Here is a 57671-nt window from a genome sequence, read left to right on the forward strand (position 1 = left end):
CGCTCGAGCAGAATCGGGCGCAGCTGCTCGCGGTTGGCCGTACGGTCCTGATTGCGGCCGAAGCGCGGGTCGTCCGGCAGGTCGGGCAGGTCGAGCACCTGGCACAGCTTGCGGAACTGGCCGTCGTTGCCGGCGATGACGATGAGCTCGCCGTCGGCGGTGGGCAACGGCTCGTACGGGAAGAGGCTCGGATGCGCGTTGCCCATGCGGAACGGGACGGTGCCGCCGGCGACGTAGCCGCTGGAGTGGTTGACCAGCCCGGACAGCGCCGAACTGAGCAGGTTGACCTCGACGTGCTGGCCGCGGCCGGTCTCGGCCCGGCGGTGCAGGGCGGCCAGGATGCCGATGTTGGCGTGCAGGCCGGCCATGACGTCGAAGACCGAGATGCCGGCACGGTACGGCGAGCCGTCCGGGTCGCCGGTCAGGCTCATCAGCCCCGAGATGGCCTGGACCATCAGGTCGTACCCGGGCAGGCCGGCCCCCGCCCCGGTGCCGAAGCCGCTGATGCTCGCGTACACGATCTTCTCGTTGGCCGCCGCGACCGTGTCGTAGTCGAGCCCGAAGCGGGCCAGGCCGCCGGGCCGGAAGTTCTCGATCATGATGTCGGCCCGGCGGGCCAGTTCCCGCGCGTCCGCCAGGTCGGCCTCGTTCTTCAGGTCGAGCGCGATCGATCGCTTGTTGCGGTTGATGCCCAGGTAGTAGGTCGAGACATCGTCGCGGACCGGCGGCATCCAGGTGCGGGTGTCGTCGCCGCCCGGACCCTCCACCTTGATCACGCGAGCGCCGAGGTCGGCCAGCAGCATCGTCGCGTACGGCCCGGCGAGGATCCGGGAGAAGTCCGCGACCAGCAGGCCGTCCAGTGGGCCTTTCTCAGACATACCAACCGCCCGTTCTGCGGACACTCGTCCGCTCGACCAGCTTGCCCCGGTGCGCCCAACGTGTCAACGCCCGCGTCACACAGCCGAAACAAACTATTGACCCCGCAAGTGACCGGGCGCACACTGACGCCATTCGGCCTGCCCGCGATGCGGACAGCGGTCCGATTCGTTGAAAGGATGGGCGATGATCTTCCGAAACGGCCTCGTACTCACGATGGACGACTCCCATACCGTGCTCGAGAACGCCGACGTGCTGGTGGTCGACGACAAGATCGCCGAAGTCGGACCGAACCTGACCGCGCCCGACGGACACGAGGAGATCGACGCCTCCGGCGGCATCCTCATGCCCGGCATGGTCGACACCCACCGGCACATGTGGCAGACCGCCATGCGCGGTTACGGCGCCGACTGGACCCTCACCCAGTACTTCGTCTGGTACTACCTCGAGTCGGGCCGGCACTTCCGGCCCGAGGACATCTACGCCGGCAATCTGCTCGGCGCCCTGGAGGCGCTCGACTCCGGCGTCACCACCACGGTCGACTGGTCGCACGGCCTGCAGAGCACCGACCACGCCGACGCGGCGGTCGACGCGCTCGAGGCGGTGCCCGGCCGGTTCGTGCTCGCCTACGGCAACATCCAGCAGGGGCCGTGGGAGTGGGCGACCTCGCCCGAGTTCCAGGATTTCTACCGCCGGCGCATCGACGGCGGCCGGCTGGCCGGCTTCCAGATGGCGTTCGACGTCACCGGCGACCCCGCGTTCCCCGAGAAGGCCGCCTTCGAGGTCGCCCGTGAGCTCGGCGTCTCCGTCACTACGCACGCCGGCGTGTGGGGCGCCACCAACGACGACGGCATCCGGCTCATGCACGACAGCGGATTCATGAGCCCGGGCCAGGTGTACGTGCACGCGGCCACGCTGTCCAGCGACTCGTACCACCGGATCGCGGCCTCCGGCGGCTCGGTGTCGGTGTCGACCGAGAGCGAGCAGAGCGCCGGGCAGGGCTACCCGCCCACCTGGCAGCTGCGCAAGCACGGGATCCCGGTGTCGCTGTCCATGGACACCAGCGTGTGGTGGAGCGGCGACCTGTTCTCGGCGATGCGCTCCACGCTCAGCGCCGACCGTGCCCGCGAGCACATGGATGCTCACGGCAAGCAGGAGACGGTCACCCACCACCACTTGCGGGCCGAGCACGTCGTCGACTGGAGCACCCGCGGTGGGGCCCGGGCCCTGGGCCTGGACTCGTCGATCGGCGCGCTCACGCCGGGGCGCCAGGCCGACGTGGTGCTGCTCAAGAACGACGCCTCGCCGGTCATGTTCCCCGTGCTCAACCCGTACGGGCACGTGGCCTTCCAGGCGCAGCGGGGCGACGTGCACACGGTGGTCGTGGGCGGCCGGGTGGTCAAGCGCGACGGCCGGCTGGTCGACGCGGATCTGGCCGCGGCCCGGGCCAAGGTCGGCGCCACCATCGATCACCTGCGCTCGACGCTGGGCGAGGACGCCTGGAAGCGCGGCATGAACCCGGACATCCCCGAGGCCCGCATGCTGCACAACCCTTATCAGTACACCAAGTAGGGTCCCGTTCCATGACCGACACCGGAAGGGGCGCGGGTCCCGATTTCATCGAGGCCCTGGCCCGCGGCCTCGATGTCCTGCGCTCCTTCCGCCCGGGCACCCCGACGATGACGCTGAGCGAGATCGCCGGGCACACCGGGCTCGCCCGGCCCACGGTCCGCCGCATCCTGATCACCCTCGAGGCGCTCGGTTACGTGCGGGTCGACGGGCGGGGCTACGCGCTGACCCCGCGCGTGCTCGAGCTGGGCATGGCGTACGTGAACTCGTTGAGCATGTGGGACGTCGCCCGCCCGCACATGGAGAAGCTGGTCGCCCAGACCAACGAGTCGACCTCGATGGCCCAGCTCGACGGCAGCGACATCGTCTACGTGGCCCGGGTGGCGGTCCCCAAGATCGTCACGCTGGCCGTCACCATCGGCACCCGCTTCCCCGGGCCCGCCACCTCGATGGGCAAGGTGCTGCTGGCCGGCCTGCCCGCCGAGGAGTTGGCGGCCGTGCTCGACCAGCCCTCCCGCTCGGGCATCAGCGCGCGCAGGCAGCCCACGCCGGCCGAGCTCGACGCCTCCCTGCGCGAGGTCCGGGCCAAGGGGTGGGCGCTGGCCGACCAGGATCTGGCGCCCGGCATCCGGTCCGTCGCGACCGGCGTGCGGGACGGGGACGGCCGGGTGATCGCCGCGATCAACGTGACCGTGCACGCGGCCGAGACGTCCGTCGAGACCCTGGTCGAGGAGCACCTGCCCCGGCTGCTGCGCACCGCCGCCGACATCAGCCACGACTGGTCGCTGACCGGATCCGTTCCGGCCGTCACGGTCTGAGCGCTGCGGCCGGGGCCGAGTGGTGCCACCCTGTTCGGGTGAGGCTCGTATCCGATCTCTTCGATCCCGAACCGGCGCGATGGGGACTGCGGGGCGACCCCTGGGTGTGGCGGGCCATGAACGAGTACGTCGCCGGCCTCGCCCTGCCGCCGTCCGTGGGTGAGGTCGAGCGCCTGCTCAAGGCCACCTTCGACCGGGTGGTCGGCATCGACCTGGCTACCGAGAGCGCGCCCTGGGTCTATCGCGAGGAGTTCGCGCACGGCGGCCTGTCGAGCGGCAGCGTCCACCTGGAGACCTGGCGCTCGGAGCTGCTGCCCACGCTGATCGACCGGGCGCGTTCCCAATTGAGCGGCTGAGACCTCAGCAAACAGAGCCCGGGACGCACGGGTCGGACCGGCCCTCACGCTCGGCCCGTTCGGCCTCCGCGATGGCGGCGTCGATGCGCTCGACCGACTCGGGCGAGGCGGCCGCCGCGATCTCGTGGGCGATCTTCTGCAGCTGGCGCACCTGTGCCGTCGACAGGTTGTCGAAGACCAGGCGCCGGGCTTCCCGTACGTGAGCGGGGGCGGCCGCCACCAGGGCGGCGTACCCCTCGGGGGTCAGGAACGCCTGGACGCACCGGCCTTCGCCGTCGCTGGCGACGCGGCGCGTCACATAGCCCTGCTTCTCCAGCCGGCTGACCGCGTGCGAGAGCCGGGAGAGCGAGCCACCGGCCAGGTGGGCGAGGTTGCTCATCTGCACCGCGTGATCTTGCGGGTGGGACAGATGGGACATGATCGAGTATTCGAAGAAATTGAGCCCGGAATCGCGCTTGAGCTGGGCGTCTATGGCGGCCGGAGCCGTCATCAGCATCGCGATCAGGGTCATCCACGCCGCGCGCTCTTCGCCGTCGAGCCAGGGGACGTCCTTCGGCGTGTCAACAGTCACGTCGCAAGAATACCGCCCTCCCGCACTTGAATGTTCAAGCCGAAGGTGTCAGCATTCCACTTGAACATTCAATCCCGTTGGGAGCATGCAATGACCGTTCTCCGCATCGACTCGAGCATCCAGGGCCCCGTCTCGGCCTCGAGCGAACTGGCCGACATCGCCGAGGCGGAGTGGACCGCCGTCCGCCCGGGCACCGCGTTCGTCCGCCGGCACCTCGGCGCCTCGCCCCTGCCGGCCGACGCCTGGGCGACCGCCATCCACGCCAACTTCACGCCCGAGAGCCAGCGGACCGAGGCTCAGCGCGCCGCGGTGGCCCTGGCCCAGCAGCTCACCTCCGAGGTGCGCGACGCCGAGGCCGCGATCCTGGCCCTGCCGCTCTACAACTACGGCGTCTCCCAGCACGTGAAGAGCTGGATCGACCTGGTCATGGCGGGCACCCCCGACCCCTCCGAGCGGCTGCTCGACGGCAAGCCGGTCATCGTGCTCACCACCCGTGGCGGCGGCTACGGCCCCGGCACCCCACGCGAGGGCTGGGACCACAACACCGCCTACCTGCGCCGCATCGTCGGGGACATCTGGGGCGCCGACCTGACCCTGATCGAGCGCGAGCTGACCCTGGCCGGCGTCAACCCGGCCCTGGACGCGCTGCGCGACACCGCCGAGCTGCTGAAGAAGGCCGCGCACGAGGCGGCCACCCACGCCGGCCGGACCCTCGCCTCGCGCTGATCCCTCTCGTCCGGGTCTCGTTCGGCTCTCGGCGCCCCCGACACGACCGGAAAAGTCGCTTCTGCGGGGCGGCGAAACGGAGTCACCCCTGAATAAGATCGCCGACCATGGAGACCACGGTGGCGGCGGTGTACTGCGAGGGCTGGGACGACGGAGTGGTCAACCCGCTCACGCCGGACCGGGCCGAGTCGCGCGACTCCGCCGGCGAGCCGTACTCCGTGGTGCTGCTCGCCGGCGGCCGCCCGCACACCGTGCTCGACATCTCGTGGGCCGAGGGGTACTGCGCTGTCACCCGCTACGACGCCGATGGCCGGCGGATCGCCGTCCACGAGTTCCGCCGGGCTCCCGAGGGTGACCTGTTCCTGCGCGAGTCGACGACGTGGCACGACCCCGCAGGCGCCGGCGCCCGGCACCGGACCAGCTGGCAGATCGGCGGCCGCCGCAACGACTCGATCGAGCCCGCGGGCGACCGCGGCGGTCGGCACACCTTCTCGGACGGTGGCTTCACGCCCCCGCGCCTGCCGATCCCGGCCTTCGGACGGTGGAAGGCCCTGCTCGACAGCGCGGCCCGTGTGCACGCCGAGGCCTGCGTGAGGCAGTTCGCCGACATCTGCGCGGCGCCCCGGGTGATCGACGGCCCGTTCCGGATCAACAACGACCCGCCCGGGGCTCACGACCTTCCGGTGCGTACCTCCGACGAGCGCCCGTGGCACCCGCCGCGCCCGCTCCAGCCCCGTGGCCTGGCCTCGCTGTTCCGCGACGGCGCGGAGCGCACGGTCGGCGACCGCCGGATGCGCCTCGCGACCCGCCCGGCGGGCAAGCTCAACCTGCCGTCGGGCCGCCTCGTGGCCGCCGACCCGTCTTCGCTGGACTACGGCGACGAGCCGTTCCTGACCACGGTTCCGCCCGGCACCTACCCGGTGACCGTCAGCTTGGCCACCTTCACCGACGACCTTGCCCACACCCGAGTGGCGGCGATGCGGATCGACATCAGCGACCGGCACCCGGTGCGCTGGGAGCCGGCCCTGCGTGACGGCCAGGACCTGCTCGACCTGGGCTACGGCGAGTTCTTCGGCTTCGGGGTGGACGCCGGCCTGGCCTGCTTCGTCGACGAGGACAACCGCGAACGCCTGACCGACGAGTGGCAGTCCCTGGAGCTTCGGGACCCACGCTTCGTCACGCTGTCGGGCGGCGACATGATCGCCTGGTCCAGCGGCTGGGGTGACGGCGCCTACCCGACGTGGATCGGCCGCGACCACTCGGGCCGGGTCACCTCGTTCATCGCCGACATGCTGCTGTTCCCCTCGGACGACTGAGCACCGACGACTCAACGCCTCGCAGCCCGGTCCCAGCGGCCCACCCCGAGCGTGGGCCGAGAAAGCACGGGCCGGCTGACGACGGGGTTCCGTTTGAAGCGCAACCCCTTACGCACGTCGTCGTGGTGGGGTGAGCGCCCTGGACGCGCCAGCGGCCAGCTCGCCCCGCCGCGACCCTCGGCGGGAGCAGCGGCCCGAACCCACCACCCCGCTACGACATCTGCTCTTAGTGCCCGTTGAAAGCGTCTCGCATCCGGCTGAAGAAGCCGCCCTGCTTGCTGAGCTCGGCCACGTCCTCGCCGCGGGTCTTGGCGAAGTCGCGCAGCATCCGCTCCTGATCGGCCGTCAGCTTGGTCGGCGTTCGCACATCCAGGTGGACGAACAGGTCGCCCCGGCCCTGACCCCGCAGGTGCGGCACGCCCTTGCCCCGGATGCGCAGCGTGCTGGCCGGCTGGGTGCCCTGCTTGACCTCGATGCCCTCTTCGCTGTCGAGGGTCTTGATCGTCAGGCGGGTGCCGAGCGCGGCCGCGGTCATCGGGAGCGTGACCCGGCAGTGCAGGTCGTCGCCCTTGCGGGAGTAGACGTCGTGCGGGCGCTCGTGGATCTCGACGTAGAGGTCACCGGGGGTGCCGCCGCCGGGGCCGACCTCGCCCTGCTGGGCCAGGCGGATGCGCATGCCGTCCTCGACGCCGGCCGGGATCTTGACCGTGAGCGAGCGGCGGGTGCGGACGCGGCCGTCGCCGGCGCAGGTGGGGCAGGGGTGCGGGATGACCGTGCCGTGGCCCTGGCAGGTGGCGCAGGGGCGGGACGAGACGACCTGGCCCAGGAAGGTGCGCTGCACGCTCTGCACCTCGCCCCGGCCGCCACACGTCTCGCAGGTGGCCAGGTGGGTGCCGGGCGCGGTGCCGGCGCCGGTGCACTGGGTGCACAGCACGGCGGTGTCGACGGTGATCGGGGCTTCGACGCCGAACGCCGTCTCGACCAGGTCGAGTTCCAGGCGCAGGATCGCGTCAGCGCCGGGACGGGTGCGCGGGCGCGGGCCGCGGGCGTTGCCGCCGGCCGCGGAGCCGAAGAACGCGTCCATGATGTCCTGGAAGCCGACGAACGCGCCGCCGGGGCCGCCCTGCCCGCCGGGGCCCATGCCGCCGCCGGGGGCGAGCGGGTCGCCGCCGAGGTCGACGATCTGGCGCTTCTGGTCGTCGGAGAGGACCTCGTACGCCGCGTTGATGTCCTTGAACTTCTCGTGCGCTTCCGGATCGGGGTTGACGTCCGGGTGATATTGCCGAGCCAGTTTGCGGTAGGCGCGCTTGATCTCGTCGTCGGTGGCTTCCCGGCTCACGCCGAGAATGCCGTAGTAGTCCTTGGCCACGGGCTCCGCAATCCTCGTCAGTTCTGTGCTAGAAGGTCGCCCACGTAGCGTGCCACCGCGCGCACGGTCGCGATGGTGCCGGGGTAATCCATCCGGGTGGGACCCAGCACCCCGAGCCCACCGACGATCGTCGCGCCTGGGCCGTAACCCGTGCTGACCACCGACGCCGACCGCAGGTTGTCGATCTTGTTTTCGTCACCGATGCGCACCCGGGTCATGCTGGGCTCGAGATCGCCGATCAACTTGAGCAGGATGACCTCTTCCTCGAGGGCTTCGAGGACGGGGCGCAGCGTGCCCTGGAAGTCGAGCACACCCCCACGAGTCAGGTTAGCCGTGCCCGCCAAGGCGAGGCGTTCCTCACTGCGCTCGACGAGCGTCTCGAGCAGCACGGAGGCCAGACAGGCCATGGTGGCACGGCTGCCGGGCGCGCATTCGTCGACCAGGCCCTGCACGAGCGGCGGCGTGTCGGACAGCCGCTGACCGGCCAGTTTCTCGTTCACCCGGCGGCGCAGGTCGGTCACGTCCTCGGCCGGGACGGGCCCGGGCAGCTCGACCAGCCGCTGCTCGACCCGGCCGGTGTCGGCGATCATCACGAGCATGAGCCGGGTGGTGGAGATCGGCACGAGCTCGAGGTGGCGCACCGACGACCGGGCCAGCGACGGGTACTGCACGACCGCGACCTGGCGGGTCAGCTGGGCGAGCAGGCGCACCGTGCGGTGCACCACGTCGTCAAGGTCGACGGCGCCGATCAGGAAGCGCTCGATGGCCCGGCGCTCGGCCGGGGTGAGCGGCTTGACCTTGGAGAGCCGGTCGACGAAGAGCCGGTAGCCGGCGTCGGTCGGCACGCGACCGGCGCTGGTGTGCGGCTGCCGGATGTAACCTTCCTCCTCCAGCACCGCCATGTCGTTACGCACGGTAGCCGGCGACACGCCCAACTGGTGGCGCTCGACCAGCGACTTGGAGCCGACCGGCTCCTGCGTCTCGACGTAGTCCTCGACGATCGCCCGCAGCACCTCGAGCTTGCGGTCATCCAGACTCAATGACCCCGCCCCCTCTCCTGCTGCTTGGCACTCCCACGGACAGAGTGCCAGTCTACGTCGCCACCGGCGTCAGCGCGATGATCGTGCCGCCTGTCTATTCACCGACTCGATCAGCATGTCGCTCTCGACCGCATTGAACTGCGGCTCTACGGTGTCAGCCATGACTGAACCACCTCGCCCGCCCGGTGAAGGTAACCCGAACGACCCGACGCGGCCGTTCAACCCTTATGCGGCTAACGACCCGACTTCCGGTTCGACACCGCCTCCTCCGCCGCCCTACGGCTCGCCACCCCCGTCCGACCCCGGCTACGGCCCGCCGACGTCGGGTCCGGGCTACGGCGCGCCGCCGCCCACCTCCGGCCCCGGTTACGGCGCGCCGCCGCCCGGCTACGGCAACCCGCCGCCGTACGGCTACCAGCAGCCCGGCTACGGCGCCGGCTCGGCCCAGGACGACAAGACCTGGATCCTGATCGCGCACTTCGGCGGCGCGCTGGGCGCCCTCATCGGCGGTGGCCTCGGCGGCTGGATCGCGCCGTTGGTCGTCATGCTCGCCAAGGGCAGTCAGTCGGCGGTCGTGCGGACCGAGGCGGTCAAGGCGCTGAACTTCCAGATCGTCTGGACGATCGCCGGCATCATCGGCTGGGCCACCATCTGTGCCGTCATCGGCTTCGTGATCATCCCGATCGCCGCGCTGATCTCGATCATCTTCGGCGTGATCGCCGGCCTGAAGGCGGTCAACAACGAGCCGTACAACTACCCGATGACCATCAATCTGATCAAGTAGGGCGCGGCAAATGCGCCGGGGACGGAGCCCCGGCGCGTTACACCACGTCCCGGATCACGGCATCGGCCAGCAGGCGGCCACGCAGGGTGAGGGCGAGACGGCCGCTCTCGTACGCCGCGGGATCGAGCAACCCGTCGGCCAGCGCCTGCTTCGCGCCCACCCGGTCGACCCGGTCGAGCGCGATGCCCTCGCGCAGCCGCACCCGCAGCATCACGTCCTCGACGTGCCTGTCCTCGTCGCTCAGCAGTTCCCGCCCGTGCCCGGGCGACAGACCTTCGACGAGCCTCTTCCCGTACGCGGCGGGGTGCTTGACGTTCCACCAGCGAACCCCGCCGACGTGGCTGTGCGCGCCCGGCCCCAGGCCCCACCAGTCGGCGCCGGTCCAATAGAGCAGGTTGTGCCGGCAGCGCGCCGCCTCGGAGGTGGCCCAGTTCGAGACCTCGTACCACTGGAAGCCGGCCTCGCTCAGCGCCGCCTCCGCCGCCAGATAGCGGTCGGCGGCCACGTCGTCCGACGGGTACGGGATCTCGCCCCGCCGCATGCGGGCCGCCATCCGGGTGCCGTCCTCGACGATCAGGGCGTACGCGCTGACGTGGTCGACGCCGGCCTCGACCACCTTGCGCAGCGACCCGGCGAAGTCGTCGGCCGTCTCGCCCGGCGTGCCGTAGATCAGGTCGAGGTTGACGTGCTCGAACCCCGCCTCGCGGGCCTCGATCGCCGCTTGCGGGGCGCGACCCGCCGTGTGCCGGCGATCCAGGATCTTGAGGACGCCCGGCGCCGCCGACTGCATGCCCAGCGAGATCCGGTTGAAGCCGTGCCCGCGCAGGCGGCGCAGGTAGGCGGGGTCGACGGACTCGGGGTTGGCCTCGGTCGTGATCTCGGCCCCCGGCGCCAGCCCCCAGGCCGCGTCGATGCCGTGCAGGATCCGGCCGAGGTCGTCGGCGTCGAGCAGCGTCGGGGTGCCGCCGCCGAAGAACACCGTGTCGACCCGGGCCGGGTTGATCGTGCGGCGGGCCAGGTCGAGCTCCTGCAGCACCGTCTCGGCGTACGTCTCCCGGCTGACACCGCCGCCGAGCTCACTGGCCGTGTAGGTGTTGAAGTCGCAGTAGCCGCAGCGGCTGGCACAGAACGGGACATGAACGTAGACGGCGAACCCGTCTTTTCCGGCGTGCGCCGTCGCTGAATCGGGCAGAGACCCGTCCTGCGGAACGGGTTCGCCATCGGGAAGTGCGCCGGCCATCTCTCAAGTGTGCACGCCGGTCGTTAATCTTCCGCCATGGCTCTGGTCCGTACCGTCACCGACGCCGGGGTGACCACCATGACCCTGGACTCCCCCGCGAACCGCAACGCCCTGTCCACCGCCCTCATGCGCGAGCTGCTGGACGCCCTCGCCGAGGCTCTCACCGACACCCGGGTGCGCGCCGTCGTGCTCTCGCACACGGGCGCCGTCTTCTGTTCGGGCGCCGACCTCAAGGAGACGGCCGCGGCACGCCCCGACGGCCGGGTGCCGGCCGAGATGATGGCCGACGTGCTGGCCGCGCTCTGGGAGTTCCCCAAGCCGGTCGTCGCCCGCGTCGCCGGTCCGGCCCGCGCCGGCGGGCTCGGGTTGATCGCCGCGGCCGACATCGCGGTCTGCACCCGCGACGCCACGTTCGCCTTCTCCGAGGTACGCCTGGGTGTGATCCCGGCAGTGATCAGCGCGACCGTGCTGCCCCGGCTGGCCCCGCGCGCGGCGGCCGAGCTCTATCTCACCGGCGACGTCTTCGACGGCGTCCGGGCGGCGGAGGTCGGCCTCGTCACCGCAGCCGTCACCGCCGAAGAGCTGGACAGCAGGGTGCGCGGCTACTGCGACAGCCTCGTGCGGGGCGGGCCACTCGCGCTCGCCGGCGCCAAACAACTTCTGCGGCGTACGGCGATCCGGGGCGAACTGGCCGAGCTGTCCACCCGGTCGGCGGGCTACTTCCGCTCCGCCGAGGGCCGCGAGGGCATGGCCGCGTTCCGCGAGAAGAGACCCGCCGCCTGGATTCCCGCCGCACCGACAGCGGACGGGTGACGCGGACGAGGTGACCTCGTTGTCTACTCTTGTCGCCTGAACAACAAAGTGGTGGGGGGTGCGAGTGCGCAAGTCACCGGTCGTGGCGGTCGCGATTGCCGCGCTCGTCGGTGTGCTCGGCGTCGTCGTGGTCGTCAACACGTTCTCCGGCAGCATCAAGCTCCCCAAGATCGGACCGGAGTGCACCGTGCGGGCCGACGGCGAGGTCACACTCGACTACGTCCAGATGGCCAACGCCGCGACGATCACCGCGGTCGGGCTGCGCAAGGGCATGCCCGAGCGAGCCGTGGTGATCGCGCTGGCCACCGCGTTCCAGGAATCGAAGCTCGAGAACCTCGACGACGGCGACCGCGACTCGATCGGCCTCTTCCAGCAGCGGCCGAGCCAGGGCTGGGGCACCTTCGACCAGATCAAGGACCCCCGGTACGCGGCCGACAAGTTCTACTCGTCGCTGAAGAAGGTCAAGAACTATCAGAAGATGCGGGTCACCGACGCCGCGCAGAAGGTGCAGCGGTCGGCCTACCCCAACGCGTACGAGAAGTGGGCCGACGAATCGGCCGTCCTGGCCCGCGCGCTGACCGGCCGTGCGACCGGGGCCGTGGAATGCAGCGTGAGCGGCTCCCCGGTGCTGCGCGGGGCCGCCGCCGCGGCGGCGCTGGCCGAGGGGATGCGGCTCGACTGGGGCAAGGGTTTGCCCGAGTCGGCGACAGCCACCGAGGCGGCGCGCCTCACGGTCAAGGTGAGCACCGCGAGCGCGGGCTGGCGGTACGCGCACTGGCTCGTGTCGCACGCCTCGGCCACGGGTCTCGAACGGGTACGTTTCGGCAATCTCGAATGGCACGCCCCGGACGGCCGGTGGCAGGCGGTGAGCGCGGACGGTGGCGCCGGGACCGGACGCGTGGTCGCCGAAGTGTTCAGCTGACGTCGCGTTTCGGTCCGGCCCCGAAAGTTTCGCTTCGGCAATTGATAACTGCGGGTGATGGCGGGCGTCTCGGGTACGCAGTTGCGTAGCGTATACATAGACATGGACAGACAGCTACCACCCTGGTACTAAGTAGGACGTGTCAAGGGCGATCGAGTGGATTCTCCTGGGTGCCGGCAGTTGCACGGCGATCATCGTTGGTCTGCGGTGGCACCGCCCCGCCCGCGTAGGGCCGTGGCTGCTGCTGGCCGGTGCGGTGTTCGCGTTAGCTGTCGGTGACGTTTTCTACGCGTTCGACATGATGTCGGCGGCTACCGGCTGCTATCTGGCGATGTTCGTGCTCGTGGCGGGCGCGCTGTGGCGGTTCACCCAGGGCGGCTCACTGCTGGTCGACCGGGCCCGGCTGCTCGACCTGCTGGCGTTCGCCTGCGCCGCGCTGCTCGTGGTGTGGGTCTTCGTGATCGCCGACAACGGCCCGTGGGCGCAGATCTCGGCGTCCGATGTGATCGGTTGCCTGTTGCTGATCGGCGTCGCCCTGCGCCTCAACATCGCCACCGGCCGCAACATCTCGGCGATGCTGCTGCTGGCCGGCTCGGTCGGCATGCTGGCGAGCGACATTCTCTTCCCGCTGCTGCAGAACGAGGCGGCCGAATCCGGTTTCCGCGTTCTCTACGTCGCCTGGGGCCTGGCCGCGCTGCACCCGTCGATGGTGCGCCTGACCCAGCCGATGCCCCCGCGCACCACCCACTGGCACGGCCGCTGGGCCGCGCTGCTCGGCGCCTCGGTGGCCACCCCGCCGATCGTGCTGCTGATCGAGGCCCTGGACGGCACGGTCCGCGACGGCGTCCCGATCGCCATCGCCGGCGCGATCACCCTGACCCTGACGATCACCCGCCTGGCCGACTCGGTGACCCTCAACAGCCATGCCCTGGCCCGCGAGCGCGGCCTGCGCAGCGCCACGGCCGACCTCGTCTCCGCGGCCGACATCCCCGCCGTCGACGAGGCCGTCCGCGCCGGCGTGGCCGCGCTGATCCCGCCGAACGCCCTGCGCCGCGTCGTCTTCGCCGCCGACGACCGCCGGCTCGCCGCGGCCCAGCTCCCGCCGGCCCCCGCCGGCCGCCGGCCCCGCAGCTGGTGGGCCGACCCCACCCCCACGATCGAGGCCACCGCAGCCCCGGCTCCTCCCACCGGCCGCCCCGACGCAGCCGCCCCGTCCGAGCCCCTGAGCGACTCCGACGACGCCGGACGACTCATCCGCGCTGACGAAGCTCAACGAAGCGGTCGAACCGGCACCGCTATCGCTGTCACCGATCGCCGCGCACCTCGCACCCGGAGCCGGGGCCGCTTCCGTCGTCCCGGTCGGCTGAGCCGGACACTCCGATCCGCCGCCACCCGCGTCCATACGCTGCGACCCGGCACGTCTGCCGCCTCGCCCCGGCCCGGCACGTCTCCCGGCTCGCCGCGGCGGTCCGGCCGTCTTGCCGGCTGGCTCGGTGCGGCGGGCCTGAGCGGCCGGTTCCGATCCAGCGGCTCCGGCCGCTGGTGGAACACGAGCGGCGCCCCGCCGGCCAACGAGGAAACGACGCTGGTCTGTCCGCTGTGGCTGGAGCCACTGGCGGTGGCGCGTCCCAGTGGCGGCGCGCTGATTCTCACCGGCCGCCGCGACGCGCTGACCGCGGCGCACGACGCGCTCGAGGTGCTCGCCGGCCAGGCCGCCCTGGCCCTCGACCGGATCAGCCTGGTCGAGGCCGTGGGCCGCCGCGACAGCGACCTCTACCTGCGCGCGGTCATCAGCAACACCGCCGACCTGATGCTCGTGCTCGACGAGGACCAGCGCATCCGCTACGCCAGCCCCGCCTTGCACGAGGTGCTGGGCGACGAAAAGATCTCTCCTCTGGCCACCCTGGAAGACCTGGTCCATCCCGACGACCGCGGCCAGATTCGCCGCGCGTTCGCCGCCGGCGGCGACGGCACGATGTTCTGCGCCCTCCGCCGCCCCGACCACAGCCAGGTGCTGGTCGAGGCCACCTACCGCGACCTGCGCGAGGACCGCCTGGTTCAGGGGTTCGTGGTGACCATGCAGAACGTCTCCGACACCCAGGACCCGATCGACCGCGTTCCCCTGCGCGACAATGTCGACGAACTCCCGGCCTGGATCAACCGCCGAAGCGCCCAGCACAAGTTCCGCTACTGACGACCGGCCCACCGCGGCCTGGACCATTCCGGGCACTGATTCTTTTCAGCGCACACAGCGAAGATTCTTCGCCGGACACAGCGAAGCGCCGGACCGATTCGGTCCGGCGCTTCGAGGTTCGGCAATCGTTACCGGTGAATGCGACGGCGACCGCCGACGCCGGCCACCAGAGCCACACCGATCGCGGCCAGCACGACCTGGAACAGGAGCTCGATCCAGTCGAAACCGCGGGTGTCGGCGACGCCGGTCGCCCGGGCCAGAACGGTGCCCAGCAGGGCGGCGACGACACCGATGACCAGGGTCAGCCAGATCGGGATGTTCTGCTTGCCCGGTACGACCAGGCGGCCCAGGGCGCCGATGATGAGACCGACGATGAGGGCGGTGATGATGCCGGTGACAGTCATTGGGGTTCCTCTCGGGGGTGAAGCTCTTGTTGCGTCCGTCGAGCCCCAGAGTTCCCGAGTAGCCGAAAACCCAAACCGAATTATTTCTTGTTCGCTCCCTTGGTGTCCGGACCATCAGAAGTCGACAGGGCGGCGATGAACGCCTCCTGCGGCACCTCGACGCGGCCGACCATCTTCATCCGCTTCTTGCCTTCCTTCTGCTTCTCGAGCAGCTTGCGCTTGCGGCTGATGTCACCGCCGTAGCACTTGGCGAGCACGTCCTTGCGGATGGCGCGGATGGTCTCGCGGGCGATGATGCGGCTGCCGATGGCGGCCTGGATCGGCACCTCGAACTGCTGCCGCGGGATGAGCTTCTGCAGCTTGGCGGCGATGCCCACGCCGTACGCGTAAGCCTTGTCCTTGTGCACGATGGCGCTGAACGCGTCGACCGGCTCGCCGTGCAGCAGGATGTCGACCTTCACGAGGTCGGCCACCTGCTCGCCGGACGGCTCGTAGTCGAGGGACGCGTACCCCTTGGTCTTGCTCTTCAGCTGGTCGAAGAAGTCGAAGATGATCTCGGCCAGCGGCAGGGTGTAGCGGAGCTCGACCCGTTCGGTAGAGATGTACTCCATGCCGAGCAGGCTGCCGCGACGGCTCTGGCAGAGCTCCATCACGGCGCCGACGAACTCGTTGGGCACCAGGACGGTCGCGCGCACCACGGGCTCGTGGATCTCGCCGATCTTGCCGTCGGGGAACTCGCTCGGGTTGGTGACGATCCGCTCCTCCGCGTCCTCGGTGTAGACGCGGTACACCACGTTCGGCGCCGTGGAGATGAGGTCCAGGTTGAACTCGCGCTCCAGCCGCTCGCCGATGATTTCGAGGTGGAGCAGGCCGAGGTAGCCGACCCGGAACCCGAACCCGAGCGCCAGCGACGTCTCCGGCTCGTAGACCAGCGCGGCGTCGTTGAGCTTGAGCTTGTCGAGCGCGTCGCGCAGCGCCGGGTAGTCGGAGCCGTCGATCGGGTACAGACCGGAGTAGACCATCGGCTTCGGGTCCTTGTAGCCACCCAGCGCCTCCTTGGCGGGCCGGGTGTTGCCGGTGACGGTGTCACCCACCCGGGACTGCCGTACGTCCTTCACGCCGGTGATCAGGTAGCCGACCTCGCCCACACCGAGCGCGCCGGCCTTCTCCATCTCGGGCGAGACGACACCGATCTCGAGCAGCTCGTGCACGGCGCCGGTCGACATCATCTTGATCTTGTCGCGCGCCTCGATCCGCCCGTCGATGACCCGGACGTAGGTCACCACGCCGCGGTACACGTCGTAGACCGAGTCGAAGATCATCGCGCGGGCCGGCGCGGTCGCGTCACCGACCGGCGGCCGAAGCTCGCGAACGATCTCGTCCAGCAGTTGCTGGACGCCGACGCCGGTCTTGCCCGAGACGCGCAGCACATCGGTCGGCTCGCAGCCGATCAGCTTGGCCAACTCCTCGGCATACTTCTCGGGCTGCGCGGCCGGCAGGTCGATCTTGTTGAGCACCGGGATGATGCGCAGGTCGTTCTCCATCGCCAGGTACAGGTTGGCGAGGGTCTGCGCCTCGATGCCCTGCGCGGCGTCGACCAGCAGAACGGCGCCCTCGCAGGCGGCGAGGGAACGGGAGACCTCGTACGTGAAGTCGACGTGGCCCGGGGTGTCGATCATGTTGAGAACCGCGGTCTCACCCTGCCGGCCACCCTCGCGGACGGTCCAGGGCATGCGGACGGCCTGCGACTTGATGGTGATGCCGCGTTCGCGCTCGATGTCCATGCGGTCGAGATATTGCGCACGCATCTGCCGCGGGTCGACCACCCCGGTGATCTGCAACATGCGGTCGGCCAGCGTCGACTTGCCGTGGTCGATGTGAGCGATGATGCAGAAGTTGCGGATGCGAGCGGGATCGGTCGCACCGATCACGTTCACGCCGGGGTCGAGCGGTCCAGGCACGATCTTCCGTTCTTATCGTCCGAGTGGTGGTCCGGCGAGGCGCCGGCGTGCTCTATCGTCCCACGTCCGCGCGGAAGGCCCACTCACACCCGCTCACACGGGCTCGAGGCGGGCGTGCGGGGAAGGCGGGAACTCGGCCGTGATGGCGTCGCCGGGGCGGACGACGCCGCCGCGGAGCACCACCGCCATGATCCCGCCCTTGCGCACGAGGCCGCCGTGCTCGTCGTGGGCGATCACCTCTTTCAGCAGGCCCGGCCGGAAGTTGTTGATCTGCTGGCAGGGATTGCGGAGACCCGCGACGACCAGGGCCGGACGGGAGTCGGGGCCACGTTCCTGCTCGGCTGCCTCTTCCCGGGCGAGGGCAGCCCGCAACGCTTCGGCGGCGCGGGCGGTCGGCTCGTTCAGCGTGGCCGCGGCCGCCGCTCCCAGCACACCGGCCAGCACGTTCCCGGCGGCCTCGTCGCGGCCGCTATTCCCGGCGCGGTCGGCGCTTTCGGGGTGGTTTGCGCTTTCGGGCGGTGGGCCGAAGCGCAGGATCGTCCCCACCGGCAGGTCGAGCAGGGCCAGACCGCGGGTCGTCACGTTCTCGCCCAGGTTGCCCGGCCGGACGTCATAGCCCTTCCGCGCGACGTCGGCGAACAGCTCCTCGTGGATCAGGTGGACCTGCCGCAGGTTGGGCTGCGCCGGGTCGGCCTTGACCCGGCTCCGGTGCCGCACGTGGACACCCGCGTGTGTGTCGCCTTCGACGCCCAGGCCCGCCACCAGCACGATCGCGTCTCGCGCGGGCTTGGTGAACGAGTAGACGCCGTTCTGGTTGACCGAGGCCACTTCCCCGTGCGCAGTCTCCATGGGCCGAAGTCTGACCGAACCGCGCCGACCGGCTCGACCCATTTCTCAGCTCACTCGGGGTTTCTCAGCTCACTCGGGCGGGGCCTCAGCTCACTCGGGCGGGGCCAGGAAGAGTTCGGAGAGTTTCGGCAGGCGGCGCTGCATCTCCTCCTCGTTGTCGAAATCCCACAGGTCGGCGGCCTCGGGGCGGGTCACCGGGCGGTCGGACGCGGGGAACCCGTTGCCGGTCGCCTGGGCGTAGGCCTCGGCCGCGATGGACAGCACCTCTCCGGCCTCGAAGACCGCGCCCGAGTCGGCCGCGGCCCGCACCACCGCCACGTCGGCCAGCGAGTCGGGAGACTTCACCGACCGGGCCACCGCGTCGCGCCCGTGCGCGATCAGCCAGCCGCGGAAGCTGTCGAAACCCTCTTCGGAACAGCCACCGTTGATCAGATAGGCCGCCGCCCACAGATCCTGTGTGCCGGAGGCGACCATGACCTTGTCGAGATGACGACCCCAGGCCACGATCTCGTCGGGATCGCGGGTGGCCAGGTCGGCCACGGCGCGCTGGGCCACGTCGGCGGGCGAGGCGGGCCGGTCGGCGGTCGCCCGGCTGATGACTGCCCAGAAGTCGTCGGTTCTCATGCCGCAGATCCTGCCAGTGGGGTACGACAGAACGGGACCGGGCAGGATGGGGTCGTGCGAACGATTTCGCTGCCTGATGTGCCCTACGGGTCCACCGCGGTGCGCCCGGGCTGGTCCGACCTGCCCGAGAGCCTCCGCGAAGCCGTCGCGGCCCGCCTCGACGGGCCGGTCGTCACCGTGAAACCCGCGGGCGGCGGCTTCACCCGGGCGTTCGCGGCACTCGTGACGACGGCTGACGGGGTGACCGGCTTCGTCAAGGCCGCGCCCCGGCCCGACCCCACCTCCGACTGGTACGCCCGTGAGGCGTTCATCACGTCACGCCTGCCCGCGGCCGTGGCCGCTCCCCGGCCGCTCTGGACGATGGTCGAGTCCGACCATTTCGTGCTGTGCCTCGAACCGGTCGACGGCCACGTGCCGGCGCTGCCGTGGTCGCAGCCGGAACTCCGCGCGGCCCTCTCCGCCTGGTCCACCGCCGCCGAGGCGCTCGCCGTCCCGAGCCGCGACCTGCTCGAGGCCGGCGTGCCGGCGCTGGCCGACATCGTGCGCGGCGAGATGTCGTGGTGGACCGAGATCGCCGCCGGCCGGGAGCCGATGCCCCGCACGGCGCACGGCACCGTCGCGCCGACGCGGCTCGCCCACCTGGCCCGGCTCGAGCAGGAATTGCCGGCCCTGGTCGCCGGCGACGCCCTCATGCACGGCGATCTGCGGGTCGACAACGTCCTCATCGACCGGGCCGGCCACGCCCTGCTCTGCGACTGGACCTGGCCGTGCCTGGGCGCGCCCTGGTTCGACACCGTGACCCTGCTGGTCACCGCGTTCGCGAGCGGGCTGGACGCGGACGGATACCTGGCAAACTGGAACGCCCCGGCCGAGGGCGTCGATGGGGCGCTGGCCGCCCTGGCCGGCTACTGGCTGGTGCGCGCCGACGGCGGGCCGAGCAGCGCGTCCCCGCACAGCCGCCAGCATCAACGCTTCAGCGGCGAGCAGGCGCTGGCTTGGCTGGCCGACCGCCGGGGCTGGTGAGGGCGTTTTGGCGGCGCGCCGGGTGGCTGGTAGTGTGGATTCTCGCGTGTGGTGAAGCGCCATTGTCCGCTGATTTCGGTCTGCGGTGGCGACCACCCTGCTGAGACCGTTTCCGAACACCTAGTCAGGACAAGGCTGTCGCGTGGCGAACATCAAGTCCCAGATCAAGCGCAACCGGCAGAACGAGAAGGCCCGGCTGCGTAACAAGTCGGTCAAGTCGTCGCTGAAGACCGTGATCCGCAAGCTCAATGAGGCGAGCGAGGCCGGCGACGCGCAGACCGCAACGACGCTGCTGCGTGACGCCTCTCGTCAGCTGGACAAGGCCGTGAGCAAGGGCGTCATCCACAAGAACCAGGCGGCGAACCGCAAGTCGGCCATCGCCAAGCGCATCACCGCGCTGTCCGCCTGACTCTTCGCGGGTAGCACCTGTAAAAGGCTGCACTCCGGGCACCGCCGGACCTCATGTCCATGGCGGTGCCCGGTGTCTTTTTGTCTCGGGTGTTACCTTGGTACCGTGGTAAACATCGAGAGAACGCAGACGGGCGTGCGCCTCGAACGCAACACGCTCAAGGTTCTGAAGGGCCTGGCCGAATACCTCGACATGTCCCTGGGCGAGTTGCTCGAGGGCATCACCCTGCACGCGTTCGAGGGCAAGGCGCCGTTCACGCCGCAGACCCTGGCCAAAATCGATCAACTGCGTTCCGTGTACGGGCTGAGCCTCACCGCCGCCGACGCGCACCGCCTCGAGGAGCGGCAATGACCGCCGCCACCGGCCGGTTCGCGCTGCCGATGCCCCCGCACGAGGCGTTCCACCTGTTCACGCCCCGCGGCGAGCAACTGTGGGCGGAGGGGTGGCAGCCGCACTTCCCGGCATCCACCACCGACGACACCGAGCCCGGCACGGTCTTCGTCACCACCGCCCACGACCGCGTCACGACGTGGGTCGTCGTCGACCGCGTGGCGGGCCGGACGATCCGCTACGCCAGGGTCGTCCCCGGTGTCACGGCCGGCACCGTCCGCGTCGACCTGCACCCGGCGGCCGGCGGCACCGAGGTCACCGTCAGCTACGACCTCACGGCCCTGGCCGCCGAGGCCGAGCCGGACCTGCGGGACTTCTTCGCCGGGTTCGGGCGCTATCTCGAATCGTGGCGCGAGGCCATCGGCGCTATTCGTAGCGGCGAGTGGCGGACTGGCGGATCCACTGCTGCTGCGCCTCGGCCCGCTCCGCCCACGGGCGCTTGATCGGGGCGCCGCGGCCATGGTCGATCACGCCGGGCAGGCGCTTGGTCGCGTCCTCGCCCACGCCGGCCTCGTAGGACGCGAACGCGCTGACGGTGACCTCGTGAGGCACCCCGGCGGGCCGCAGGAACGCCGCTTGCGCATGCTCCGCACCGGCCGCGCGGGCCACGGCGCCGAGGCCGCTTCCGAGGTTTCCGCCCACGGGTGCCGACGGCGGGGCCAGCGAGCCGGCGATCACGTCGTTGAGCTTGACCATGATGGCGACGGTGGCCGGCAGCACCAGCACACCCCACCAGCTCACCAGCTCGGCCAGGGCGAGCAGGATGCCCAGCGCGACCGCGCCCTCGAGGAACACGAAGCAGAGGAACCCGCTCGGCGTCAGGAACCGGAGCCGCAACATGCGGGCATAGAGCGGCCGGTGCCCGACCGGCTCGGGGCTGCGCGGCCGGCTCATCGCGCACCGCCCGCGCGGGCCGCGGCCACGGCGAAGACGGCCCGTTCCAGGGCGTAGCCACGGTCTTCGGCGCCGCCCTTGACCGCGGCGTTGCAATCGGCGGCCGCACGCATGGCGTCGACGAGGCCCTCCGGCGTCCAGCCGCGGCTGCGTTCCTGCGCGCGCTGGATCTTCCACGCGGGCATGCCGAGCGAGCTGGCCATCTGGTACGGATTTCCGCGCCCGGCCGAGGCCACCTTGGCCACCGTGCGCACACCGTCGGCGATCGCGTCGGCGATCGGCACCGGGTCGACGCCGACGTGCAGCGCCCACCGCAGCGCCTCGAGCGCCCCCGGCACGTCACCGATCATCGCCGCGTCGGCCACCGTGAACCCGCTGACCTCGGCCCGCCCCCGGTAGTAGCGGGCGACGACGGCCTCGGTGATCTTGCCGTCGGTGTCGGCCAGCAGCTGCGAGCAGGCCGCCGCGATCTCGCGCAGGTCGTTGCCGACGGACGCGAGCAGCGCCGACGCGGCCGCCTCGTCACACCGGCCGCCGTTGCGCCGGAACTCGTCGCGCACGAAGGCGATGCGTTCGCGGTCGCCCTTGAGCTTCGCGGCCGGCACGACGGTGGCCCCCGCCGAACGCAGCCCGTCGGCCAGCGCCTTGCCCTTGGCCCCGCCCAGGTGGGTGACGATCAGCGAGACGTCGGGGTCGGGGTTCTTCGCGTACGCCAGCAGGGCCGCGATCAGATCCTTCCGCGCGTCCTGCCCGCTGCGGATCACGAGGACGCGCCGCCCGCCGAACAGCGACGGGCTCAGCATCTCGGCCACCTCACCGGCGGCCAGGGCACCGGCCTCGTACTCCCGGACGTCGGCGCCCGGCTCGGCCGCCCGAGCCGCATCGACGGCGGCGGTGACCGCGCGAGCGGAGAGCAGTTCCTCGTCGCCTTGGACGAGCAGCAACGGGGCGGGAGGCGCGGTGTTCACGCCCAACATCGTTGCACGAAGGGCTGACGTTTCCGCGAGCCTCACTCCTTAGCGCAGACTCGTGGATCAGGGAATGCGAAAGCAGACATATCGGCGCCGAGCCATGCCGGCGCCCCTCCGCCCGGTGCTAGATCAGGCTGAATGTCTCCGCGACCCACTCACACGTACCCGATCGCCCATCAACCCCCATCATCAGTTACAACTCCCACCTGAAAGGACTAACCCGGGCGTGTCGGCGCGCCCCCGTCGCGAGTCAACCCCACCGCAGGCGTGCCGGCGCGGCCCCGTCACTAGCCAGTCCCACCGCAGACGTGCCGTCCCGCCCCCGTCACTAGCCGGCCCCACCGCAGACGTGTCGGCGCGGCCCCGTCACTAGCCAGTCCCACCGCAGGCGTGCCGTCCCGCCCCCGTCGCTAGCCGGCCCCACCGCAGACGTGTCGGCGCGCCCCGTCGCTAGTCAGTCACGCGGCAACTCGGACGGGAGCATCGAGCCGACCCAGGCGTCCACCCGGGCACCCCGGTGCACGAGCCGCTGCCGCAGCACGGCCTCGACGGTGAACCCGGCCTTCTCGGCCACCCGCCGCGACGCCACGTTGCCGACCTCGGCCCGCCACTCGACAAGGCCCAGCCCGAGCGTTCCGAACGCCCACCCGCACAACGCCCGCGCCGCCGCCGTCGCCACCCCGCTCCCCCGAGCCGCGGGGTCCATCCAGTAACCGATCTGCCCCGCCCCCGCCCCGTCCAGCCCGAGTCCCATCCGCCCGAGACGCCGTCCCGCCCCATCGCCGGCCGACTCGACCACGAACTCGGCCCGGCTGCCGGAGTCCCACCCCGCCACACACATCTCGCGGACGAAGAACTCGGCGTCGCTCCGGCGGTACGGAACCGGAATCTGGACGTACTTCTGCACGAGCGGATCCCGCGAGACCGCATCCACCCAGGCAATGTCCGACTCCTCGAACGGGCGCAGCCGAATGCCGCCGGCGCTGATCGTCTCTCGCTCCATCCCGGCATTGTCCGGCGACCAGCCAGGTCAGACCCCGGGCGGATCCCACGCGACACCGACCAGAACCACAGTCGGCGCCCACCACGCCGCCGACCGGACCGCAGCCGCCGACCGGACCGCAGCCGTCAGCCACTGCGGCTCACGGCCTCGGCGGGTCGCCACGCGCGACGACGGCCAGACCACGGCCGGTGGCCACCGCGGCGAGGTCGCCCGACTGATCCGTACGCAGGACGCGCGCACCGCCCCGGGACAGCCGCGCCATCAGCGGGACGTTCGGATGGCCGTAGTCGTTGCCCAGCCCGACCGACACCAGCGCCACCGACGGCCGGATCTCGTCGATGAACCGCGGCGACTGGTAACTCGAGCCGTGGTGGGAAACCTTCAGCACGTCGGCCCGCACGGCGCCCGGACCGAGGTGATCCAGCATGTCCTCTTGTTCCTCCGTCTCGGCGTCGCCGGGCAGCAGGATCGTCCGGCCGTCCACTTCGGCGCGCAGCACGAGCGAGTTGTTGTTCGGGTCCGAGTTGGTGCCCCGCAGCGGCTCGACCGGCCCGAGCACCGTCAACCGCAGACCACCGACCGCGTACGTCCATCCGGCGCCCACCGCGTGCACAGGCACCCGCCCGGCCGCCTCGGCGACCGCGGCCCGGCCGGCGGGCGGCTCCGGCCAGTCCGGTCCGACCACTCCGCGCAGGTCCCGGCCCCGGATGACCCCCGCGACGCCGCCGATGTGGTCGGCATGGAAGTGGCTGACCACGAACAGCGCGACCTGCCGCACCCCGAGACGCCGCAGGCAGTGGTCGACAGCGTTCGGCTCCGGACCGGCGTCGACGACAACCGCGCGCCCCGCTCCCGCCGGCAGCACGATCGCGTCGCCCTGTCCCACCGCGCACGCGACCACGACCCAGCCGGGCGGCGGCCAGCCCGAGGCGAGCAACCGGACGGGCAGGGCGCCCAGCACGCCCCCGAGTGCCACCACCGTGACCAGCTTCCGGATCAACGGCCGGCGCGTGGCGATCAGCAATCCGACGGTGATCACCGCGAGCAGCAGCGCGCCGGTGAGCCCGCCCGGCCACGGCAACGCACCGGCAGGCACCCGCGCGCCGTAGGTCGCGAGCAGCACCAGCCACTGCGCCGGCCAGTGCCCCAGCCAGGCTGCGAACTCGGCCCCGGCCGGCCAGACCGGCGAGATGACAGCCGCGGTGACCCCGAACAGCGTCGCCGGCGCGATGGCCGGGACAGCCAGAAGGTTCGCGGGAACGGCGACGATGCTGATCGTGCCGGACAGCCCCGCCACCACCGGCCCGCACGCCACCTGCGCCGCCGCGGGCACGGCGAGCGCCTCGGCCAGGCCCGCCGGGCACCCCCGGCGGCGTAGCCCGTCCCGCCAGACCGGAGCCAGCAGCAGCAATCCCGAGGTGGCCAGCACCGACAGCGCGAAGCCCGCGTCCGATGCCAGCTCCGGGTCGGCCACGATCAGCACCGCCACGCCAGCCGCCAGCGCAGGCAGTGCCGCCCGCCGCCGCCCCGACGCCAGCCCGATCAGCCCGATGGCGCCCATCGCCGCCGCCCGCACCACGCTGGGCGACGGCCGCGCGAGGATCACGAACCCGACGAGCGCCACCGCACAGACCACCGCAGTGACGACCGGCCCGGCACGCGTCCGCCGCACGGCGAAGAGCACGACCCCCAGCAAAATAGCGACATTAGCCCCCGAAACAGCGTTCAAGTGGGTCATTCCGGTTGTGCGAAAGTCCTCCTCCAGCCCCGGGTCGAGCCGACTGGTGTCGCCCACGACCAGGCCCGGAAGCAGACCGCCGGGCAGGTCGGGCAGCGGCTCGCAGGCCCGCTGAAGCCCCGCTCGCAGCACGCCGGCGGCCCGTTGCGCCCACGACGGCCGCCCGACCAGGGCCGGCGCCTCCCGCACCGAGGCCACCACGGCCCGCAGGTCCCCACCGCGCGGCGGCAGCAACTTGCCCTTGGCCGTCACCCGCTGCCCCGGCAGCAGCCCCCGCCACCCCGGATCGCTGCCCAGCACCAGAGCCCGCGCCGAGAGCCGCAGCCCACCAGCCCCTTCCGCCCTGACCGCTTCCAGATCAACCGCCACGATGTACGTCGGCGGCCGCCCCACCGACCCCCGAGCGGCCCGCGGATCGTCGCGCACGACCATCCGCATCCACACCGGATCCCCCGCCTCGACCAGCGCGACCAGCCCCCGCGCCTCCCGAACACTCACCCGGGCCGCCGTAGCCACCGCCCCACAACCCACCCCCAGCAGAACCGCAACACCCACCCACCGCCCAGCCCGAACCCAACCGGGCCCGCTCGCCGCAACCCGACCCCCACCCGCTCGCGCAAGCATCAAAATGAACCACCCCAGCGAAGAGCCGACTCCATCCGGCGAACCGGATCGCCCTCGCAAAGAACCGACCACACCCGGCGAACCGGATCGCCGTCGCGAACCACCGACCCGACCCGGCAGACCCGACCGCTCTCGCGAGAAGCCGACCCCACCCGACGAACCGGACCGCACCAGCGAACGGTGGGCCTTGCCCGGCGAAGAGAAATCCGACCGCCGGCCAAGCGCAGCGTCTACCTGCCGACCGGCGTCGTCCGCCCCCTCCGGTGCCCAGCAATCCGGCCCCTCCGGTGCTTTGGACTCTGAGTGGTCCGTCCGCCGTGTGACCTGGACCAACGCCGCCGCGAGGGCCAGCGCACCCGCTCCGATCAGCAAGCCCGTCCGAGCCGACAGGTAGAGGGCCGCCAACGCCGACGCCCACACCGCCACGGCAAAGCCCGCCAGCCTCAAATCCACGACGTCCCGCCCGCCGAAGCGGCCCTTCGCCTCAGAACGCCCCGGGTCCCGGCCCGAGTCGCCACGAGCCCCGCTCATGAACCAGCCCTCGCGCCGAACTGAGATGACACAGCACAGCCCGACAAGAGGCACATGAAGGCCAAGCATGAGCCGGCCCTCGCGCCGGACCGAGGTGGCACAGCAGCGCCCGATGGAAGGCACACAAAGGCCGAGGCGGACCAGGCCCTCTGGGCCGCAGCTCTTAGGCGGTTGAGCCGCCCATGGGGACGATGTCGGCCGGCGAGGCACGCGGCAAGCCGAACGCCGGACAGGTTGCGGACGCCGAGGCCGGCAGTCACACCGTCACCAGGTCTTTGAGCTGGTCGTAGCGGGCGTCGCCGATGCCGTCGACCTTGCGGAGGTCGCCGACCGCGCGGAAGCCGCCCTGGGCGTCGCGAGCGTCGAGGATGCGTTGGGCCAGCACCGGTCCCACGCCCGGTAGTTGATCAAGGTCGGCGAGGGTGGCTGTGTTCAGGTTGAGCGGGGTGCCCGCGCCGGGGCCGGCAGCGGCCGGGCCGGTGGGCTGGACGACGCCCGGGGGCGGGGTCACGCCCACCATGATGAGCTCGCCGTCGACCACCTTGCGGGCGAGGTTGAGCACGGCCACGTCGACGCCCGGCTCCGCACCGCCCGCAGCGGTCAGGGCATCGGCGACCCGAGCCCCGGGCGCCAAGCGAACCAGGCCGGGCCGGCGGACCTTGCCACCCACCGCGACGACCACCTCGCTGGCGGCAGAGGCCGGCCCACGGACCGCAGCGGGCGGTTCGTCGCCGCCTTCCGACTCGACAGCGCCGAGCGGAGGCGGCGCGACGGGATCGACCTGGGGCCGGGAACGCCACGCCAGCACGGCCGCAATCAGAATCACCACGGCGGCGACGGCAGCCAGGGCACGGACGCCGCGACGTCCCGGATCGAAGGCCCCCAGCCCGAACCGGCGACCGCCGTCCACCGAGCCGCCAAAGGCACCCACGCCCGTCAGCCCCTCCGGTTCGGACGCGTTCGAGTCATTCGAGCCGCTGAACTCGAACCGCTCAGCGGCCGGGTCGAACGTGTAGCTCTCGGACGGCGGATACCCCGCATCCGCCTGTTCGGCGATTCCGTCGCCGGCCGCGCGATAGAGCGGGTGGCCGGGCGCGTAGTAGGTCCCGTTCTCCGAGGCCGTCCAATCAGCCGGAGGCAGCCGACGCTCCACGGGCGCAGGAGCGGGCGCAGGAGCAGCAGCGGGCGCAGTCACCGGCATCGGCACCGCTAAAGGCAAGGCCGTCCGGACGCCGGCCCAGCCAGGCAACGGCTCGGATTCAGGCATGAGGTCTCCCAGGTGTGAAGTCAGAGGATCGGCACTCCCCACCACGGGGTACGCCCCCGTGCCCGCCCGCACCGCCACAATGACCGGCGGCGGTGAAACAGCGATCGGCCCCGCCGCAGCAGGCCCCAAGGGCGCGGCCGGTTCCGGTGGCGCCGCCAGGACGGACGAACCGTTGAGTGCCGCCGGGCGAGCAAAATCCGGCGACGCCACGGCAGTAGGCATCGAGGCGATGGCGTGGTCCGATGCGAGGGCGCTCACCGACGATCCGGTGTCCCCGGCCGCGGGATGGAGCGAAGCCGGCGGCGTGGCCCACGGCGTCCCCGGCCGATAGCCGTCCGGTGAGGCGAAAGGAGCCGAGCTGCCCGGCTCAGCAGAGCCAGGAGGCGCGACTGGTCGGCCCGGGTGAAATACGGCGCTGGGCGCCGCCTCCAGGTTTACGTCGTCGGGCCAGGCCGGAATGATGTCGGACCACTGCAACGGCTCGCGCAGCTCGGCCAGATCAGCCAGCCCATCGCCAGGAGGCACGGACGCAACGCCAGGAGACACGGACACAGCGCCAGGAGCCGCAGACGTAACGCCAGAAGAGGGAGGGCCGGACGCATCAAAGCCGGGCGGAGCAGCACCGAACGACGGCGGCTGGGACGGCAAAGGCCGGCTTGGCCTGACCCCGAGGTCGGACCCCCGCCCCCCACTGCCGGAAACGGAACTGGCAGCCGTCGGCAAGGATGGACCCGGGCGACCGAGGACCGACCGGAGCCTCTGGGCTACGGCGTCGTCGGGTGGCTTCCGCTCTCGCACGCCACGCACGCTAGGGAGTTTCCGGCCCCCGCGACCCCGCCCCTGTGGACAGAGGTGCATTGTGGATAACTCGGCGACCCGGCCGGGCTGTGATATGGGATGAGCGTGACAACGAGCGAGAACGCGCTGGCCACGGCCATCGTCCGGCTGCGGGCGGCGGGTTGCGTCTTCGCCGAGGAGGAAGCGGCCGTCCTGCGTGACGCCGCCACGAACGACGCCACCCTCGGCGAACTCGTCGACCGCCGGGCTCGCGGCGAGCCCCTGGAGCAGGTGGTCGGTCACGCCGATTTCGCCGGCATCCGCGTACGGCTGCGGCCCGGCGTTTTTGTCCCCCGCGTCCGCAGCCGGCTGCTGGTCGAGCTGGCCGCCGCCCACCACCCCGGCGTGCTGCTCGATCTCTGCTGCGGCTCCGGCGCTCTCGGCCTGGCCGTCCGCCACCGTCGGCCCGACGTCGAACTGCACGCCGCCGACCTCGACCCCACCGCCACCGCCTGCGCCCGCGACAACGGCGTTCCCCGCGTCTACCAGGGCGACCTCTTCGCCCCTGTCCCCCTGGCCCTGCATGACCGCGTTGACGTCCTGCTGGCCAACGTCCCTTACGTGGCCACCGCCCACCTCCCGTTCCTGCCGTCCGAGGCCCGCGATCATGAGCCGCGCACGGCCCTCGACGGCGGCCGGGATGGTCTTGATATCTTTCGCCGCGTCGTCGGGAGCGCTCCCGTTTGGCTCGCCGAGGGCGGCATCCTGCTTTCCGAGGTAACCGAAGCCCAGGAATGGCCGGCGATCGAGGCTCTGCGGAAATCGGGTCTGGACGGCGAGGTGATCTGGGACGAAGATCTCGATGCCCGAGTGATCAGGGCCCGGAAGGTCTAGTGACGATGCGAAGGTTGGCGCGGGTCAGGCTGGCCACCCAGGTGGTGCGGCAGCTGCGCAAGGCCGGCTTCAAGGCCGTACGCTACGACGCCCGAGCCTTCGAGGTCCGATTCGCCCCTAATATCCAGCAGGAGCCGTCCATCGTCGATCTGGCCCCGCTCCTCGCCAAGAGCCGCAAACAGGTCAAGAGCTACCTGTCCGGGCTGACCGCCAACCCCGTCCCGCCGACCTGGCAGCTGGCCCGGCCCCTGCTCCGGCCCGTCCTCCGCGGCTGCACGCCGGGCACGCCGCTGAGCCGCCCGGCCCTGCCCTACCTCTTCGAGTACGTCGTCATCGATCACCCCGAGGCGATGACCTATGTCACCGGGGAACAGACCGACGCCTGGGCCGTACGCGCGGACGAGGTCTTCGCGGCCGCCCGGTCCAACCTGGTGGGCGCCACGCTCAAGAGCGCCCCCACCGAGGTCGTCCGCTTCGTCGACGACGGCGACGCGTACTGGAGCTCGCATCTGCTGCTGCGGCACTGGCTGGAACGCCTCGCACCCCAGGTCGACGGCCCGCCGCTGGCGTTCGTCCCCGAGCGCGGCACCCTGCTGATCACCTCGGCGACCAGCCCTCACCTGCGGGCCCTCTTCGCCCAGGCCGAGGAGCTCTACGCCCGGTCGGCCCGCCCCATCACCCCGATGGCGTACGTCAGCGACGCCAACGGCTGCACGGTGCCCTACACCGCCGGCCCGGGCCATCCCCTGCACCACGTGGTCCAGCGCGCTCAGGCCATCCTCGCCGTTCAGGAGTACGCCCGGCAGGCCACCCACCTCACCGAGCCCGCGGCCGAACTGGAGGTGGTGGGTGACGACGGCGCCGGCTGGCACACCCGGGCCGCCTGGGACGAGAAGTCCCTGCTCCCCACGGCCGACGAGGTGATCATCGGCGACCGCACGATCCCCTGGTCCGAGCTGGCTCCCCGCCTGGAACCGGTCACCGGCCTCAACCCGATCCGGTGGCAGCGCGGCTAACCGCGCCGGTGCACCACGACGCCGGCCAGGCCCGGCCCCACGTGCGCGGCCACCACGGCGCCGACCTCGGTCAGGTAGCAGTCGCGAAGCCTGTCCCCCAGCCGCATCGCGATCGCGTCGGCCAGCGCTGCGGCCCGGTCCGGCTGCTCGAGGTGGTGCACGGCGATGTCGACCTCGCCGTCCCCGGAGGCCTCCACGGCCAGGTCGACGAGCTTCGCCAGCGCCCGCCCGGCCGTCCGCACCCGGTCCGTGACCACGATCGCACCGTCCGCCATGTGCAGGATCGGCTTGACCGACAGGGCCGTGCCGAGCAGCGCCGAAGCCGCCCCGATGCGTCCGCCGCGGCGCAGGAACTCGAGGGTGTCGACGTAGAAGAGCGTGCTCACCCGCGAAACGTGGTCGACCGCCACCCGCCGTACGGAATCAAGGTCTTGACCTTCGCGGGCCGCGGCCGCCGCCGCGAGGGCCGCGAATCCCAGCCCCATGCCGGCCGTGCCGCTGTCGACCACCTCGACGCGCGGCCCCAGCTCGAGCGCGGCCAGCGAGGCCGCCTCGAAGGTGCCGGAGAGCTTGGCCGACAGGTGGATCGAGACGATGCCGTCGGCGCCGTCGTCGAGCAACCGCTGGTAGGCCGCCGAGAACTGGGACGGCGCGGGCCGTGACGTGCTGACCGCGGCGCGGCGCTCACCCAGCGCCCGGGCCACCTCGGCCGGCTGGACCTCGAGCCCTTCGAGCCCGTCCTCGCCGTTGATGACCACCGTGAGGGGCACGACGGTCAGCTCATACGAGCCGCTGAGTTCGGCGGGCAGGTACGCGGTGGAGTCGGTGACGACCGCGACGGGCATGCGGGCACGGTAGCCGATCGGCTCCGTCCCTGGTGAATCAGCCCTTCTCGACCGACACGACGATGAACGGCACGCCCTGCTGGCAGGTGGACATCATGTTGGGCTGGGCCTGGCCGACGATCTTGACCTTGCTGCCCACGGCGGCGTCGGCGCGCATCGCCGGGTCGTCGAAGATCAGCAGGTGGGAGCCCGCCTTGTCGGTGAGGAGCAGGCAGTTGGGCTCGACGCCGGCGGTCACCGTGCCGGTGATCGTCTGGCCGCCGGCCGCCGGCCGCCCGGACGACGGCTCGCCCGCGGGGCCACTGGTCTTGACCGAGGGCAGCGGCAGGTCGACCACGTCCGAGGCGGACGGGGAGGGGGCGGAGGCGGGTGCTGCGGCGCCGCTGTCGGTCGCGTTGTTGGCGCAGCCGGCGGCGAGAACCAGGAGCAGCAGGGCGGGAACGGTCCGTTTCACCATGATGCTTGGACGCTACCGGATCACCGGCGGTTCCCTGTGATCAGACCGGCGGTGGCACCGGGCGCTCGCTGAACGGGCCGACGTTGTACGCCGCGACCTGCCAGCCGCGCTTGTCGTCGAGGGTCAGCTCGATCCAGTGGCAGTTCTGGAGGGCCCGCAGGGTGCGCAGCTGCTCGATCGGCCAGCCCAGCAGGTGACCGACACCCTGACGGGCGGCGGCGCCGTGCGTCGCGACCACGACCGTGCCGCCGGGCGGAGCGAGAGCAGCCGCGTCGAGAAGCGCGTCGGACACGCGCCGGCCCAGCTCGTCGAGGGATTCGACGTCACCGCCGACCTCTTGCCCGGCCTGCCAGCGCGCGTGCTGGTCGGGAAAGAGCTGGGCCACCTCGGTCATGGTGTAGCCCTGCCAGGCGCCGAAGTAGCGCTCGCGCAGCCGCTTGTCGTAGCTGATCGACAGCCCGGTGAGCGCGGCCAGCGCCGCCGCGGTGTCGGCCGAGCGGCGCAGGTCGCTGCTGACGATCGCGCCGGGTTTCAGCTTGACCAGCAGCTCGGCGGCGTCGACAGCCTGCTGGCGGCCGAGGTCGTTGAGCGACACGTCGGTCTGCCCCTGGACGCGGTTGCCCGCGTTCCAGTCCGTGTTGCCGTGACGCCAGACGATGAGCCTCGTCACGACGCTTCGGCGTCGGCCAGGTCGCGGTCGACGAACGGGATCATCGGGCAGTCCTTCCACAGCTTGTCGAGGGCGTAGAACTCGCGTTCCTCGGCGTGCTGGATGTGGACGACGATGTCGACGTAGTCGAGCAGCACCCACCGGCCCTGGCGCTCGCCCTCGCGACGGACGGGCTTCGCCTTCTCGGGGAGGTTGAGCAGTGCTTCCTCGACCGCGTCGACGATCGCGACGACCTGACGGTCGTTGGACGCGGAGGCGATCACGAAAGCGTCGGTGATGTAGAGCTGGTCGCCGACATCGATCACGACGATGTCTTGCGCCTTCTTGTCGGCGGCGGCCTGGGCGGCCGTCATCGCCAGTTCAAGAGCGCGTTCGCTGACGGGCAAGAGAGTCCTCTCGGTCTGAGAATCTGGTCAGTCAAGCGTCTCACACCGGTGTGACATTTCCCGACCCCCGATAGAGGCCCCGCTTGTTGATGTATTGCACGACACCGTCGGGCACCAGATACCAGACCGGCTCACCGCCGGCCACGCGGTCGCGGCACGCGGTCGACGAGATCGCCATGGCCGGCACCTCGACCAGCGTGACGCTGTCGTCCGGCAGGTGGTCGTCGGTGAGCTCGAAACCGGGCCGGGTGACGCCCACGAAATGGGCCAGGGCCAGCATCTCGAGGGCGTCCTTCCAGCTCAGGATCCGGTTCAGCGCGTCCGCGCCGGTGATGAAGTAGAGCGCAGCGTCGGCGCCGAACACCGCCCGCATGTCACGCAGGGTGTCGATGGTGTAGGTGGGGCCGTCCCGGTCGATGTCGGCCCGGCTGACGTGGAAGCCCGGGTTGGACGCGGTGGCGATGACCGTCATCAGGTAACGGTCCTCGGCCGGCGAGACCCGGCCCTTCTCGTACGGCTGGCCGGTAGGCACGAAGACGACCTCGTCGAGGTCGAATCGTGCCTGCACCTCGCTCGCCGCGACCAGGTGGCCGTGATGGATGGGGTCGAACGTCCCGCCCATGATGCCTATCCGCCGCCGTGAAGACATTCGTGAAGGATAGGTCTTTTTCCGATCAAGGACGGCGGGCGGGGTGGGCAACAGAGATCAACGTGCGTCCAGAGCCCGCCGGACATCGTCGTCCGCGTCCAGCACCACGCGGCGCAGGATCGGGTCGAGACGGGTGTCGGCGAGAAGGGCGGCCGCCAGGTCGCGGGTGCGCTGCTCGACCACCAGGCCCGGATAGGCCGCAGCGGCCGTACGCTCGGCGCTCATGCCGCTGCGCAGCCGCATCATGGCGGGCATCTCGGCGAAGTAGCGCGGCACGTAGTCGCGCAGCAGGTCGAGCTGCTCGGCCTGCCAGAAGCCGGAAGCGGTCATCTCGACCAGGCGGTTCGAGAGCGCGGCGTCCCCGATGATCGCGGCCCAGGCCAGCGCCTTGGCGTCGGGGTCGGGGCGGGCGGCCCGGCAGCGGGCGGCCCACTGCTCGCCGGTGGCGCTGCGGTCACGCTCGAACTCGGCGTCGATCACCTCGGTGCCGGCCGCACCGAGCACGGCCAGGCGGTAGACGATCAGCCAGCGCAGGTCGGCGTCGACCGCGAGGCCGTCGGGCACCGCGCCGCCGTCGAGCCAGTCGCGCAGGCGGGCGGTGTCGACGGTGGCGCCGATCAGTCCGCGGGCCGCGGCCAGCTGGCGTGAGCCGCCCGGCTCCGAGACGGCGAGCAGCCGGTCGGCGGCCTGCGCGACCAGCTCGAGGGCGGCCGGACGGGTCTCCGGGGTGGAGTAGCGGTCGACCAGGCTGCGGGTGGCCCGCAGCACGTCCTCGACGATCACCACCTCGGACTCGACCGGCAACGCGGCCAGCGCCAGGGTGACCAGCTCGGCCACCGGACGTTCGCCGTCGACGACCGCGTCGAGCGTGGCCGCCCAGAGCACGGCACGGGCCAGCGAGTCGCCGATCAGGGGCAGCAGGGCCGGCACGGCGGCGGTCGACTGCTCGTCGAGCCGGATCTTCGCGTACGTGAGGTCACCGTCGTTGAGCAGCAGCAGGTCGGCCACCGGCTCGCCGGCGAGCTCGGGCAGCTCGGTGCGGCCGGTCGCCCCGACCTCGACCTCGATCAGCTTGCGCCGGACGAGGGCGCCGTCGGCCCGGTCCCACAGGCCGATCCCGAGCCGGTGCGGGCGCAGCGTCGGATAGGCGCCGGGCGCGGTCTGCTCGATGACCACCGACGAGTACGAGGAACCGTCGACCTCGAAGGACGAGCGCAGCGTGTTGACCTGGGCCCGGCGCAGCCAGACGTCGGCCCAGGCGGTCAGGTCGCGCCCGCTGGCCCCGGACAGCGCGCCGAGCAGGTCGGCCAGCGTCGCGTTGCCGTAGGCGTGGGCCGCGAAGTGCGCGTTGACGCCGGTCCGGAACGCCTCGTCGCCCACGAAGGCGACCAGTTGCTTGAGAACGGCCGCACCCTTGGCGTACGAGATGCCGTCGAAGTTCAGCAGCGCCTGGTCGGTGTCGGAGACCTCGGCCGGCGCCACCGGATGGGTCGACGGGTGCTGGTCGGCGCGCAGACCCCAGGCCTTGCGCTGCATGGCGAAGGTGGTCCAGGTGCCCGGGAACCGTGTCGCCTCGGCCGCGATGCGGGTGCCCATGTACTCGGCGAACGACTCGTTCAGCCACAGGTCGTCCCACCAGGCCATGGTCACCAGGTCGCCGAACCACATGTGCGCCATCTCGTGGGCGATCACGTTGGCCCGGTGCTCGCGCTCGCTGTCGGTCACCGCGGAGCGGTAGATGAACTCGTCGCGAAAGACCACCAGGCCCGGGTACTCCATCGCGCCGAAGTTGAACTCGGGGGCGAACGCCTGCTGGTAGTGGCCGAACGGGTACCGGATGTCGAAGATCTCGTGGTAACGGTCGAAGCACTGCTTGGTGACTTCGAAGATCTCGGCGGCCTCGGCCTCCAGCGCCCCGGCCAGCGCGGCCCGCGCGTAGAGGGCCAGCGGGATGCCGTCGTGCGAGTCGGTGACCTCGTGGTACGGCCCGGCGATGAGCGAGCACAGGTAGGTCGAGATCGGCTTGGTGGCCGCGAACTCCCACCGTCCGTTGGCCCCCGAGAGCAGCGGCCCGTTGGCGGCGACCCGCCAGCTCGGGGGCGCCGTCACGGTGATCCGGAACGACGCCTTGAGGTCGGGCTGGTCGAACGCGGGCAGGATCCGGCCCGCGTTGTTGATGAACATGTGCTGGTAGATGTAGACCGAGCCGTCCGCCGGGTCGACGTACTTGTGCAGGCCCTCACCGGTGTTGGAGTAGCGCATGACGGCCTCGACGGCCAGCTCGTTGACGTCGGCCAGGCCGGTGAGCAGCAGCCGGCCGTCGACGAGCGCCGAGTCGGGCAGCGGCGACCCGTTCAGCGTCATCTTGCCGGCGCGTACCGGCTCGAACTCGAGGAAGGTCGATGCGCCCTCGTGGGCGTCGAAACGCACCACCGTGCGGGAGCCGAAGGTGTCGCCCTCGGTGGTGAGATCGAGGTCGACCTCGTATTCACGGACATCGACGGTGGCGGCCCGGGCGGTAGCCTCGGCGCGGGTCAGGCTCGGCATTCGACCATCATCCGGTACGAGCCGGACCGCTGCTATCGTGGCCCCATGCGCTTCGCGAACCTCGGTTGGTGGCTGCCCTGACGGGCGGCTCCCCCACACGCGCACTCATCTTCGCGGCCGCCCCTTCCCGGGCGGCCGTTGTCATGTCCGGGAAAGGGCGGCCCTGACCCGGAAGGACACCACCATGACCCGCCGCCTCACCGGCTTCCAGCCGACCGGCCACCTGCACCTGGGCAACCTGATCGGCGCCATGCGCCCGTTGGTGGCCGCCCAGGCCACGCCCTCCATCGCCATGATCGCCGATCTCCACGCGCTCACCATGGAGCACGATCCCCGGCAGCTGCGCGCGAACACGCTGCAGGTCGCGACCGTGCTAATCGCCGCCGGCGTCGACCCGCAGCGCACCGCCATCATCGCCAACTCTCAGGTGCCCGAGCACAGCGAGCTGCACTACCTGCTCGAGTGCGCGACCGGCTACGGCGAGGCCGCGCGCATGATCCAGTTCAAGGAGAAGTCCGCGGCCAGCAAGACAGTACGGCTCAGCCTGCTCACCTATCCGGTGCTCATGGCGGCCGACATCCTCGTCCACGACTGCGACCAGGTGCCGGTCGGCGACGACCAGAGCCAGCACCTGGAGCTCACCCGCACCATCGCGACCAGGTTCAACGCGCGCTACGGCCAGACCTTCACGGTGCCCGAGGGCATCCGGCCGGTAAATACCGCGCGGATCATGGACCTGGCCGACCCGAGCCGCAAGATGAGCAAGAGCACGCCGTCGGCGGCGGGCCGGATCGGGCTGCTCGACCCGCCCGAGGTGATCCGCCGGACCATCGCGCGGGCGGTGACCGACACGGTGGGCGTCGTGCGTGTCGACCCGGAGCGGCAGCCCGGCGTGTCCAACCTGCTGGCGATCCTGCGCGCCTGCGCGGACCGGGAGCCGGGTCCGTTCACGTCCTACGGCGTGCTGAAACGCGAGGCCACCGACGCGGTCGAGTCGGTGCTGGGGCCGATCCGGGCGCGTTACGCCGAGTTGTCGGAGGACCCGGGTCACGTACGCAAGATCCTGGCCGAGGGCAAGGCCTGGGTGCAGCCGCGCGCTGCCGAGACCGTACGGCGTACCCGCGCCGCCCTCGGCCTACTGGACTGAGGCGGTCAGCCGCTTCTCGAAGCAGAACGCGGCCGGCTCGCAGATCGGGAGGCGCTCGTAGCCCGACGACCGGTAGAGGGCGACCGCCGCGGGCGAGGTGACCCCGGCGGTCAGGCGGATCACCGGGCGCCCCGCGACGAGCGCCTCCTCCTCGAGCGTGACGATCATCTGACGGGCGATGCCGCGGCCCCGGAAGGCCGGGCGCACGTACATCCGCTTGATCTCGGCCACGCCGACCTCGGGCAGCGGTTGCCACGCGCCGCAGGCCACGGCCCGGCCGTCGACGACCGCCACGAAGTACGCGGCACGGTCGTCCGGCACGTAACTCTGGCCGCCCTCGTGCAGCTGGGCCGTCACAAGGGCGGCCAGCTCGGGGTCCAGGGCGGGCCTGGCTTCGATCAGCACGTCGTGACCCTAGGCGGCCACCCTTGCCGCAGGGTTGCGCCGAGCTGGACTACGCCCTATTCGTCGGTGTCGTCGTCATCTGTCACGAGGACCGGCCGATGGGCGTTGGCCACGCTCGTGACCGTGCCGTCGGCCGACATGTGCAAAAGCTCGTCGTCCGAGCGCACGCGGCGGGCCTTGCGGGCTGCCAGGCGCTCGGCGGCGCTGGCGCGGGCTTCGTCGTCCTCGAGGCGGGCGTCGGTGCCGCGGGGGCCCGACACGAACTCGCCGGCGTTGGGCTGCCAGTCGAACTCGCGATCGCCGATGCGCACCGGGTCGCCCGCCTTGGCGCCCTTCTTGCCCAGCGTGTCCTCGACGCCGAGCCGGTCGAGCCGGTCGGCCAGATAACCCACGGCCTCGTCGTTGTCGAAGTTCGTCTGGCGGACCCAGCGCTCGACCTTGGCCCCGCTCACCACGAAGACACCCTCGGCGTCCTGCTCGACCGTGAATCCGGACTCGTCGACCGCGCGCGGACGCACGATGGCCCGGCTGGGCTCGGGCGCCGGCTTGTCCAGGCGGTGCTGGGCGACCGTCTCGGCCAGGGCGAAGATCAGTTCCTTGAGGCCCTCGCGGGTGACCGCGCTGACCTCGAAGACGCGGTAGCCGCGGGCCTCGATGTCGGCCCGCACCATCTCGGCGAGATCGCGCCCGTCCGGGATGTCAATCTTGTTGAGCACGACCAGCCGCGGCCTGTCCTCCAGACCGCCGTACGCCGACAGCTCGGCCTCGATCGCGTCGAGGTCGGCCAGCGGGTCGCGCTCGATCTCGAGCGCCGCCGAGTCGAGCACGTGCACCAGCACCGAGGTGCGCTCGATGTGCCGCAGGAACTCCATGCCCAGGCCCTTGCCGGTGGCCGCGCCCGGGATCAGGCCGGGCACGTCGGCCACGGTGAAGGTCTGGTCGCCCGCCTGCACCACGCCGAGGTTGGGCACCAGCGTGGTGAACGGGTAGTCGGCGATCTTGGGCTTGGCCGCGGAGATGACCGAGATGAGCGACGACTTGCCGGCCGACGGGAAACCGACCAGACCCACATCGGCCACGCTCTTGAGCTCGAGCACCGCGTCGAGGCTGTCACCGGGCTCGCCCAGTTCGGCGAAGCCGGGCACCTTGCGGCGGGTGTTGGCCAGCGAGGCGTTGCCCCGGCCACCGCGGCCGCCCCGCGCCACCTCGAAGGTGGCGCCCTCGCCGATCAGGTCGGCCAGCACCTCGCCGTCGGCGTTCAGCACGACCGTGCCGTCGGGCACCTTGAGCACGAGGTCCTTGCCGTTGGCGCCGTCGCGGTTGGCGCCCGCGCCGCCGCCGCCGTTGGACGCCTTGACGTGCCCGTGGAAGTGGAAGTCGAGCAGCGTGTGGATCTGCGGGTCGACCACCAGGGTGATGCCGCCGCCGTGCCCACCGTTGCCACCGTCGGGCCCGCCCAGCGGCTTGAACTTCTCGCGGCGCACCGAGACGCAGCCGTGCCCGCCGTCACCCGCTTGCAGGTGCAGCACGACGCGGTCGACGAACGTGGTCACTGCTCAACTCCTTGCCGAAGATGTCCCGAGGGTTCAACGCCGGCCTCAGGCGGGCTTGTTCCTCGGTAGAGCCGCCGGCCGCGCGACGCGGGGGCGGAAAACACAAAGCGGGCCACGGACCCCGAAAGGTCCGCGGCCCGCTTCGAAGAAACTTTACTCCGCCGCCGGAACGATGCTGACGGTCTTGCGACCGCGCTTCGTGCCGAACAGCACATTGCCGGTCGCCAGAGCGAACAGCGTGTCGTCGCCGCCGCGGCCGACCAGGTCGCCCGGGTGGAACTTCGTGCCGCGCTGGCGGATCAGGATCTCGCCGGCGCTGACCAGCTGGCCGCCGAACCGCTTGACACCGAGCCGCTGAGCGGCGGAGTCACGGCCGTTGCGCGAGCTGGATGCACCCTTTTTGTGAGCCATGAGTGATCCGCCCCTTACTTCCCGCTCGTGATGCCGGTGACCTTGATCTTGGTCAGCGGCTGACGGTGCCCCTGACGCTTGTGGTAACCGGTCTTGTTCTTGAACTTGTGGATCCGGATCTTCGGACCCTTGGTGTGCTCGGCGATCTCGCCGGACACCGTCACCTTGGCAAGCTTGGCCGCGTCGGTCACCAGGTTGTCACCGTCGACGAGGAGGACTGCGGCGAGCGTCAGCGAGTCGCCGGGCACACCCGCGAGCTTCTCGACCTCGATCACGTCGCCCTCGGCAACCTTGTACTGCTTGCCGCCGGTCTTGACGATCGCGTACATCGGACGCGGACTCCCTGAGACTTACGCAGCGTTGACCGCTGCTTGGCGGATGAAGCTGAGATTCCGGCTCTCACCCCTCAAAACAGGGGGCGGGCACGGAAGCACGGCGCCTGGAAAAGCGCCAGCAGAAAGAGTACTTCATCAGGCGCTCCGATCCCAAACCGGGGCCGCATCAGCCCCGGCCGCACGCCTTGTCGAGCCGGGCCGTGAGGGCCGACATCTTCTCAGCGTTGATCTTGGTGACGTCCCCCTTCAGGGCCTTGACCTGCGCACTCATCTCGGTCAACGCCTTCTTCAGGGCGGGATCGGTGGTCAGCCCGGCCATGTCGGCCAGCGCGAACGAGTAGTTCCGGACGTCGCGCGAGACCTTCTCGGCGGCCTGCCGCTTGGCCTGCTCACCCTTGCTCGCGGCGTCGATCTGCAGCTTGAGGTCGGCGATGAAGATCTCACCGAAGCTGGTGCTCGCGCGCTCGGCCTGGGCGCAGATCTCCTTGGTGTTGCCGGACAGCTCGGCGTCGGCCTTGGCCGCCACGGACGGGTCGACCGGAGCAGGGGGCACCGCGACCGGCGGCGGGGCAGTCGCGGCCGAGCCGGCGGACGCGGCGCCGGACGAATCGCCGGACGACGACGAACAGGCGGCCGTCGCGGTGAGAGAACCCAGCGCCACGCACACGGCGAGGCCCCGGATCAGGGGGATTCGGAACATCGGGGCTCGGTCTCCTCGGGGAAGGCTGATCGATCCCGCGAGGGTAACCGACGGAGACGGAAAGGAGCGGCTTGGCAGTTAACTTTCTTTACCAAACCGCTCCTGTCGATCCTTTGTTGATCCGAAAGGGCAGGATCAGGGTCGCGTACGCCTCCGCGTACCGCCCCGCCGCGAGCGGCGCCGTCCGGCGCCCGCCCCCACCGGCTCGTCGTCGTCCTCATCCTCGGCCGCGTCCGGATCGTCGGACCCGGTGAGCTGGAGCGGCTCCGCCTCGGCGGCCGGCGCCTCATACCGCGACAGGTCGTAGCCGCTGATGTCGTAGTCGTCCTCGGGGTCCGCGTTGGTGGCAGGCGCCCGGCCGGTCACGATGCCCGAGCCGGCCACCGGGGGCAGGCCCGCGGTCTCGGCCGCCGGGTCGTCGCCCTCGTGCCGCACCGCCTCGGTCACAATCTCGATCGGCTCGTCGGGCTCGACCTCGACGTCCGGCAGCTCGTCCCGGATCGGGTCCGGCACGACCGGCTCCGAGACGGGCTCGGCGACCACGGTGTCGCCGCCGCCACCACGGCGACGCCGCGACTTGCCGCTCGGCTGCTGCTGCTGCTGGGCCGGGGCGGTCTCGGTCCGGGCCGCCGCGGCGACCGCCTTGACCTGGTTCCCGGCGCCACCGCCGTTGGAACGCTTCTCGGGCACCGGCTCGGTGTGGATCAGCACCCCGCGGCCCTTGCAGTGCTCACAGGTCTCGCTGAACGCCTCGAGCAGGCCCGAGCCGATCCGCTTGCGGGTCATCTGCACCAGGCCGAGCGAGGTGATCTCGGTGACCTGGTGCTTGGTGCGGTCGCGGCCCAGGCACTCCGTGAGCCGCCGCAGCACCAGCTCGCGGTTGCTCTCGAGCACCATGTCGATGAAGTCGATGACCACGATGCCGCCGAGGTCGCGCAGCCGCAGCTGCCGGACGATCTCCTCGGCCGCCTCGAGGTTGTTGCGGGTGACCGTCTCCTCGAGGTTGCCGCCAGCGCCGGTGTACTTGCCCGTGTTGACGTCAACCACCGTCATGGCCTCGGTGCGGTCGAAGACCAGGTGGCCGCCCGAGGGCAGGAACACCTTGCGGTCCAGACCCTTGAGGATCTGCTCGTCGATGCGCTTGTCGGCGAAGACGTCCCCGGTGCCGGTGTAACGGTGCATGCGCTCGAGCAGGTCGGGCGAGACCGAGTTGAGGTAGTTCTCCAGCTCGCCGTACGCCGAGTCGCCCTGCACGATCAGCTCGCGGAAGTCCTCGTTGAAGAGGTCCCGGACGACCCGGATGACCAGGTCGGGCTCCTCGGAGAGGGCGACCGGCGCGTGGCCCTCGGCCGATTTGCGCTGGATCTCCTCCCACTGCGCCTGGAGCCGCTTGACGTCGCGGGCGAGGTCGTCCTCGCTGGCGCCCTCGGCCGCCGTCCGCACGATGACGCCGGCGCCGTCGGGCACCAGCTTCTTCAGCACGTCCCGGAGGCGCTTGCGCTCGTTGTCGGGCAGCTTGCGGCTGATCCCGGAGGCGTTGCCGTTGGGCACGTAGACCAGGTGCCGGCCGGAGAGCGCGATGTGGCTGCTCAGCCGGGCGCCCTTGTGCCCGATCGGGTCCTTGGTCACCTGCACCAGCACCGAGTCGCCGGAGCGCAGCGCCTGCTCGATCGAGCGGGCCCGGCCCTCGAGCCCGGTGGCGTCCCAGTTGACCTCGCCGGCGTAGAGCACCGCGTTGCGGCCGCGGCCGATGTCGACGAACGCCGCTTCCATGCTGGGCAGCACGTTCTGCACCTTGCCGAGGTACACGTTGCCGACCATGGTGCCGGAGGTGCTGCGCGAGACGTAGTGCTCGACCAGGATGCCGTCTTCCATCACGGCGATCTGGGTGCGGTCGGGCTTCTGGCGCACGACCATCACCCGGTCGACCGCCTCGCGGCGGGCCAGGAACTCCGACTCGCTCAGGATCGGCGGACGGGTCCGGCGCTGCTCACGGCCGTCGCGGCGGCGCTGACGCTTGGCCTCGAGCCGGGTCGAGCCCGAGACGCCCTGCACCTCGTCGGAGGTGCGGCGGGGCTCGCGCACCCGCACGACGGTGTGCACGCCGTCCTCGATGCCGCCGGTCTCGGCGTCACCGCTCGAGCCCTTGCGGCGCCGGCGGCGGCGGCGACGGGTCACGCCGTCGCCCTCGTCGCCCTCTTCCTCGTCCTCGGACTCCTCCTCGGCCGACGCCTCGGCGCCTTCCTCGGCCTCGTCCTGCTCGCCGTCCTCGGCAGGGCCCTTGCCACGGCCACGGCCACGGCGTCCCCGGCGACGGCGGCGGCGACCGGCCGCGGTGTCGTCGTCATCGTCGGCCTCGTCGTCGCCGTCCTCGACGTCGTCGGCGCTCTCGTCGGCCTCGTCGACCGCCTCGTCGGCGGGCGGGGCCGTGACCGCGGCCGCGGGGGCCTCGGCGGGCTCGTCGGCGGCGCCGCGACGGCGGCGCCGGCTGCGACGAGCGCCCTCGGCCGGCTCCTCGGTCGCGACGGCCGGGACCTCAGCCACCGCGGCCTCGGCCTCGGCGACCGGCGGGATCTCGGGCGTCTCGGCGACCACGGGCGGCACGGCGGCGGCACGGCGTGACCGGCGGGCCGGAGCCGGAGTGGTCTCAGTGGCCTCCGGCGGCATGAACAGCACAGCCGGGGGCAGGGCCGCGGCGCGGCGGCCACGGCGCGGAGCGGGCGCCTCGGTCTCGACGAAGTCGGCGTCGAGCGGGATCACTCCGATGATCGGGGTGCCCTCGGCCGCCTCAGCGACCTCGAGGGCCTCGTCCTCGACGACCGGCTGCTCGCCCTCGATCAAGGGCTCGATCCCGACCGGCTCGGCGACGACCGGCTCCTCCACCGGGGCGGGCGGGGCGGCCTTCTTGCGGGCCCGGGTGCGGGTGGCCTTGACGGGCGGCGCGACCTCTTCGGCGGCGGCCTCCGCCTCGGCCGGAGCGACCGCCGGAGCGGCGGCCTTCTTACGGGCCCGCGTCGCCTTCTTGACGGGCGGCGCAGGCTCCTCGGCGGAAGCCGGTGACTCGTGGATGGCGGCGACGGGGTCGGACGGACCCGCAGCCGGTGCTGCCTCGGGCTCGGCGGCTGGCGCCGCTGCCTTGCGGCGGGGGGCACGCTTGCGCGCGGGGGTAACAGTTGCGGCGGTCTCGGGCGGAGCGGCTGCTCCGGCCCCTTCACCGCCCTGTTCTCCCAAGTTGTCTTGGGGCTCGTTATCGAGCATGGGGCGCTCTCCAGTTCTGGCGGCCCCGGGCGCGTTTGAGCGCTGCCACGCAGGGTCGCCGCAAGTATTTCGGTCCCGCCGGGTGAGCGGACGGGCTGCCGAAGTCTGTCAACAGGCGCCGGTTGCAGCCAGCGCCTCCGATGGAGCGATCCTTACCCCGGAAGGGCAGGCTCGCGATCCGCGTCCAACGGATCGACGATATCCCCCTGTGCGGTGAGCGTGCCCTGGGCCAGCCGGGTAACCCGTGGGGGCACCGGCGGCTCCAGACCAGCCGCCACGCGCAGGCCGGAAAGGACGTCATCGGGTCGTACGGCGGGTGTCACCTGTCGTACGACAAGGTCGATTATCGCACACGGTGCGCCGTCCGCCTCGGAAGGTACGGCGGACTGATCCGTCACATCGATGTGAGCCACTGCCTGCCGAGCGTCGAACGAGCGCCGGCCCTGCTTCGTCATGCGCTCTACCAGCACTTCGTCGAGGGCGATGAACGCCCGGACGGCCGACTCGGCGTCGGCCGGCTCGACCGTGGGCAGCTCGATCCGCCAGTGCGAGGCGTCGATCCGGTCGGCCAGGCTGCCCGGACCGGCGATCACCGCGTCGAGGATGTCGAGGCCCGGGGAGAGCGCGGCGTCGAGGGCGACGCGCAGCTGCCCGGGATCGACCTCGGCCTGCAGACCGATCTCGAGGTACTCGGCCTCGCTGCCCACGCCGGTCGGGGCCGCACTCGCGTACGAGATCTTGGGGTGCGGGGTGAAGCCCTGGGAGAAGGCGATGGGCACGGCGGCCCGCCGCAACGCCCGCTCGAACGCGCGGGCGAAGTCGCGGTGGGAGGTGAAGCGCAGCGGGCCGCGCTTGGCGTAGCGCAGGCGGATGCGCTGGACGACGGGCGCCTGGCCGCCGGCGGGCTGATTCTTGGGGGCCATGTCAGGCAGGCAGCCGCAGGGAGTTGACCGGGGTCAGGGGCAGCAGCTTCTTGCCGGTGGGGCCGATCTGGATCTCGGTGTCCATCGACGGGCAGACGCCGCAGTCGAAGCACGGGGTCCAGCGGCAGTCGTCCTGCTCGAACTCGGACGTCGAGTCCTGCCAGTCCTGCCAGAGCCAGTCCTTGTCGAGACCGGAATCCAGGTGGTCCCAGGGCAGCACCTCGGAGTGCTGACGCTCGCGGGTGGTGAACCAGTCGAGGTCGACACCGAAGCCGGGCAGCACCTCGGCGCAGGCCTCGACCCACCGGGTGTACGAGAAGTGCTCGCTCCAGCCGTCGAAGCGGCCGCCCTTTTCCCACACCCGGCGGATGACGGCGCCGACCCGGCGGTCGCCCCGCGAGAGCAGGCCCTCGATCAGCGAGGGCTCGCCGTCGTGGTAGCGGTAGCCGATCGCACGGCCCAGCGACCGGTCGCTGTTGATCTCTTGCTTGAGCATCTGGAGGCGGGCGTCGATGACCTCGGGACGCACCATCGGCGCCCACTGGAACGGGGTGTGTGGCTTCGGCACGAAACCGCCGATCGACACCGTGCAGCGGATGTCCTTGGTGCCGGCGGCGGCGCGGCCGGCCTTGATCACCTCGTGCGCCATGCGGCCGATCTGCAGCACGTCGTCGTCGGTCTCGGTGGGCAGCCCGCACATGAAGTACAGCTTGACCTGGCGCCAGCCGTTCGTGTAGGCCGTGACGACCGTCCGGATCAGGTCCTCCTCGGTCACCATCTTGTTGATGACCTTGCGGATGCGCTCGGATCCGCCCTCGGGCGCGAAGGTCAGGCCCGTCCGGCGGCCGTTCTTCGACAGCTCCTGGGCCAGGTCGATGTTGAAGGCGTCGACCCGGGTCGAGGGCAGCGACAGCGAGACGTTGGTGCCCTCGTACTGCTCGGCGAGGCCGGAGCACATGTCGCCGATCTCGGAGTGGTCGGCGCTCGACAGCGAGAGCAGGCCGACCTCGCTGAATCCCGAGTACTCGAGGCCTTCCTTGATCATCTGGCCGACCGTGGTGATCGAGCGCTCGCGCACCGGGCGCGTGATCATGCCGGCCTGGCAGAAGCGGCAGCCCCGCGTGCAGCCACGGAAGATCTCGACCGCGTAGCGCTCGTGGACCGTCTCGGCCAGCGGGACCAGGGGCTTCTTGGGGTACGGCCAGGCGTCGAGGTCCATCGTCGTGCGCTTGGCCACGCGGAACGGCACGTCGGGGCGGTTGGGCACCACCCGCTGGATGCGGCCGTCGGGCAGGTAGTCGACGTCGTAGAAGCGGGGGACGTAGATGCTCTCGGTGCGGGCCAGGCGCAGCAGCAGCTCGTCGCGGCCGCCGGGGCAGCCCTCGGCCTTCCACTCCCGGATGATGCCGGTGATCTCGAGGACGGCCTCTTCACCGTCGCCGAGCACGGCGGCGTCGATGAAGTCGGCGATCGGCTCGGGGTTGAAGCTGGCGTGGCCGCCGGCCAGCACGATCGGGTGGCTCTCGTCGCGGTCGGCGCTCATCAGCGGGATGCCGGCCAGGTCGAGCGCGGAGAGCATGTTGGTGTAGCCGAGCTCGGTCGCGAAGGACAGGCCGAGGACGTCGAACGCCTTGACCGGGCGGTGGGCGTCGACCGTGAACTGCGGGACGCCGTTCTCCTTCATCAGCGCCTCGAGGTCGGGCCAGACCGCGTAGGTGCGCTCGGCCAGCACGTCCTCTTGCTCGTTGAGCACCTCGTAGAGGATCTGGACGCCCTGGTTGGGCAGGCCCACCTCGTAGGCGTCGGGATACATCAGCGCCCAGCGGACCGTCGTCGCGTCCCAATCCTTGACGACGGCGCCAAGCTCGCCACCCACGTATTGGATCGGCTTGCTGACCCGGGGCAGCAGCTGCTCGAGCTGCGGGAAGACGGAACGGACACTCATGCCGGCACTCCGCTTCGCTCCGTGCCGACATGAGGCACAAACGCGCTGTGCTGGTTGATTCCCTCGCTCCGCTCGCTCATGGGCCTCTAGGGTACGCGCGTCAGCTACCGATCTCGGCTGCGGCCCGGTCGAGGTCGGTGGCCAGCACATCCTCGCGGAACGCGCACAGCTGGAGCGTCATGCGGGCGGCGCCCGTCTCCCCCACCACCAGCCGGGCCGGCTTGCCGTGGTCGTTGAGATCACCGATCAGCGCGTCGAGCAGGCGCACCCCGGCGCTGTCGAGAAACGAGACGGTGGTCAGGTCGATGAGCACCTTGCCGGCCTTCTCGATCCGCTCGACGATCGCCTTGCCGATCTCGGGCGCGTTGGCCAGGTCGATCTCGCCGGTCAGCGAGACCAGCTCGGCGTCGCCGAACGTCGAGAAGGTGACCCAGCGATGCAGATCGCCCCTCGGCACGGGGCGGCCACCCCGGGTGAATTCCATCACCCCACCTCCAGCCGGCCACGACGCATGGTGACGGTGGTGCCGTCACTGCGGTCGAACAGGACCTGGTCCATCGACTCGCGGATCAGCTGGAGACCGCGGCCGCGGGCCACGTCGCTGACCGCGCCGCGCCAGGTGCCCCGGTCGGTGACCCGCACCTCGACCGCGTCGGCGGTCACCGTGGCCACGACGTCGATCATGCCGAACGGGTCGTCGCGGTAGCCGTGCTCGATCGCGTTGGCCACCGCCTCGGAGCAGGCCAGCAGCACCGCGTCGCGGCACTCGGGCTCGACCTCGTGGCCCACCAGCCAGGTCCGCAGGTCGGCCCGGAGCAGGGCGATCTGCATGCGGTCGGCGCCGATCGTGCGCTCGATGCGTTCCTCGGCGCCGAGCGTCAGGCAGAGCATGCAGACGTCGTCGCTGTGGTCGCGGCCGACCAGGGTGTCGGCCAGGGTGGCTGCCAGCCCCTGCAGAGGGGCGTCCCGGCGTCGCGCCCACTCGCGGGCGAGCAACTCGAAGCCCTTGTCGATCGGGCGGGTGCGGCGCTCGATCAGGCCGTCGGTGTAGAGCAGCATGCGGCTGCCTGCGGGCAACCGGCGGCGGTGCTCGGTGCGGACCTTGTTGCCGGCCTTGGAACCCAGCGGCGCCGAGCGGCCTTGCAGCAGGTATTCCGGCGAGCCGGCCGGCTCCTGCAGCAGCGGCGGCAGGTGACCGGCGCACGAGTAGACCACCTCGCCGTCGGTCAGGTCGACCTCGACGTAGGCCACGGTGGCCATGCGGGCCGACTCGACCCGCTCGACGAACCGATCCAGCCCCTCGATCAGCTGGGCCGGCCCGGTCGCGCTGGAGGCGAGCGCGCGCACCGCGCTGCGGAGCTGGCCCATCGTGGTGGCCGCCTCGATGCCCCGGCCGACCACGTCGCCGACCACGACGGCCAGCTTGTCCGGGGTGATCAGGAAGGCGTCGAACCAGTCGCCGCCGACCTCGAGGTCGAGCGCGGCCGCCTGATAGTGGGTCTCGACCGCGAACCGGCTGTCACCGCCGGGCAGGTCGCCGGCGAGCAGGCTGCGCTGGAGCGTGCGGGCGATCTGCCGTTCCTGCTCGTAGAGGCGGGCGTTCTCCAGCGCGAGCCCGGCCCGGTCGGCCAGTTCGATCAGGAACGCCTGCTCGGCCGCGATGCCGCGCCGGTTGGTGGACATCCGCAGTGCCAGCGTGCCCAGCACCAGCCCCCGGGCCGTCAGCGGCAGCACCGAGCAGTCGAGCTGGTCGCCCTCGGCGGCGAACACCGGTTCGCCGCTCGCCGCGACCTTGCCCAACCGCTGGGTCAGCAGCTCTTCGTCGGGGCGGGGACCGCCGCCGTGCTCGACGAGCGCGGGCGTGCCCACCTGAAGGCGCACCTCGGCCCAGTCGGCGATCTCGGGGACGACCCGGTCGATCAGCCGGCGGGTGCGCGGGAGCAGCCGGTGCAGCTCGTCGAGCGACCGCGTGGTGCCGGCCAGGAACTTGGATCGGTCCTCGCGGCGGCGGACCTCGTCGTAGAGCCGGGCCCGGTCGAGCGCCTGACCGGACTGCTGCCCGAGCAGGCGGACGACCCGCAGCTCGCCGTCGGTGAGCTTGCGCTCGCCCTTGAAGCTGAACGCCAGCACACCGAGCGTCTCGACGGTGGAGCGCTCGTCGGCCGGGCCGGTCGTCAGCGGCAGCAGCACGACGGTGTTGCGGCCCGAGCGGCGCATGCTCTCGACCAGGTCGGGGAAGTGCGTGCGGGCCTCGGCGACCGAGGGCACCACGTGCAGGTCGCCGCGCTCGGCCACCCGGGCAACGGCCCGCTCCGACGTGCGCGGCATGTCGTCCCAGTTGCCGGTGGTCGGGTCGGTCGACGCCACGGCGTAGATGACGTCACGCTCGTCGTCGACCAGGTAGATGCTGCTGCTGGCCGCGCCGAAGGCGGCCTCGGGCGCGCGGACCACCGCCTCGGCCACCTCGGCCTCGGTCGGCGCGGCGGCCAGGTCGGCCACGATCTGCTGCAGCACCCGGACCCGCCGCTCGGAGGACTCGGCGATCTGCCGCGCGAGCAGCAGTTCCGTCTCGTACTGGCGGCGCTCGGTGGCGTTGAACAGGGTCGTGCGGATCGCCCGGGGCTGCCCCGTCCCGCTGCGGGCCAGCACCGAGTTGACCAGCGTGGGCAGCTGACGTCCGTCCGAGCAGACCACATCGAACGCGAGCTCGTGCACCTCGTCCTGCATGCGCAGCAGCGGGGCGTAGTGGGTCTCGTGATAGATCTGCCCGCCGGAGGTGAGCAGGTCACGGAACCGGCGGTGCCCGACCAGCTCGCCGCGCGTGAATCCGGTCCAGCTCAGGAACGTCTGGTTGACCCGGACGATCGTGCCGTCGGGGAGCGTGGTCAGGTACCCGCACGGCGCGTGCTCGTACAGGTCATCGGGGTCTTCGTCCCAGGGCGGCCGCAGGTCCTGCGTCACGTCCGGCCCACCAGAGTCACTCACGGTCCGCCGCTTCTAAAGCCAAGCCTTCATGGCGTCGATGGTTTCCTCCGGGGCGCTCAGGTTGGGGCAGTGACCCGTGGCGTTGAGGTGTACCAGAGTGCTCCCGGCGGTGTGCTTGTGAACGTAGTCGCCGACGGCGGCCGGCGCGATCACATCATCGGAACACTGGAGGATGAGCGCGGGTGTGCGCAACTCGAGAAGGTCGTCGCGGTTGTCGGACAGGAACGTGACGCGCGCGAACTTCTTGGCGATCTCGGGATCGGTGCGGCAGAAGCTGTTGGTCAGCTCCTGACCGAGCTCGGGCCGCTCGGGGTTGCCCATGATCACCGGCGCCATCGTGCTCGACCAGCCGAGATAGTTGCTGTCGAGCGAGACGAGCAGCGACTCGATGTCGTCCTTGTTGAAGCCGCCCACGTAGCCCTCGACGGGCTCGTTGATGTAGCGCGGGGAGGGGCCGACGAGCACCAGGCGGGCGAAGCGCTCAGGCTCCTTGATGGCCGCGAGCACGCCGATCATGGCGCTCACCGAGTGGCCGACGAAGACGACATCCCACAGGTCGTGCTCGTGCAGGATCTCGAGGATGTCGTCGGCGTACCCGCCGAGCGTGGAGTGGCGGTCGTCGTCGTAGGCCGACAGGTCGGACCGGCCGTTGCCGACGTGGTCGAAAAGTATGAGCCGATGAGAGTCCGCGAAGGCCGGGGCGACAAGACGCCACATGTTCTGGTCGCAGCCGTAACCGTGGGCGAACACCATCGGCTGGCCGGTGGGATTCCCGGTCAGAGTGACGGCGTTTCTCTGTGTCGTTCTCATGTCCCGGTAACTCTACGGCTCCAGAGCGTCTTGCACATCGCCCTGGTTGTCCGGCATTTGTACGCGGGAACCGGTCTCAGGACAGAGGCCGGGGGTGGCGCACCGCCTCTAACCTGGGAGTTGACCGTCTCGCCGGGAATCTTGCCGGCAGTGAAGGAGATCGACCGATGGCCCACGAGCAGCCGGAGGAAACTCAGCCGGCGGCCGGAGTGCCCGACCCGACCCGGCTCGACACCGGCTCCGAACCCTCCACCGTGGACGCGCCGGCGCGCTGGAGCGCCTCCGCGGCCGTGCCCGAGCCGTCGCCGAAGAAGCCTTGGTGGCGCCGCGACGGCGGACCCCAGCCGGTCGAGGAGGAGCACTGGGCGACCACCCCGGCGGTCGACCCGTGGGCCGACCAGGACACACCGTGGGACGCTTTTCCCTTTCCCGAGGTCACCGAGGTGGAGGCGACTCCGCAGCCGGTGGCCCCGCCGCCCCCGACCCGCGTCGAGCCCCCGGCGCCGACAAAGGTCGAGCCGCCGCACACCGCCCCGCACACCGCCCCGCACACCGCCCCGGCCCCGGCCAGCGCCGAGCCGCCGAAGCTCTCCAAGAAGGAGCGCAAGCGCCTGGAGAAGGCCGCCACGGCCAACCGCCTGCCCGTCCAGACCCGTCCCCCGGCCCCGCCCTCGCCGCCGCCCGGCCCGATGGTCCAGGGCCGCCGGCTCCCGGCCCCGCCGCCGTGGGCCCCGCGCCAGCCGAGCCGGCCCCTGCCGCCGCCCCGCCGCAAGCGCCGCTGGGGCCGCCGGCTCGCGTTGCTGAGCCTGCTCGGCGTGGTCTGCTGCTGCGGCCTCCCCTTCGCCTGGTTCCAGTGGCCGAGCGCCCGTCAGTACCCGGTCAGCGCCGCCCTGCCGAAGTCCTTCGCCGACCTGCAGTTGCGCGACACCGAGGAGACCGGCCCCAACGGCTTCGCCGGCGTCTACCGCGACGGCCGCGGCAAGCGGGTCTCCGTCTACGGCGAGACCGGCTTCCGGCTCACCCCCGGCTCCGACGTCCGCGGCCGCCTCGACCAGGTCACCTCCGCCTACAACCTGAAGGACGTGCAGTCCTTCGACCTCGGCGAGACCGGCGCCCACCAGAGCTGCGGCGTCGGCCGCGACGACGGCGCCTCGGTGGTCGTCTGCGCCTGGGCGGACCACGGCAGCCTGGCCACCGTGCTGCTGACCCGCCGCTCGATCACCGACAGCGCCGACCTGGTCGCCCGCCTGCGGGAAGAAGTGCTGACTCCCGGTTGACCGGGCCGGGGCCGGGCACGATGACGACATGACCCGACGCTGGCTCTTCGCCGATCAGCTCGGCCCGCACTTCCTCGACGCCCCGGCGCGCGAGCACCGTGACCCCTACTCCTTGGGCGGCTTGGCCGGGGCGTACCGCGGCACGTACTCCTGACCGGTGAGCTTCTGGATCTCGGTCATCACCTCGTCGGTGAGCTCGCGCAGCGCCGTGCGGTCGTCGGACCGGCCCACGGTCGGGATCGGCTCGCCGAACTTGACGGTGACGACACCGCGCGCCGGCCTGGGCATGAGCTGGCCGATGGGCTGGACCTTGTCGGTGCCGAGCATGCCGACCGGGACGATCGGCACCCCGGCCGCCACCGAGAGCCGGGCCACGCCGGTGCGGCCGCGGTAGAGCCGCCCGTCGGGCGAGCGCGTGCCCTCGGGATAGAGCGCGACCGCGTCACCGGACTTGAGGACGGGAATGGCGCCGTCGAACGCGGTGAGCGCAGCCCGTCCGCCGCCGCGGGCCACCCGGATGGCGCCGAGCCCGTGCATCAGGCTGCGGTTGAACCAGCCCTTGACGCCCGTGCCGTCGAAGTACTCCTCCTTCGCCCAGAAGGCGAGGTGACGGGGCACCACCGAACCGAGGAAGAGCTCGTCGGCGACCGAGAGGTGGTTGCCGGCGAACACCACGCCACCGGTCCGGGGGATGTGGTTCAGTCCCTCGACGTGGGGACGCCAGCCGAGCATCATCGCGTTGCCGACCGTGACCTTGCCGATCGTGTAGAGCAGCGGCAACTGGGGTTCCTCCGGGGACAGGCGTGCGCACGAAAATGTGGGGGGCGCGGTCAGGTTATCGGACGGAAACCCGGAAGTCCTCGTCGAGCCGACCGACCGGCCCGAACATTCGTCACAGATGTGCGAAATATCCGGACCGGCCGCCGATTTCAGACCGCCTTCGAGACCTGAACTGTTACCTGATCTCCGTCGCCGACCTCGCCCGCGAAACCCTCGGCGCCCGCCTCGGCGAGCGTCACCGACGTCGCCAGCGTCTCGCCGCCGACGAAGTCACGGTGCGCCTCGACCGCTGCCCGCACCGGCCCGGCCGCCGAGACGACCAGCGCGATCCGGTCCGAGACGTCGAAGCCCGCGTCGCGGCGGGCCTGCTGCACGACCCGGATCACGTCGCGGGCCAGGCCCTCGGCCGCAAGTTCCGGGGTCACCGCGGTGTCGAGCACGACGACGCCCGCGCTGCCCGGCAGCGGCGCCGAGTTCTCGACGTCGGCTGCCACCAGCTTCAGCTCGTACTCACCCTCGCGCAGGGTGACGCCGGCGGCCACCGGCGCGCCGTCGACCAGCTGCCAGTCGCCGGCCTTGACCGCCTTGATGACCTGCTGCACCTGCTTGCCGACCCGGGGGCCGAGCGCTCGCGGCACGACGGTCAGGACCTGCTCGGAGGAGGCGGCCACGTCGTCGGTGAAGACGACCTCCTTGACGTTGACCTCGTCGGCCACCAGGTCGGCCAGGCCGGCCAGAGCAGCGGCGTCGGTGGTGGCCACCGTGAGCTTGGCCAGCGGCAGCCGCACGCGCAGGGCCCGCGCCTTGCGCAGCGAGAGCGCGGCCGAGGCCACGTCGCGGATCGCGTCCATCGACGCCACCAGCTCGTGGTCGGACGGGAAGGCCGACGCGTCGGGCCAGTCGGTCAGGTGCACCGAGCGTCCGCCGGTCAGGCCGCGCCAGATCTCCTCAGTGGTCAGCGGCGCGAGCGGCGCCACCACCCGGCACAGGGTCTCGAGCACGGTGGCCAGGGTGTCGAACGCGTCGGCGTCGCCCTGCCAGAAGCGGTCGCGCGACCGGCGTACGTACCAGTTGGTCAGCGCGTCGAGGTAGGACCGGACCGAGGCGGCCGCGCCCGAGATGTCGTACTCGTCCATCTGGTTCTGGACGTCGGTGACCAGCTCACCCGTCTTGGCCAGGATGTAGCGGTCGAGCAGGTGCTGCGAGTCGGTGCGCAACTTCGCCTCGTGGGCGGAGGCGTTCGCGTACAGGCTGAAGAAATACCAGACGTTCCACAGCGGCAGCAGCACCTGGCGCACCGAGTCGCGGATGGCCACCTCGGTGACCGGCATGTCCCCGCCCCGCAGCACCGGCGACGACATCAGCATCCAGCGCATCGCGTCCGAGCCGTGGGTGTCGAAGACCTGGTAGACGTCGGGGTAGTTGCGCAGCGACTTGGACATCTTGCGGCCGTCCTCGCCGAGCAGGATGCCGTGGCTGAGGCAGTTGCGGAACGCCGGCCGATCGAACAGCGCGGTGGCCAGCACGTGCATGGTGTAGAACCAGCCCCGGGTCTGGCCGATGTACTCGACGATGAAGTCGCCCGGGTAGTGGTGCTCGAACCAGTCCTTGTTCTCGAACGGGTAGTGCACCTGGGCGAACGGCATCGACCCCGACTCGAACCAGCAGTCGAGCACCTCGGGCACCCGGCGCATGGTCGACTGCCCGGTCGGGTCGTCCGGGTTGGGGCGGGTCAGCTCATCCACGTACGGGCGGTGAAGGTCCTCGATCTTGACGCCGAAGTCGCGCTCGAGCTCTTCGAAGGAGCCGTAGATGTCGACCCGCGGGTAGGTGGGGTCGTCCGACTTCCAGACCGGGATCGGCGAGCCCCAGAACCGGTTGCGCGAGATCGACCAGTCGCGGGCGTTGGCCAGCCACTTGCCGAACGAGCCGTCCTTGATGTGGGCCGGCGTCCAGGTGATCTCCTGGTTGAGCTCGACCATGCGGTCGCGGAACTTCGTCACGGCCACGAACCACGACGACACCGCCTTGTAGACCAGCGGCGTGTCGCAGCGCCAGCAGTGCGGGTACGAGTGCGTGTACCCCTCGTGGCGCAGGACTTTGTTCTCTTCCTTGAGTCGGGCGATGATCGGCTTGTTGGCGTCGAACACCTGCGTGCCCTGCCAGTCCGGCACGAGCGCGGTGAAGCGCGTGTGCTCGTCGACGGTCACCACGGTCGGGATGCCGGCCGCGTTGCAGACGTTCTGGTCGTCCTCGCCGAAGGCCGGCGCCTGGTGGACGACGCCGGTGCCGTCCTCGTCGCTCACGTAGTCGGCCGCGAGCACCTGGAACGCGTTCGGTCCGCCCTTCTCGACCAGGAAGTCGAACATCGGGGCGTACCGGCGGCCGGCCAGCTCGCTGCCGAGGATCGTGCCGACCGGTGTCCAGCCCTCCAGCTCCTTCGCGTACGAGGGTGTCCTCGACGCTCCCATGATGAGCCGCTTCCCGTCCTTCTCGAGGATCGCGTACTCCAGGGACGGGCCGACCGCGAGCGCGAGGTTGGACGGCAGCGTCCACGGCGTCGTGGTCCACACCGCGATGTCCTCACCCGTCTCCAGGCGGAAGGTGACCGTCAGCGCCGGGTCGGTGCGGTCCCGGTAGACGTCGTCCATCCGGGTCTCGGTGTTCGACAGCGGGGTCTCGCACCGGAAGCAGTAGGCCAGGACGCGGAAGCCCTCGTAGACCAGGCCCTTGTCGTGCAGCGTCTTGAACGCCCACATGACCGACTCCATGTAACTGGGGTCGAGGGTCTTGTAATCGTCGGCGAAGTCGACCCAGCGGGCCTGCCGGGTGACGTAGCGCTCCCAGTCCTTGGTGTAGGCGAGCACGGACGTACGGCAGGCCTCGTTGAACTTGTCGATGCCGAGCTCGACGATCTGGGCCTTGGTGCTGATGCCCAGCTGCTTCTCGGCCTCGACCTCGGCCGGCAACCCGTGGGTGTCCCAGCCGAAGCGGCGCTCCACGCGCTTGCCGCGCATGCTCTGGTAGCGCGGTACCAGGTCTTTCACGTAACCGGTGAACAGGTGCCCGTAGTGCGGCAGCCCGTTGGCGAACGGCGGGCCGTCGTAGAAGACGTATTCGTTGGCGCCGTCCCGCCCGGCCGGGCGCTGCTCGACGGACGCCTCGAAGGTCTTGTCGGCCGCCCAGTGATCGAGGACCGCGCGCTCGACGGCGGGCAGGTCGGGGCTGGCCGGCACGCCCGTGGCGTCGGTGTGCTTCGGATAGGCCATGGTCGGCGGTTCCCCTCATAGCAGTCGTCATCAGACTGCGAGGACGAGCGCTCAGCCCGCGGTACCACCTCGCTTGACGGATCTCTCCGCCCGCTCAATTCTTTGGCCGCCGCCAGCCGGTTCTACTGAGACCGCCAGGTCTGTTCTTCCGGAAGCTCCCCGGTGATGGCCGGATCGTCGCCTGCGCACAGACAACGATACCGGCCCTCCCTGGTTTTCAGCGCCGCGGGGCGGCCAGGGTGGTGCTCCAGAGCGACGCGCCCGCACGGTCACGCAGGTGCACGGTGAACGCCCTGGTCTCGGCGTCGATCTCGACCTCGCCGAAGTGCTGGAAGCCGTCGGCCGGGGACGTGTTGGCGACCGGCGGGGCGTTGACGAAGGCGGTTCGGGGACCGAACGTGCCGTCCAGGGCGTTGGGGCCGAACGCGCCCGCGTGCGCGGGACCGGAGACGAACTCCCAGAACGGCGTGAAGTCCTGGATCGCCGCCCGGGCCGGGTCGTAGTGGTTGGCCTGCGTGTAGTGCACGTCGGCGGTCAGGAAGACGATGCCGGTCACGCCGTGCCGGTGCGCCGACTGCAGCACTTGGGCGAACTCGAGCTCACGGCCCTTCGGCGCGCCCGGGTCACCCTGGGCCACCCCCTCCTGGGCGGCCGCGCCGTCCGGCACGACCAGGCCGATCGGCAGGTCGTTGGCGATCACCTTCCAGGTCGCCTTCGACTCCCGCAGGCCGCGGATCAGCCACTGCCGCTGCTCACGGCCGAGCAGGCCGCGCGCCGGATCCGCGTACGTGTTGCCGTCGTTCGCGTCCTTGAACGTACGCATGTCGAGCACGAAGATGTCCAGGAGCGGCCCGTACGAGATCTTGCGGTGCACCGGCCCCTCGCGGAAGGGCGTCGGCACCCACTCGTGGTACGCCTGCCGCGCCCGCTCGGCCAGCACGTCCACCCGCTTCTCGGTGTAGCGGGCGTCGTCCAGGATCTCGCCGGGGTACCAGTTGTTGGTGACCTCGTGGTCGTCCCACTGGTTGATCTGCGGCACCTCGGCGGCGAACGCCCGGTAGGCCGGGTCGAGCAGGTTGTAGGCGTACTGCCCGCGGTACTCCGTCAGGGTCTCGGCCACCTTGAGCTTCTCTTCGGTGACCAGGTTGCGCCAGATCCGGCCGTCGGGCAGCGTAACCGTCTCGGTCAACGGCCCGTCGGCGTACACCGTGTCCCCGCTGTGCAGCAGGAAATCGGGCCGGCGGCGGCGCATCGACTCGAAGAGCTTCAGCCCGCCGTACGCGGGGTCGATGCCCCACCCCTGGCCGACGACATCGCCGGTCCAGACGAAGCGGACGTCCCGCCGCCGGTCGGGCGCCGTCCGCAACGAGCCACCGACCGGGGCGCCGAACAGGCCCGGCCGCTCCAGGCTCTCCGCACGGACCCGGTAGTAGAGCTGCTCCCCAGCGGGCAGCCCGCGCAACGTCAGCTTGCCGGTGAAATCGGAGCCGGGCGTGACGACGGGACCGCGCAGCACCCGCGAGCCGCGGAAGTCGGGCCGCCTGCTGACCTGCACCCAGAGCCGCCCGGGCCGGTCGGCGCGGCTCCAGACCACCGCCGAGTTGCCCAGGGGGTCGCCGCTCTGAACACCGTGGGTGAGGACGGGCCGGTGACCCGCCGAGGAGAACGCGGGCGCCCCGCCGGCCAGGCCGGCGACGCCACCCGCGACTCCCGCGCGCAGCAGGTTCCTTCGTGAGATCGAGGTCATACCGTGATGCCTATCGATCTCAATTGGCCATCGGGTGGCCGTGCCCTGAACTTCAGATCGGCAGGTTGGGGAACCACAGGGCGAGCTCGCGCTTCGCGCTCTCGGGCGAGTCGGAGGCGTGCACCAGATTCTCCCGGTTGGAGAGGGAAAAATCGCCGCGGATCGTGCCCGCGGCCGCCTTGCGCCCGTCGGTCGAACCGATCATCGCGCGTACGACCTCGATCACCTCGTCGCCCGCGAGGACCACCGCGGCCAGCGGGCCCGAGGTCATGAACTCCTTGAGCGGCGGGTAGAACGCCTTCTCGACGTGGTCGGCGTAGTGCTGGTCGGCCAGCGCCGCGTCCATCGTGCGCAGCTCGAGCGCCTCGATCACCAGCCCCTTGAGCTCGAACCGGGAAAGAATCTCGCCGAGAAGTCCGCGGCGGACCGCGTCAGGCTTGACGAGCACGAGCGAGCGCTCGATGGGGGTGGGCACGACGTTCCTCCAGTACAGGTGGGGGGCTGAGTTTCAGCCTATCGGTACCGGGAACGCGACGAGCGCCAACGCCGGACCTACCGCACTTTCGCTCACACTGAGCCGGGCAATAACCTGACGGGTACGAG

53 protein-coding genes (1 of these 53 only partly in view) are annotated in these 57671 nt (G+C 71.2%); 18 read left to right on the forward strand and 35 right to left on the reverse strand.

Translation table 11 applies throughout. The features are described from left to right. Positions 1-878, reverse strand: the 5' portion of a protein-coding gene (locus LXN57_RS23580; protein ID WP_251800342.1) for a CaiB/BaiF CoA transferase family protein. 253 nt of this gene lie to the left of the window's left edge; 878 of the gene's 1131 nt are visible here — the first part of the coding sequence; its start codon is at positions 876-878; its stop codon lies off the left edge, out of view. Between the two features lie 184 nt (positions 879-1062). On the opposite strand from LXN57_RS23580, the gene LXN57_RS23585 reads away from it, so the two are divergent. From LXN57_RS23585 to LXN57_RS23595, 3 genes are read left to right on the forward strand one after another with little or no spacing between them, the layout of a single operon-like run. Next, positions 1063-2448: an amidohydrolase family protein gene (locus tag LXN57_RS23585; protein WP_251800343.1), complete on the forward strand. Its 1386-nt coding sequence runs from the start codon at positions 1063-1065 to the stop codon at positions 2446-2448. An 11-nt stretch (positions 2449-2459) separates the two neighbouring features. Then, positions 2460-3263, forward strand: coding sequence for an IclR family transcriptional regulator domain-containing protein (locus LXN57_RS23590; RefSeq protein ID WP_251800344.1), 804 nt, complete (start codon positions 2460-2462; stop codon positions 3261-3263). 38 nt (positions 3264-3301) lie between these two features. Then, the gene (locus LXN57_RS23595) at positions 3302-3619 is read left to right on the forward strand and encodes a hypothetical protein (RefSeq protein WP_251800345.1); all 318 of its coding nucleotides are present in this window, start codon (positions 3302-3304) and stop codon (positions 3617-3619) included. Positions 3620-3623: 4 nt separating this feature from the next. Here LXN57_RS23595 and LXN57_RS23600 read toward each other — a convergent pair whose 3' ends face one another. Further along, entirely contained in the window at positions 3624-4190 is a 567-nt protein-coding gene (locus LXN57_RS23600; protein ID WP_251800346.1) for a MarR family winged helix-turn-helix transcriptional regulator, read from the reverse strand. A gap of 90 nt (positions 4191-4280) precedes the next feature. On the opposite strand from LXN57_RS23600, the gene LXN57_RS23605 reads away from it, so the two are divergent. Together LXN57_RS23605 and LXN57_RS23610 are read left to right on the forward strand one after the other, a co-directional pair. After that, on the forward strand, positions 4281-4916 hold the full coding sequence (locus tag LXN57_RS23605) for an FMN-dependent NADH-azoreductase (protein WP_251800347.1): 636 nt from the start codon (positions 4281-4283) through the stop codon (positions 4914-4916). A gap of 107 nt (positions 4917-5023) precedes the next feature. Further along, positions 5024-6232 (forward strand): DUF4241 domain-containing protein, encoded by a 1209-nt coding sequence (locus tag LXN57_RS23610; RefSeq protein ID WP_251800348.1) that lies wholly within the window; start codon positions 5024-5026, stop codon positions 6230-6232. Between the two features lie 226 nt (positions 6233-6458). Here LXN57_RS23610 and dnaJ read toward each other — a convergent pair whose 3' ends face one another. Together dnaJ and hrcA are read right to left on the reverse strand one after the other, a co-directional pair. Beyond that, on the reverse strand, positions 6459-7601 hold the full coding sequence (gene dnaJ, locus LXN57_RS23615; protein WP_251800349.1) for a molecular chaperone DnaJ: 1143 nt from the start codon (positions 7599-7601) through the stop codon (positions 6459-6461). Positions 7602-7618: 17 nt separating this feature from the next. Further along, positions 7619-8641: a heat-inducible transcriptional repressor HrcA gene (gene hrcA / locus LXN57_RS23620; RefSeq protein WP_251800350.1), complete on the reverse strand. Its 1023-nt coding sequence runs from the start codon at positions 8639-8641 to the stop codon at positions 7619-7621. Positions 8642-8801: 160 nt separating this feature from the next. Here hrcA and LXN57_RS23625 point away from each other — a divergent pair, with 160 nt between their 5' ends. Beyond that, positions 8802-9425, forward strand: a complete 624-nt coding sequence (locus LXN57_RS23625) for a DUF4870 domain-containing protein (protein WP_251800351.1) — start codon at positions 8802-8804, stop codon at positions 9423-9425. A 37-nt stretch (positions 9426-9462) separates the two neighbouring features. On the opposite strand, the gene hemW is transcribed toward LXN57_RS23625, so the two are convergent. After that, the gene (gene hemW / locus LXN57_RS23630; RefSeq protein ID WP_251800352.1) at positions 9463-10665 is read right to left on the reverse strand and encodes a radical SAM family heme chaperone HemW; all 1203 of its coding nucleotides are present in this window, start codon (positions 10663-10665) and stop codon (positions 9463-9465) included. A 36-nt stretch (positions 10666-10701) separates the two neighbouring features. Between hemW and LXN57_RS23635 the strand changes: the two genes are divergently transcribed. The 3 genes from LXN57_RS23635 to LXN57_RS23645 all read left to right on the forward strand — a co-directional run bounded on the left by LXN57_RS23635 (position 10702) and on the right by LXN57_RS23645 (position 14594). Then, positions 10702-11478: an enoyl-CoA hydratase-related protein gene (locus LXN57_RS23635; RefSeq protein WP_251800353.1), complete on the forward strand. Its 777-nt coding sequence runs from the start codon at positions 10702-10704 to the stop codon at positions 11476-11478. Between the two features lie 58 nt (positions 11479-11536). Then, on the forward strand, positions 11537-12400 hold the full coding sequence (locus tag LXN57_RS23640) for a hypothetical protein (protein WP_251800354.1): 864 nt from the start codon (positions 11537-11539) through the stop codon (positions 12398-12400). Between the two features lie 139 nt (positions 12401-12539). Beyond that, the gene (locus tag LXN57_RS23645) at positions 12540-14594 is read left to right on the forward strand and encodes a PAS domain-containing protein (protein ID WP_251800355.1); all 2055 of its coding nucleotides are present in this window, start codon (positions 12540-12542) and stop codon (positions 14592-14594) included. Positions 14595-14722: 128 nt separating this feature from the next. Here the strand turns inward: LXN57_RS23645 and LXN57_RS23650 are convergent, their stop codons facing one another. The 4 genes from LXN57_RS23650 to LXN57_RS23665 form a co-directional block, all read right to left on the reverse strand. Continuing rightward, positions 14723-14998 carry a GlsB/YeaQ/YmgE family stress response membrane protein gene (locus LXN57_RS23650; protein ID WP_251800356.1) on the reverse strand — a complete coding sequence of 92 codons (276 nt, stop codon included), beginning with the start codon at positions 14996-14998 and terminating at the stop codon, positions 14723-14725. Between the two features lie 80 nt (positions 14999-15078). After that, positions 15079-16959 carry a translation elongation factor 4 gene (gene lepA / locus LXN57_RS23655; protein ID WP_251800357.1) on the reverse strand — a complete coding sequence of 627 codons (1881 nt, stop codon included), beginning with the start codon at positions 16957-16959 and terminating at the stop codon, positions 15079-15081. A gap of 93 nt (positions 16960-17052) precedes the next feature. Continuing rightward, positions 17053-17808, reverse strand: coding sequence for an MOSC domain-containing protein (locus LXN57_RS23660; RefSeq protein ID WP_251800358.1), 756 nt, complete (start codon positions 17806-17808; stop codon positions 17053-17055). 90 nt (positions 17809-17898) lie between these two features. Then, positions 17899-18432, reverse strand: coding sequence for a DUF4240 domain-containing protein (locus LXN57_RS23665; RefSeq protein ID WP_251800359.1), 534 nt, complete (start codon positions 18430-18432; stop codon positions 17899-17901). 54 nt (positions 18433-18486) lie between these two features. Here LXN57_RS23665 and LXN57_RS23670 point away from each other — a divergent pair, with 54 nt between their 5' ends. From LXN57_RS23670 to LXN57_RS23685, 4 genes are all read left to right on the forward strand, one after another. After that, positions 18487-19455 carry a phosphotransferase family protein gene (locus tag LXN57_RS23670; protein ID WP_251800360.1) on the forward strand — a complete coding sequence of 323 codons (969 nt, stop codon included), beginning with the start codon at positions 18487-18489 and terminating at the stop codon, positions 19453-19455. A gap of 142 nt (positions 19456-19597) precedes the next feature. Then, entirely contained in the window at positions 19598-19864 is a 267-nt protein-coding gene (gene rpsT, locus LXN57_RS23675) for a 30S ribosomal protein S20 (protein ID WP_251800361.1), read from the forward strand. A 105-nt stretch (positions 19865-19969) separates the two neighbouring features. Further along, entirely contained in the window at positions 19970-20215 is a 246-nt protein-coding gene (locus LXN57_RS23680; RefSeq protein WP_221376558.1) for a hypothetical protein, read from the forward strand. Further along, the gene (locus LXN57_RS23685) at positions 20212-20697 is read left to right on the forward strand and encodes an SRPBCC family protein (RefSeq protein WP_251800362.1); all 486 of its coding nucleotides are present in this window, start codon (positions 20212-20214) and stop codon (positions 20695-20697) included. The genes LXN57_RS23680 and LXN57_RS23685 overlap by 4 nt, the downstream gene beginning before the upstream one ends. On the opposite strand, the gene LXN57_RS23690 is transcribed toward LXN57_RS23685, so the two are convergent. From LXN57_RS23690 to LXN57_RS23710, 5 genes are all read right to left on the reverse strand, one after another. Further along, positions 20621-21148 (reverse strand): hypothetical protein, encoded by a 528-nt coding sequence (locus tag LXN57_RS23690; RefSeq protein ID WP_251800363.1) that lies wholly within the window; start codon positions 21146-21148, stop codon positions 20621-20623. The two genes, LXN57_RS23685 and LXN57_RS23690, sit on opposite strands and share 77 nt — an antisense overlap. Beyond that, positions 21145-22125 (reverse strand): DNA polymerase III subunit delta, encoded by a 981-nt coding sequence (holA, locus tag LXN57_RS23695; RefSeq protein ID WP_251800364.1) that lies wholly within the window; start codon positions 22123-22125, stop codon positions 21145-21147. Before holA ends, LXN57_RS23690 begins: the two co-directional genes overlap by 4 nt. 448 nt (positions 22126-22573) lie before the next feature. Continuing rightward, positions 22574-23122 (reverse strand): GNAT family N-acetyltransferase, encoded by a 549-nt coding sequence (locus tag LXN57_RS23700; protein WP_251800365.1) that lies wholly within the window; start codon positions 23120-23122, stop codon positions 22574-22576. Between the two features lie 139 nt (positions 23123-23261). Beyond that, positions 23262-25544 carry a ComEC/Rec2 family competence protein gene (locus LXN57_RS23705; RefSeq protein WP_438872903.1) on the reverse strand — a complete coding sequence of 761 codons (2283 nt, stop codon included), beginning with the start codon at positions 25542-25544 and terminating at the stop codon, positions 23262-23264. Between the two features lie 727 nt (positions 25545-26271). Further along, positions 26272-27168: a ComEA family DNA-binding protein gene (locus LXN57_RS23710; RefSeq protein WP_438872904.1), complete on the reverse strand. Its 897-nt coding sequence runs from the start codon at positions 27166-27168 to the stop codon at positions 26272-26274. 1017 nt (positions 27169-28185) lie between these two features. Between LXN57_RS23710 and LXN57_RS23715 the strand changes: the two genes are divergently transcribed. Continuing rightward, complete coding sequence (locus tag LXN57_RS23715) at positions 28186-28953, forward strand: putative protein N(5)-glutamine methyltransferase (RefSeq protein ID WP_251800367.1); 768 nt, start codon at positions 28186-28188, stop codon at positions 28951-28953. 5 nt (positions 28954-28958) lie between these two features. Then, a complete protein-coding gene (locus LXN57_RS23720) occupies positions 28959-29969 on the forward strand; it encodes a hypothetical protein (RefSeq protein WP_251800368.1) in 1011 nt (336 codons plus the stop codon). Here the strand turns inward: LXN57_RS23720 and LXN57_RS23725 are convergent. From LXN57_RS23725 to pepN, 6 genes are read right to left on the reverse strand one after another with little or no spacing between them, the layout of a single operon-like run. Continuing rightward, positions 29966-30814, reverse strand: coding sequence for a DegV family protein (locus LXN57_RS23725; protein WP_251800369.1), 849 nt, complete (start codon positions 30812-30814; stop codon positions 29966-29968). The genes LXN57_RS23720 and LXN57_RS23725 overlap by 4 nt on opposite strands. Positions 30815-30851: 37 nt before the next feature. Continuing rightward, positions 30852-31271, reverse strand: a complete 420-nt coding sequence (locus LXN57_RS23730; protein ID WP_251800370.1) for a hypothetical protein — start codon at positions 31269-31271, stop codon at positions 30852-30854. Positions 31272-31311: 40 nt separating this feature from the next. Further along, entirely contained in the window at positions 31312-31941 is a 630-nt protein-coding gene (locus tag LXN57_RS23735) for a histidine phosphatase family protein (RefSeq protein WP_251800371.1), read from the reverse strand. Continuing rightward, the gene (gene rsfS, locus LXN57_RS23740) at positions 31938-32327 is read right to left on the reverse strand and encodes a ribosome silencing factor (RefSeq protein WP_251800372.1); all 390 of its coding nucleotides are present in this window, start codon (positions 32325-32327) and stop codon (positions 31938-31940) included. Before rsfS ends, LXN57_RS23735 begins: the two co-directional genes overlap by 4 nt. 40 nt (positions 32328-32367) lie before the next feature. Further along, positions 32368-32976 (reverse strand): nicotinate-nucleotide adenylyltransferase, encoded by a 609-nt coding sequence (gene nadD, locus LXN57_RS23745; RefSeq protein WP_251800373.1) that lies wholly within the window; start codon positions 32974-32976, stop codon positions 32368-32370. Positions 32977-33033: 57 nt separating this feature from the next. After that, positions 33034-35523, reverse strand: a complete 2490-nt coding sequence (gene pepN, locus LXN57_RS23750; RefSeq protein WP_251800374.1) for an aminopeptidase N — start codon at positions 35521-35523, stop codon at positions 33034-33036. A 184-nt stretch (positions 35524-35707) separates the two neighbouring features. Between pepN and trpS the strand changes: the two genes are divergently transcribed. Next, complete coding sequence (trpS, locus tag LXN57_RS23755) at positions 35708-36670, forward strand: tryptophan--tRNA ligase (RefSeq protein WP_251800375.1); 963 nt, start codon at positions 35708-35710, stop codon at positions 36668-36670. On the opposite strand, the gene LXN57_RS23760 is transcribed toward trpS, so the two are convergent. The 11 genes from LXN57_RS23760 to LXN57_RS23810 all read right to left on the reverse strand — a co-directional run bounded on the left by LXN57_RS23760 (position 36659) and on the right by LXN57_RS23810 (position 49995). Continuing rightward, a complete protein-coding gene (locus LXN57_RS23760) occupies positions 36659-37075 on the reverse strand; it encodes a GNAT family N-acetyltransferase (RefSeq protein ID WP_251800376.1) in 417 nt (138 codons plus the stop codon). The genes trpS and LXN57_RS23760 overlap by 12 nt on opposite strands. A 56-nt stretch (positions 37076-37131) precedes the next feature. Continuing rightward, on the reverse strand, positions 37132-38628 hold the full coding sequence (gene obgE / locus LXN57_RS23765) for a GTPase ObgE (protein ID WP_251800377.1): 1497 nt from the start codon (positions 38626-38628) through the stop codon (positions 37132-37134). A gap of 153 nt (positions 38629-38781) precedes the next feature. Beyond that, the gene (rpmA, locus tag LXN57_RS23770) at positions 38782-39039 is read right to left on the reverse strand and encodes a 50S ribosomal protein L27 (RefSeq protein ID WP_184953201.1); all 258 of its coding nucleotides are present in this window, start codon (positions 39037-39039) and stop codon (positions 38782-38784) included. A gap of 14 nt (positions 39040-39053) precedes the next feature. After that, on the reverse strand, positions 39054-39368 hold the full coding sequence (gene rplU / locus LXN57_RS23775) for a 50S ribosomal protein L21 (protein WP_251800378.1): 315 nt from the start codon (positions 39366-39368) through the stop codon (positions 39054-39056). A gap of 172 nt (positions 39369-39540) precedes the next feature. Then, positions 39541-40074 carry a hypothetical protein gene (locus LXN57_RS23780; protein ID WP_251800379.1) on the reverse strand — a complete coding sequence of 178 codons (534 nt, stop codon included), beginning with the start codon at positions 40072-40074 and terminating at the stop codon, positions 39541-39543. A 135-nt stretch (positions 40075-40209) separates the two neighbouring features. After that, complete coding sequence (locus LXN57_RS23785) at positions 40210-43332, reverse strand: Rne/Rng family ribonuclease (protein WP_251800380.1); 3123 nt, start codon at positions 43330-43332, stop codon at positions 40210-40212. Positions 43333-43484: 152 nt separating this feature from the next. Then, a complete protein-coding gene (locus tag LXN57_RS23790) occupies positions 43485-44255 on the reverse strand; it encodes a TIGR03936 family radical SAM-associated protein (protein WP_285904665.1) in 771 nt (256 codons plus the stop codon). A 1-nt stretch (position 44256) separates the two neighbouring features. Beyond that, complete coding sequence (locus LXN57_RS23795) at positions 44257-46200, reverse strand: TIGR03960 family B12-binding radical SAM protein (RefSeq protein ID WP_251800381.1); 1944 nt, start codon at positions 46198-46200, stop codon at positions 44257-44259. Positions 46201-46300: 100 nt separating this feature from the next. Further along, a complete protein-coding gene (locus LXN57_RS23800) occupies positions 46301-46684 on the reverse strand; it encodes an STAS domain-containing protein (protein WP_251800382.1) in 384 nt (127 codons plus the stop codon). Then, a complete protein-coding gene (locus LXN57_RS23805) occupies positions 46684-49185 on the reverse strand; it encodes a SpoIIE family protein phosphatase (protein ID WP_251800383.1) in 2502 nt (833 codons plus the stop codon). The genes LXN57_RS23800 and LXN57_RS23805 overlap by 1 nt, the downstream gene beginning before the upstream one ends. Before the next feature lie 12 nt (positions 49186-49197). Then, positions 49198-49995, reverse strand: a complete 798-nt coding sequence (locus LXN57_RS23810) for an alpha/beta fold hydrolase (protein ID WP_251800384.1) — start codon at positions 49993-49995, stop codon at positions 49198-49200. Positions 49996-50162: 167 nt separating this feature from the next. Between LXN57_RS23810 and LXN57_RS23815 the strand changes: the two genes are divergently transcribed. Further along, positions 50163-51272: a hypothetical protein gene (locus tag LXN57_RS23815; RefSeq protein ID WP_251800385.1), complete on the forward strand. Its 1110-nt coding sequence runs from the start codon at positions 50163-50165 to the stop codon at positions 51270-51272. Positions 51273-51300: 28 nt separating this feature from the next. Further along, the gene (locus LXN57_RS47965) at positions 51301-51426 is read left to right on the forward strand and encodes a hypothetical protein (protein ID WP_285904666.1); all 126 of its coding nucleotides are present in this window, start codon (positions 51301-51303) and stop codon (positions 51424-51426) included. Here the strand turns inward: LXN57_RS47965 and LXN57_RS23820 are convergent. The 4 genes from LXN57_RS23820 to ndk all read right to left on the reverse strand — a co-directional run bounded on the left by LXN57_RS23820 (position 51378) and on the right by ndk (position 57543). Then, the gene (locus tag LXN57_RS23820) at positions 51378-52052 is read right to left on the reverse strand and encodes a lysophospholipid acyltransferase family protein (RefSeq protein WP_251800386.1); all 675 of its coding nucleotides are present in this window, start codon (positions 52050-52052) and stop codon (positions 51378-51380) included. The genes LXN57_RS47965 and LXN57_RS23820 overlap by 49 nt on opposite strands. Positions 52053-52201: 149 nt before the next feature. Beyond that, complete coding sequence (gene ileS / locus LXN57_RS23825; RefSeq protein ID WP_251800387.1) at positions 52202-55321, reverse strand: isoleucine--tRNA ligase; 3120 nt, start codon at positions 55319-55321, stop codon at positions 52202-52204. 217 nt (positions 55322-55538) lie between these two features. Beyond that, the gene (locus LXN57_RS23830; protein ID WP_251800388.1) at positions 55539-57068 is read right to left on the reverse strand and encodes an alkaline phosphatase D family protein; all 1530 of its coding nucleotides are present in this window, start codon (positions 57066-57068) and stop codon (positions 55539-55541) included. A gap of 52 nt (positions 57069-57120) precedes the next feature. Next, a complete protein-coding gene (gene ndk, locus LXN57_RS23835) occupies positions 57121-57543 on the reverse strand; it encodes a nucleoside-diphosphate kinase (RefSeq protein ID WP_251800389.1) in 423 nt (140 codons plus the stop codon). Positions 57544-57671: the final 128 nt, after the last annotated feature.

Origin of the sequence: Paractinoplanes hotanensis, assembly GCF_023717965.1 — a bacterium.
Taxonomy (GTDB): Bacteria; Actinomycetota; Actinomycetes; order Mycobacteriales; family Micromonosporaceae; genus Actinoplanes; species Actinoplanes polyasparticus.

Bases quoted from the DNA above. Each gene is read 5' to 3' on its own strand.
- LXN57_RS23585 (WP_251800343.1), top strand. From the start codon at position 1,063: ATGATCTTCCGAAACGGCCTCGTACTCACGATGGACGACTCCCATACC.
- LXN57_RS23590 (WP_251800344.1), top strand. From the start codon at position 2,460: ATGACCGACACCGGAAGGGGCGCGGGTCCCGATTTCATCGAGGCCCTG.
- LXN57_RS23605 (WP_251800347.1), top strand. From the start codon at position 4,281: ATGACCGTTCTCCGCATCGACTCGAGCATCCAGGGCCCCGTCTCGGCC.
- LXN57_RS23610 (WP_251800348.1), top strand. From the start codon at position 5,024: ATGGAGACCACGGTGGCGGCGGTGTACTGCGAGGGCTGGGACGACGGA.
- LXN57_RS23625 (WP_251800351.1), top strand. From the start codon at position 8,802: ATGACTGAACCACCTCGCCCGCCCGGTGAAGGTAACCCGAACGACCCG.
- hemW (WP_251800352.1), bottom strand. From the start codon at position 10,665: ATGGCCGGCGCACTTCCCGATGGCGAACCCGTTCCGCAGGACGGGTCT.
- LXN57_RS23635 (WP_251800353.1), top strand. From the start codon at position 10,702: ATGGCTCTGGTCCGTACCGTCACCGACGCCGGGGTGACCACCATGACC.
- LXN57_RS23650 (WP_251800356.1), bottom strand. From the start codon at position 14,998: ATGACTGTCACCGGCATCATCACCGCCCTCATCGTCGGTCTCATCATC.
- LXN57_RS23660 (WP_251800358.1), bottom strand. From the start codon at position 17,808: ATGGAGACTGCGCACGGGGAAGTGGCCTCGGTCAACCAGAACGGCGTC.
- LXN57_RS23665 (WP_251800359.1), bottom strand. From the start codon at position 18,432: ATGAGAACCGACGACTTCTGGGCAGTCATCAGCCGGGCGACCGCCGAC.
- LXN57_RS23685 (WP_251800362.1), top strand. From the start codon at position 20,212: ATGACCGCCGCCACCGGCCGGTTCGCGCTGCCGATGCCCCCGCACGAG.
- LXN57_RS23690 (WP_251800363.1), bottom strand. From the start codon at position 21,148: ATGAGCCGGCCGCGCAGCCCCGAGCCGGTCGGGCACCGGCCGCTCTAT.
- holA (WP_251800364.1), bottom strand. From the start codon at position 22,125: ATGTTGGGCGTGAACACCGCGCCTCCCGCCCCGTTGCTGCTCGTCCAA.
- LXN57_RS23700 (WP_251800365.1), bottom strand. From the start codon at position 23,122: ATGGAGCGAGAGACGATCAGCGCCGGCGGCATTCGGCTGCGCCCGTTC.
- LXN57_RS23720 (WP_251800368.1), top strand. From the start codon at position 28,959: ATGCGAAGGTTGGCGCGGGTCAGGCTGGCCACCCAGGTGGTGCGGCAG.
- LXN57_RS23725 (WP_251800369.1), bottom strand. From the start codon at position 30,814: ATGCCCGTCGCGGTCGTCACCGACTCCACCGCGTACCTGCCCGCCGAA.
- LXN57_RS23730 (WP_251800370.1), bottom strand. From the start codon at position 31,271: ATGGTGAAACGGACCGTTCCCGCCCTGCTGCTCCTGGTTCTCGCCGCC.
- nadD (WP_251800373.1), bottom strand. From the start codon at position 32,976: ATGTCTTCACGGCGGCGGATAGGCATCATGGGCGGGACGTTCGACCCC.
- pepN (WP_251800374.1), bottom strand. From the start codon at position 35,523: ATGCCGAGCCTGACCCGCGCCGAGGCTACCGCCCGGGCCGCCACCGTC.
- trpS (WP_251800375.1), top strand. From the start codon at position 35,708: ATGACCCGCCGCCTCACCGGCTTCCAGCCGACCGGCCACCTGCACCTG.
- rpmA (WP_184953201.1), bottom strand. From the start codon at position 39,039: ATGGCTCACAAAAAGGGTGCATCCAGCTCGCGCAACGGCCGTGACTCC.
- rplU (WP_251800378.1), bottom strand. From the start codon at position 39,368: ATGTACGCGATCGTCAAGACCGGCGGCAAGCAGTACAAGGTTGCCGAG.
- LXN57_RS23780 (WP_251800379.1), bottom strand. From the start codon at position 40,074: ATGTTCCGAATCCCCCTGATCCGGGGCCTCGCCGTGTGCGTGGCGCTG.
- LXN57_RS23785 (WP_251800380.1), bottom strand. From the start codon at position 43,332: ATGCTCGATAACGAGCCCCAAGACAACTTGGGAGAACAGGGCGGTGAA.
- LXN57_RS23790 (WP_285904665.1), bottom strand. From the start codon at position 44,255: ATGGCCCCCAAGAATCAGCCCGCCGGCGGCCAGGCGCCCGTCGTCCAG.
- LXN57_RS23795 (WP_251800381.1), bottom strand. From the start codon at position 46,200: ATGAGTGTCCGTTCCGTCTTCCCGCAGCTCGAGCAGCTGCTGCCCCGG.
- LXN57_RS23800 (WP_251800382.1), bottom strand. From the start codon at position 46,684: ATGGAATTCACCCGGGGTGGCCGCCCCGTGCCGAGGGGCGATCTGCAT.
- LXN57_RS23810 (WP_251800384.1), bottom strand. From the start codon at position 49,995: ATGAGAACGACACAGAGAAACGCCGTCACTCTGACCGGGAATCCCACC.
- LXN57_RS23815 (WP_251800385.1), top strand. From the start codon at position 50,163: ATGGCCCACGAGCAGCCGGAGGAAACTCAGCCGGCGGCCGGAGTGCCC.
- LXN57_RS47965 (WP_285904666.1), top strand. From the start codon at position 51,301: ATGACCCGACGCTGGCTCTTCGCCGATCAGCTCGGCCCGCACTTCCTC.
- ileS (WP_251800387.1), bottom strand. From the start codon at position 55,321: ATGGCCTATCCGAAGCACACCGACGCCACGGGCGTGCCGGCCAGCCCC.
- LXN57_RS23830 (WP_251800388.1), bottom strand. From the start codon at position 57,068: ATGACCTCGATCTCACGAAGGAACCTGCTGCGCGCGGGAGTCGCGGGT.